Source organism: Streptomyces sp. NPDC059255 (assembly GCF_042752355.1).
In the GTDB taxonomy this organism is placed as follows: domain Bacteria; phylum Actinomycetota; class Actinomycetes; order Streptomycetales; family Streptomycetaceae; genus Streptomyces.
In genome coordinates this window covers 1-57,671 of the sequence record NZ_JBHYZP010000001.1, presented here as the reverse complement: position 1 = coordinate 57,671, position 57,671 = coordinate 1, and the positions used below count along the sequence as shown (strand labels likewise).

The window sequence follows — 57,671 nt, the reverse complement described above, 5'->3', positions numbered from 1 at the left end:
CTGCCGGCGACGGGGGTGTGGTCGAGCGAGTCCTCCTGAAGGACATCCCCGAACTCCGGCCCGAACTCCGGCTCGGGAAGCGGTACTTCCTGGGCTGCGGTCATGAACGCGCACCTCCGTGTGCGGTCGGGATCTGCCCGTACGGGGTGCGCGCGGCGGTGGCGATGCCGTCCCCCTGCATGCCGTTTCCGGCGCAGGGCAGGGCGGTGCACTTCCACCAAGTGACTCCACAGTGCGAGCGATTGCGTACTGACCGTAGCGTCGGATCTCTACGTCCATCAAGTCTCGATGGGCATAGAATTTTCTCTACGCGAGTTGTGTCTGGTCGTCAAAGGCTCCAAACTGAGGCGATTCACCAGAGGGGAGCAGGTTGTGGGAGGTACCAATCCGGACCGAGGAAAGTCGGTCTCGACTGTTCTCGGGCGGCGGCTTGGTGGGGAGTTGCTACGGATGCGTGAGGCTCATGGTCTTCGCCAGGCACATGCGGCCGACGCGTTGACGGCTTCGGTCGCCAAGGTTGCGAAAATCGAGCGTGGGTTGGTCCCCATACGGGATCCCGACATTCGAGCGCTCTGTCACCTGTACGGGGAAGAAGGCGCGAAGGCTCTCGACAAGCTGCTGATCCTTGCGAAAGCCGATCGTGACCGCCGCAAGGCCCGTGGCTGGTGGAATCAGTATCCGGAGCTGCAGCAGATGGTCGAGTACGTAGCGCTCGAAGACATCGCAACCCGCATCCGGACGTGGCAACTGGCGATTGTCCCGGGCCTGTTGCAGACGCCCGACTACGCCCGGGCGCTCGCTGTGGGGAACGGTTCCTGGGCGGATCCCGATGAGATCGACTCGTTTGTCGAGTCCCGGATGGCTCGCCAGGCGCGGCTGGTCGGGGAACGCCCTTTGGAGCTCTGGCCGATCGTCCATGAAGCTGCCCTCCGTCAACTCGTGGGCGGACGACAGGTCATGAGGGAGCAGCTTGGGCATCTCCTGGACGTGGCCACGCAGCCGAACGTCAAGTTGCAGGTGGTGCCCTATCTCGGAGGTGCGCACCCGGGCATGACCAGCGCCTTTACGATCGTCTCGTTTGCCGAGCAGGGCGCCCTCGACGTAGTGCACATGGACACGACGTCGACGACCCTGTGGCTGGAGGGTGATACTGATGCCGCGCACCACGGCCAACTGTTCGACCGAATCGCTAGGCTGGGTCTCGCGCAGCGAAACTCGGTCGCACTGATCGGTGAGGTTCTCAAGGAGTTGTAGTTCGCGTGCCCGCGTTCGAGTTCACGAAGTCCAGCTACAGCGGTGGAAATGCCGGGCAGGAGTGCGTAGAAGTCGCCCTCAACGTCCCGACCGTCGTCGCCGTTCGTGACTCCAAGGACCCCGCAGGCCCCGTACTCCACCTCACCCCCGCCGCCTGGGCCGCGTTCGCGTCAGCCCCGCTGCAGCATCAGGCCGTCTGTTGGCGTCCTTGCTGAAGCACGGCGGTGCGCAGGTCGCGGACGCCGCGGACTGCGGCCCGTGCCACCCTGGCAACGACTCGCACTGACCGAGGGGATGTACGGGGCCCTGGCGGACCCGGCAGGGGCCCCGTACACGCCAAGGTGACTTTTCCCGGAACCGGCCCCGCGCCAGGCCCCGCCCGTCAGTATGGTGCGAGTGACGATCACCTCCTCGGACCTCTGGCACCACTACGGCCGCGCCCGCGCCGAGCGCGACCGTGCCGTCCCCGAGGCGTTCCGGTGGGTCTGGAGCCAGGACTGTGGTCCCGGTCCGGAAGTTCTGGGGGAACTGTCGGGACGGATCGTCGGGGACCTCGGGGCCGGGGCCGGCCGCCATGCCGCTCACCTCGTCGCCCGGCACGGGCCCGCCCGAGTCGTCGCCGCAGACGCCTCGCCCGCGCAGAACGCGATGGCCACCGAGCTTTTCGGTCACCTCAGCCCACGCCTGCGCATCGTGCGCTCCGACGCCGTGTCGCATCTCCACGCGACCACCGGTACCTACGACGTGCTGTACAGCGTCTTCGGCGCGATCGACTTCACCGACCCGCGTCAACTGCTGCCGGCGGCGGCCGACGCCCTCAAGCCGGGCGGGCGGCTTGTGTTCTCCACTCTGGCGCACTACCTCGGTGGCGCCGTCGCCCAACCGGACGTCGTGGCGGCCGATGTCCCGGCGAAGACCCCGGAAGGGGAAGCGACCACCATGCGCCGCTGGGTGCTCCAGGAGCACGTCTGGGTGAAGGTCCTGGACGAGGCAGGCTTCACCGGGATCGGCGTCGACCTGCTGCCGCCCAGGGGCGCCGGGCCGCGCGCCGCGGGCACGCTCCTGGTGAGCGCGGTACGGCGGCCTTGAGCGCCCCCGCCGCCTGGGCCGCGTTCGTGTCAGCCCACGTGCAGCATCAGCCCGATGCCGGCCACCATCAGCGCCGCCGCCACGATTCTCGGCGCCCCGAAGCGCTCCTTGAAGAACACCGTTCCGATGACCGCGCCCACGATGATCGAGGACTCCCGCAGCGCTGAGACCGGGCCCAGCGGCGCGCGGGTCTGGGCCCAGAGGACCAGGCCGTACGCGAGCATCGAGAGGGCCGCGCCGAGCAGGCCCAGGCGGGCGTGCGGGCGGAGTTGGGGGAGGAGGCGGCCCCGGCGGGCGCAGAGCGCGTAGGCCGGGATCAGGGGGCCCTGGAGGATCAGCAGCCAGGCGATGTAGCCGATCGGTGAGCCCGCGCTGCGTACGCCCACCCCGTCCACGACCGTGTACGCGGCGATCGACAGGCCCGTCGCCAGCGCGGCCAGCAGCGCCGGCCACTGGCGCGCCGTACGAGGGCCCCGTATGCCCCACAGCGCCACCCCCGTCAGCCCCGCCGAGGCAACCGCGACGCCCGCCGTCTGCCACGCGTCCATCGTCTCGCCGACGAGGACGTCGGCCGCGACCGTCACCGCCAGCGGGGCCGTGCCGCGCGCGATCGGGTACATCTGGCCGAAGTCCCCGAGCGTGAACGAGCGCATGAGCAGGGCCATGTAGCCGACGTGGAGCAGTGCGGAGACGATCAGATACGGCCACGCCGCCGCGTCCGGCAGAGGGACGAAGCAGGCGACGACCGCGCTGAGGACCGCCGAGCCCCCGCAGATCAGGGTGAACGCGACGAGCTGGTCCTTGATCGTGTGCGCGATCGCGTTCCACGTGGCGTGCGTCAGCGCGGCGACCAGGACCGCGGCCACGACGAGCGGGGTCACGCCTCGGGCCCCGGGGTCCGGGCTACGGGTAGGGCGCCGGGTGTGGTGCCGGGGGTGGTCATGCCGGGCACGCTAGTGCCCCTTCCGCGCGGACGGCACGTCACTTCGCCGGAGCCGTGCCCGGGGCGGCGTCGATGCCGACCCGGGCGCGGGGGATCACCGGGTGGTGGTGTAGGCGCGTTCGATCGTCTGCGCCAGGGTGTTGCCGTCGCGGTCGGTCAGCTCGGCCCGCAGCGAGACGGATCCCGCCTCGGCCGGGTGCCGCAGTGACAGGTGCGTGCCGTTGACCGCCTCGGCGGGCTGCCAGGTGGCGCCCTCGTCGTACGACACCTCGAAGGCGAGCTTCGCGGGCCGCGCCCCGGCGGCGGCGCCCGCGACGCTGAAGGGCACCTCGAACCGCTCGCCCGCCTTCGCCGTGCCGGCCAGGGTCAGTTCGGGCGAGAAGCGGATCACCGACAGCGGCAGCCGGGCCGGCCCGTCCCCGGAGGTCTCGCCGGAACGGAAGGTCCACTCCGCGCGGACCCGGGTGCTGAGCGGGTGCACCGCCCGGTCACGGGAACTGTCCACAGTGAGCCGGTACGCGCTCTCCCCGGCGGGAACGGTGTACTCGGTGACGCCGTCGGTCGGGGGGATGCCGTGGTCGTCGGGGATCTCCTTGCCGCCCGCCTCCAGCGAGGACCGCGCCGAGGTGAGGCCGCTGATGCCCCAGTGCCCGGCGCCGTCGCCGTACAGCGGCAGATAGGCCCTGATGACGTTTCCGTTCCGGGTGGCACCGGGGTATCCCTGCTCCGGTCCGCCGTCCCCCGGCCCGCCGAGAGCGGGGCCGAAGACGCCGACGTTGAACAGCTCGCGGTAACTGCGGCCCGCCTCCCAGGTCCTGGGCGTCCTCATGAGGAAGTTCTCGAAGACCGTCTCGTCCCCTTCGCCCGAGAGCTGCCACATGCGGTACGACCACGCGACGCCGTTGTCGAGGATGTAGTCGGTGGTCCGCAGCGGCAGCTTCCCCCTCAGGTCGACGAAGGTGCGCACCAGACCGCCGTCGGGCGTGTGGGGAGACAGTTCGACCTGGACGCGCCGGCCCTCGACGGCCACGCCCGCCTGGAAGTCGACCTCGGCCAGCTGCTTCCGCTCGACCCGGGTGGTGAAGCCGCCCAGCCGGCTGCCCCGGTCCCAGGCCAGGCGGTAGTTGACCGGCCTGCCCTCGTCGTCCTGGCGGGTCCAGCCGCCGGAATACTGGGTGTACAGCCCGTCCACGGGTTCCCCGGAGCCGAGTTGCCCGAACCGCGCACCCTCGTAGGTCGGCAGAAGGTACTGGAGGCCGGCGCCGCGCAGCCCCTCGCCGCGTTCGAAGCCGATCACGACCGAGGCGTCGTTGTTCTCGGCCGCCGGGTCGGGCAGGGTGATCTCCACCGGCTGTGCCTGCCGGGCGTCGACGGTGACGGTGGTGTCCTTGTCGAGCCGCAGCCTCGGCTGCGCCAGCATGGCGTGGGTGGGCGAGGTGAGCAGGGGGTGGATCGCGCTGTTGAGGGTGTAGTCGCCCTTGGGCAGCCGCACCGTGAGTGCGCCGTCCTGCCCGGGGGCGTGGTCGGCGTAGAAGTCGGTGTCGAAGCCCGCGACGGAGGTGAGGGCGTCGCCGGTCGGCGCGCCGTTCTCGTCGATGTGCTTCAGCGTCAGCTCGTACGACTCGGCCTCGCGCTCCACGCCGACGGCGGTGCGCGCCTGGATCCTGCCGTCGGCCGAGGCGGCGGCCACCGAGCCGCCGAAGGTGCCGTCGGCGCTGCCGGCGCGGGTGTCCGCCGTGACGGAGGCGTTCGCCTCGCCGCCCGCCGGGACGGTGAGCCGCCGCGGTGACACCGTGAACATGCCCTCGGCGGCGGGCTTGCCGTCCACCGCGAAGGCGTCGACGGACAGCTCCAGGGTGACCGGCTCGGTACCGAGGTTGCGGTAGGTGAGCGGCTCGGTCACCGGTTCGTCGTCGCCGTGCGGCCACTGCTGCCGGCCGAAGCCGATCGGCCCCTGCTCGGTGACGACGCTCTGCTCCAGCGCCCGGGCGACGTCGGTGCGGCCCGTGCCCTGCTGGAAGGAGCTGTACGGGCCCGGCTTCGCCGAACCGGTGAGGGCGGCCTTGATGCGCTCGCCGCTCCAGTCGGGGTGTCGCTGGGCGAGGATCGCGGCGGCGCCCGCGACATGCGGGGTCGCCATGGAGGTGCCGTCGATGGTGAGGTAGCCGGGTACGTCGGAGGGGAACAGCTCCTCCAGGACGCTGCCGGCGGCCGCGGCGGCCGTGATCCCGACGCCGGGCGCGGTCAGGTCGGGCTTGACGCCGCCGTCACCGTAGCGCGGGCCCCGGCTGGAGGAGTCCGCGAGCCGGTCGGCCGCGTCGACCGCGCCGACGGTGAGCGCGGCGTCGGCGCTGCCGGGCGAGCCGACGGTCCCCTCGCCCAACTCGCCCTCGTTGCCCGCCGCGACGACGAAGAGGGTGTCCGTCTCGGTGGAGAGCCGGTTGACGGTCTCCTCCATCGGGTCGATACCGGGGGAGTCCGTTCCGCCGAGGCTGAGGTTGACGATGTCGGCCTGCTCGGCGACCGCCCACTCCATGCCCGCGATGACGCCGGAGTCGGAGCCGAAGCCGCTGTCGTCGAGGACCTTGCCGTTCAGGAGCCGGGCACCCGGGGCGACGCCCTTGTAGGCGCCCCCGGACCTGGCGCCCGTACCGGCCGCGGTGGACGCCACATGGGTGCCGTGGCCCTGCTTGTCGCCGGTACCGGAGGAACCGGAGAAGTCCTTCTCCGCGATCACCCGGTCCGCCAGGTCGGGGTGGGTCGTGTCGATACCCGTGTCCAGTACGGCGATTCTGACGCCGGTGCCGTCGTAGCCTGCTGCCCAGGCCGTGGGCGCGCCGATCTGCGGCACGCTCTTGTCGAGGGCGGCCCGGCGCCTGCCGTCCAGCCACACCTTCTCCACCGCCGTCGAGACGGTGAACCCGGTGTGGGTGTTGGTGTTGGCGTCGGTCACCGCGTTCCAGAAGGCGGCGCCACGCTTCTTCACGGGGCGCATCGCCTTGCCGTTGACGACGGGAAGCGCACGGCCCATCCTCGCCCCGGCCCCGGTGAACGGGCTCATCGAGGGCGCCTTCTCGCCCCGGAACGTGACGATCAGCGGCAGGTCGGAACGGCCGGCGTCGTCGTAGCCGTCCGCCACCAGCTGGGTCACGTCGAACAGCCGGGCGTCCAGCTTGCCCTGTGCGAGGAGCAGTTGGGCGTCACCGGGCACCACCCGGGTGTGCCCGTCGACGGTGCGGACCGAGAACGGTATCCGCTCGCGGCCCTTTGCTCGCTGCACCCCGGCCACTTGGCCGGCGCCGTCCAGAAGGACGCGGTCGCCGGTGACCAGCGTCACCGTTCGCACCGTCTTCGCCGTCTTCGCCGTCTTCGCCGTCTTCGTCGGCTTGGCCCCGGCGCCGCCGCCCGTGCCCGGTGTCACCGCCCCGGAACGCCCGTCCGCCATCTCACCGGCCGGTGCGGCCTGGGCCGCCCCTCCGGGAACGCCGCCCAGCAGAAGGGCCGCGGAGGCCACCCCCGCCACCACGGCCGCACGTCTTTGTCCTGCGCGCAACTCCACCTGAACCCCTCAACTCCGGCCATCGGACAGGAGCCGTCCCGCGGCCCGGAAACCCGGCGCCTCACCCCGTACGTCACACGGCTCGCCCTTCAGACGGGCCGGGGGACCACCGGGGTTGTCAGGCAGTCACGGCTTCCTGGGTGAGGGGTCCGCAAAGGGATGGAGGAGCGCCGCGCGGAGTACGGAGGAGCGGCGCGCGGAGTATGGAGGAGCGGCGCGGAGTTACGCACCGGAGAGCGCCGCCCCTCCCGTTCACCCCGCCGCCAGCACCGCCGCCACCACCGGGCCCGCCGCGTCGCCGCCGTGGCCGCCGGCCTCCACGACCGCCGCCGCGGCGAGGTCGTTGTGGTATCCGGTGAACCAGCTGTTCGACGTTTCCTGGCCGTCGACCTCCGCGGAGCCGGTCTTCGCGCCCTTGTCCCCGCCGAGCCCGGACATCGCGTTCGCGCCCGTACCGCTCGTCGCCGTCAGCCGCATCATGGAGCGCAACTGCTGCGCCACGCCCGACGGCAGCGAGCGCGCCGCCGTCGCGATCTCCCGGTCGTCCAGCGAGGGGGAGACGATGACCGGCTGCTTGAACGTGCCGTTCTTGGCGGTCGCGGTGATGGACGCCATGTTGAGGACGTTCATCTGGACCGTGCCCTGCCCGATGTACTGCGCGGCCGCCTCGGCGCCCGTCGACGTCGGGATGGAGCCGTCGAAGGACGCGACGCCGGTCTTCCAGTTGTCGAGGCCGATGCCGAAGACCTCCGCCGCCTCCTTGGGCAGCGCGCCGTCGTCCTTCGTGTCGTCGATCAGCTTGATGAAGGCGGTGTTGCAGGAGCGGGCGAAGCTCTGCGAGAACGGCGCGCCGTCGATGGAGAAGTCGTCCAGGTTCTTGAAGACACGGCCCATGTACGTCGCGTTCTTCGGGCACTCGGCGACGCGGTCCGCGCCGATCAGGTCCTTCTCCAGCAGCATCGCCGCCGTCACGATTTTCATCGTGGAGCCGGGGGCCTGCTTGCCGAGCATCGCCGCGTTGAAGCCGTCCTTGCGGTTGTTGGCCACGGCCAGGATCTCGCCCGTGCTCGGTTTGACCGCCGCGACCGACGCCTCGCTGTACTTCTTCACCGAACGCTCGGCCGCCTCCTGGACCTTCGCGTCCAGCGTCGTCCTCAGCGTGCCCTCCTTGCCCTCGGCGAGGGTCAGGAGCGTCTCGTCGGCGGTGGCCCCGGGGGCGGTGGTGCCGTCCGCCCCGGTGTCGCTCTTCAGGATCAGCTCGATGCCGGCCGAGCCGCCCGCCTCCTTGCCGTACCGCTCGCGGAGCTGGTCGAGGACGGACCCGAGCGACGGGTACTTCTCCTTCGTCAGCTCGACGCCGTTGCGGTCGACCGCCTTGATCGGCGGTACGGACGCCTCCGCCGTTTCGAGGCGGTTGTCCCCGGTCAGCTTCGGGTGGATCACCGACGGGGCCCAGGAGACCAGCGGCCGGCCGGTCGACTTCCCGCGTACCACGGTCAGTTCGGACTCGTACGACCACGGCTTGCTCGCGCCGTCCAGCTCGACCGTCGCCTTGACGGTGAACGGAACCTTCGCGCCGACCGCCGGGCCCGGAGTGATCACCGCGTCGGTGACCCGGGCCTCGGTGCGGTACGCGCCGATGACGGGCGTCGCGGCGGTCGGGTCGTTGGTGAGCTGCGCGACGGCCGCCGCGTCACCGCCCTCCGCCCACTTGGTCAGGAAGTCCTTGGACGCCTGGTCGATCTCGGCGGCGCTCAGCGGGCCGGTCTTGACCGTCGTGGACGCCGACTTGGTCGCCGCGTCCGTGCTCCCGCCGGTCATCCCGTTGTAGACGTTGTACGCGCCGTAACCCACTCCACCGGCGAACACGAGAAACACTCCGCCTATGACGGCGGTCTTCGCTCCACTGCGCATGAGTGGTGGTCACCCCTCCCCAGGTGCCCCCTTGAACATCTGAACATGTTCAACTCGCGTGTGAGCGTGTTCAAGGAAGTCATCGACTGGGAACTCTACGGGAGGGTTGAGTCACACGGGGCGAGCGTTACAGGACTGCGACAGAGGGCCGCCGTCACCCGGAAGAGGGCCGCCGTCACTCGTCGCGACCGTGCTCAGCCGCCGCCGCGGGGCAGTGCCGTCTCCGTCCAGATGACCTTGCCGCCCGCCGTGTACCGGGTCCCCCAGCGGTCCGCGAACTGGGCGACCAGGAAGAGCCCCCGCCCGCCCTCGTCGGTGGCCGCGGCGGTGCGCAGATGCGGGGAGGTGGAGCTGGTGTCGGAGACCTCGCAGATCAGCGTACGGTCCCGCAGCAGCCGGACCCCGATGGGCCCGGTGGCGTACCGGATCGCGTTGGTGATCAGCTCGCTCAGCACCAGTTCGGTGGTGAACGCCGCCTCCTCCAGCCCCCATGCGGTGAGCCGGTCGCTGACCTCGGCGCGTACGCCGGCCACCGCGGCCGGGTCGGGCGGCACGCTCCATTCGGCGATCCGGTCCGCCTCGATCCGGCGGACACGGGCGACGAGTACGGCGATGTCGTCCCCCGGCCGGTCGGGGACCAGCGCGGTGAGCACCGACTCGCAGGTGGCCTCCGGGTCCGGTCCGGTCGTCCCGGCGAGCGTCGTGCGCAGCCGCTCCAGACCCACGTCGATGTCCCACCTGCGGTCCTCGACCAGCCCGTCCGTGTACAGCACCAGCCGGCTGCCCTCCGGCAGCGTGAACTCCGTCGTCTCGTACGGCAGCCCGCCGAGCCCGAGCGGCAGCCCGGCCGGCAGGTCCAGGAACTCGGCGGTGCCGTCCGGGTGGACCAGGGCGGGCGGCGGGTGCCCGGCGCGGGCCACCGTGCAGCGCCCCGAGGCCGGGTCGTAGACCGCGTACACGCAGGTGGCCCCGGTGACCGGGGTTCTGCCCCCGGAGAGCTGAGCGGTGTCCTCGGTGCTCCGGGAGGAGTCGGAGGAGTCGACGGCCCAGGAGGAGTCGGGGGCCTGGGCGGCGTCGCCGGTCCGGGCGGCGTCAGGGGCCCGGGTGGCGCCGGACGCCCGGGAGGAGCCGGCGGGTCCGATCCCGGCCCCGGCGGCCTCGGCGGCCCCGTTGGTATCGGTGGCCCCGGCGGCCATGTCGGCCTCGGCGGCCTCGGGGTCGTATCCGCCCTCCTCCTCGTCGATCCGGCTGACCAGCTCGTCCAGATGCCCGAGCAGTTCCTCGGGCGGCAGGTCGAGCGCCGAGAAGTTGGCGACCGCGGTCCGCAGCCGCCCCATCGTCGCGGCGGCGTGCAGCCCGTGCCCGACCACGTCGCCCACCACCAGCGCCACCCGCGCGCCCGGCAGGGTGAGGACGTCGAACCAGTCGCCGCCCACACCGGACTCGGCCGGCAGATAGCGGTAGGCGAGGTCGAGGGCGCTCTGGTCCGGCAGCCGGTTGGGCAGCAGGCTGTGCTGGAGCACCACCGCCATCGTGTGCTCGTGCGTGTAGCGGCGCGCGTTGTCGATGCACACGGCCGCGCGGGCGGCCAGCTCGCCGGCCAGGGAGAGGTCGTCCGGCTCGAAGGGCTCGGGGCGCTGCCCGCGCCAGAAGTTCACCATCCCCATGAGCACGCCCCTGGCCAGCAGCGGAACGGTGATGAAGGAGTGGAATCCGTACGCCAGCAGCAGCTCGCCGCGCTCCGGGTCGTGCAGGCTCCAGGTGTCCGAGGAGTGCAGGTCGGTGGTGAGCACGGGCTCCCCGCTGGCCAGGCTCTCGCTCTGCGGGGTGGACTCCATCAGGCTGAACTCGACGCCGACCCGGTAGAGCGGCGAGTCGTCCGCGACGCCGTTCAGGGCGATCCGGCGCAGACCGTGCCCGTCGGCGGTCGCGGGGCCCGGCTCCTTGCCGCGCAGGACGGGTTCGGCGAGATCGACGGTGACGAAGTCGGCGAAGCGGGGGACGGCCACCCGGGCCAGCTCCTCGGCCGTCCGTGTGACGTCCAGGGTGGTGCCGATCTGCGTGCTCGCCTCGTAGAGCAGGGTGAGCCGGCCGCGGGCCGTCTCGGCGCGCCCGGAGAGCGCGCGCAGTTCGGTGGAGTCGCGCAGCGTGGTCACCCAGCCCGCGGGGCCGCCGGCCTGGTCGGTGGGGCGGCGGTTGACCACGAGCTGCCGGTCCCCGGTGGTCACCACCTCGTCGTCGGCGACCTGCTCGGAGGCGAGCAGCCGCGCCGCCTCCGGGGCGAGCCCCAGCTCCGTGACATGCCGGCCCTCGGGGTACCGGGGGAGGTCCAGCAGGAGGGCCGCCTCGTCGTTGGCGAGCAGCAGCCGGCCGTCGCCGCCGACGATCAGCACCCCCTCCCGTACGGCGTGCAGGACCGCGTCGTGGTGCTCGTACATCCGGGTCATCTCGGCCGGTCCGAGCCCGTGGGTCTGCCGGCGCAGCCGGCGGTTCATGAACACCGTCCCGGCGGTGGTCAGCAGCAGGCCGCCGGCCGCCGCGCCGAGGAGCACCGGAAGCTGTTCCTCCACCGCGGTGCTGACCTTGGCGACGGTGATCCCGGCGGAGACCAGGCCGACGACCTTCCCGCCGGGGGCGAAGACCGGCACCACCGCGTACACGGCGGGGCCCAGCGTGCCCGGGCTCTTCCCGATGACGGTGTGGCCCTCCACCGCGGGTCGGTAGGTGCCGATGAAGTGCTCGCCGATCCGGGCCGGGTTGGGGTGGGTGTACCGGATGCCCCGCGTGTTCAGGACCACGACGAAGTCGACGCCGGACAGCTTCCGTGCGGCCTCCGCGCGGGGCTGGAGGATGGCGGTCGGGTCGGGGGAGCGCAGCGCCGCCACGATCCCGGGGGAGTTCGCGAAGGTCTGGGCGACGGCGAGGGATCGATTCGTCGCCTCCTTCTCACTGTCCCGGTGAGCCTGGAGGACGACGGCGGTCGCGGCGGCGGCCACCAGCAGCAGCACGATCACGGCCTGGAAGACGAAGACCTGCCCCGCGACGCTGCTGTCGCCGACCCGCGGCCAGGTGAGCCGCTGCCAGAAGGGAGTGCGCGGCCGGTACCGGGCTCGCCCCCCGGACTCCGGGCGCCCCCCGGGCTCCGTGTGCGCCCCGGACTCCGTGTGCCCCCCGGGCTCCGGGCGCGCCCCGGGCTCCGTGTGCGCCCCGGACTTCGCCCGCGCCCGAGGCCCGGCCCGCCACCAGGACCGGGGGCCGGTTGAGGGCCGGGGCTCCCCTGGACGTCGGGCCATACCGACAGAATTGCACCAAGTCCGGCGGGTGGCGAGTGCTGTCCGCCCGCTCTGTGGACGGGCTCCGCACTCACGTGTCCGGCCACATCCGGTACGGAAGCGGGCTGAGCATCCCTTGTCCGTCTCACGCCCCGCACATACGGAGCGCCACACGATCTGGACCCCGCCCATGGACGAGGGCCCGGTCCGATGTCAGGCGTACCAGGATGCGTACCGGCCAACGGAGTTCAGCCATCCGCTGCTCCGGTGCCTGCCCGCCGCTACACCCAGGTGTCCAGCCACATCCGGTTGCGCCACGACTCCAGCGGGATCGCCTCGCCCGTGTACAGCGGCCAGAAGTAGATGAAGTTCCAGACGATCAGCAGGACCAGCACCCCCGCGCCGACCGCCCCTATCGTCCTGCGCCGTTCGTCCGAGCCCCGCGGGCCCAGGATCGCGCCGATCATCATCGCCACCGCCAGACAGAGGTACGGGACGAAGACCACCGCGTAGAAGAGGAAGATCGTCCGCTCCTGGTAGAGGAACCAGGGGGCCCACCCCGCCGCCACCGCGCAGGCGATCGCGCCCGCGCGCCAGTCGCGGCGGAAGAACCAGCGCCACAGGACGTAACAGAGCGCGAAGGCGCCCGCCCACCACAGCAGCGGCGTTCCGATCGCCAGGACCTCGCGGGCGCACTTCCCGGCCGTCGACGCGGGGCAGCCGTCCTGCCCGGGGGCCGGGTCCTCGTAGAAGTACGAGACCGGGCGGCCCAGGACGATCCAGCTCCAGGGGTTCGACTGGTAGGTGTGGCCGGACGTCAGGTTGACGTGGAACTGGTACACCTCGTACTCGTAGTGCCACAGACTGCGCACCCAGTCGGGCAGCCACGTCCAGTTGCCGCCCTTGCCCGCGGTCGTGGCCCAGTTCCGGAAGTACCCCTTGTCGGTGACGATCCAGCCGGTCCACGAGGCGAGGTACGTGGCGAGCGCGACCGGCACCGTCGAGAAGAACGCGGGGACGATGTCCCGCCTCAGCACCGCCCGGTACGGCCGTACCGCGCCCGCCGTGCGCCGAGCGCTCACGTCCCACAGGACGGTCATGATCCCGAACGCGGTCAGGATGTAGAGCCCGTTCCACTTCGTCGCGAAGGCCAGGCCCAGCATCAGTCCGGCCGCCAGCCGCCACGGCCGCCACCCCAGCCGCAGCCCCTCCGCGACCGAGGCGTCCGGGCGCAGCACGCCCTCCTCCTCGTCCACCGGGAGCGCCGCCGCCAGCCTGCTTCTGGCCCGGTCGCGGTCGATCAGCAGACAGCCGAACGCGGCCAGCACGAAGAACATCAGCACGAGGTCGAGGAGCGCCGTGCGGCTCATCACGAAGTGCAGGCCGTCCACCGCGAGCAGCGCGCCCGCCAGGCACCCCAGGAAGGTGGAGCGGAAGAGCCGGCGGCCGATCCGGCAGAGCATCAGCACGGAGAGCGTGCCGAGCACCGCCACCATGAAGCGCCAGCCGAACGGGGTGAAGCCGAAGAAGTGTTCACCGAGGCCGATGACCCACTTGCCGACCGGTGGATGCACCACATAGCCGGGGTCGGTGGGCACCGGGACCGAGGACGGGTCCTTGAGGATCGACGCGTCGACGTCCTTGGGCCAGCTCCCCTCGTACCCCTGGTTGATCAGGGCCCAGGCGTCCTTGGCGTAGTACGTCTCGTCGAATATCACCGCCTTGGGCCGGCCCAGGTTCCAGAACCGCAGCACCCCGGCGACCAGCGCCACCAGGGCCGGGCCGCCCCACCCGGACCAGCGGACCAGCCGCGCGGCCAGCGGGGCAGGGACCCCGAGCACGGCCCACAGCCGGTCCGAGGGCCGGGTGTACGGCGGCACCAGGCGCTCACGCAGGCCCGTCACCGGGCGCGGGGCATGGCCGAATCGGCGCAGCCGCTGAGGCCATGAGGGCTGCTTCTCGTCGGCGTCGGGCCCCTGGAGGGCTTCTGGCGCAGTACTGGTCACCGCGCCATCGTAGGGAACGCCGCTGTGCGAGGGGTGCCGCCCGCCCTGCGAGGATGGCGGATGTGACTGCAACGCCTGGAACAACCCCGTCGGCACACTCCTCGACCGCCCCGTCGGCACCCGCGCCCGCGGGTGCTGTGACCCCTTCGGGATCCCCTTCGGGATCCCCTTCGGGATCCTCCTCCGGGGCCTCTCCGGACGGCGCCGGGACGCTGGTCCTCGCGGGCACGCCCATCGGCGATGTCACGGACGCGCCGCCCCGGCTCGCCGCCGAGCTGGAGACCGCCGATGTGATCGCCGCGGAGGACACCCGGCGGCTGCGCCGGCTCACCCAGGCGCTGGGGGTGCACACCCGGGGGCGGGTCGTGTCGTACTTCGAGGGCAACGAGTCCGCGCGGACGCCCGAGCTGGTCGAGGCGCTGGCGGGCGGGGCGCGGGTGCTGCTGGTCACGGACGCGGGCATGCCGTCGGTCTCCGACCCCGGTTACCGGCTGGTGGCGGCGGCGGTCGAGCGCGGCATCCGGGTGACGGCGGTGCCGGGGCCCTCCGCGGTGCTGACCGCGCTGGCGCTCTCCGGGCTGCCCGTGGACCGCTTCTGCTTCGAGGGGTTCCTGCCGCGCAAGGCGGGTGAACGGCTGGGCAAACTGCGCGAGGTCGCCGGCGAGCGGCGCACGCTCGTCTACTTCGAGGCCCCGCACCGGCTGGACGACACGCTCGCCGCGATGGCCGAGGTCTTCGGCGCCGACCGCGGGGCCGCCGTCTGCCGCGAGCTGACCAAGACGTACGAGGAGGTCAGGCGCGGCCCGCTGGGGGAGCTGGCGGCGTGGGCGGCCGAGGGCGTACGGGGCGAGATCACCGTCGTCGTGGCGGGCGCCCCGGAGCCGGTGCCCGGCGATCTCGACCCGGCCGAGCTGGTGCGGCGGGTACGGGTGAGGGAGGAGGCGGGGGAGCGGCGCAAGGAGGCCATCGCCGCGGTCGCCGTCGAGGCGGGCCTTCCCAAGCGGGAGGTGTTCGATGCTGTCGTCGCGTCAAAAAACGCGGCGCGCACGGCCCCCGCCGAAGGTAAAGGACTATCGTGAAATGTAAAGCGCAGACCGCGTGCCGGGTCATTGGGACATGAGAAGGCCAAGACCCATCCAATAATCGACAGGCGCTGATGCGCTCCCGCCTTCGAAGGCGTCCACTGGGTCAGTGGAGAGGAGCTGGCATGAGTGAGATCACGGGCACGGCCGTAGCCCACGAGGCATATGCCTTTTGTTGCATGCGCTGTGGACACGGCTGGGAGCAGGCTTATGACATAGAGCATCATGTCGACGGCTCGGGCCAGAATGTCGTCGTGTACAAGACGGAGGGGGTGCGGGTTCCCTCCCCGCTCTCCAGCCCGACCTGTCAGAACTGCGGCGGCCATGTCGTCCGCATCATGAGGTCCGGGCAGGTCTCGTCGGTCCGGGCGCTGATGACCGAGCAGCACCACCCGGCGAAGACGGCGAAGACGGCGAAGACGGCGAAGGCCCAGAAGGCCGACAAGGCGGCAAAGGCGTACGAGGCAGCCAAGGCGGCCGAGGGCGCGGGGGGCGCGGGCACGCAAGGGCAGCCGCCGGAGGAGATATCCGCCGGGCAGTCCGGGGGGACGCCGGAGCGGTCCACGGAAAAGCCTGCAGAAGAGCCCGCCGAAGAGTCCGCCGGGAGCCATCACCACTGGCACCTCTCCGACCTCCTCCACCCGTTCCAGCACCATCACCGCTCGTGATCGCGCGGGCCCGGTCCGCGGCGGATCCGCCTCCCGAGGGCTCCCCGTAGGATCGCGTCCATGAGTTCGAAGCAAGCTCCGCCGCCGCTGCCCGAGCCCCTCAGGGTGGCGGTCGCGGACGCGCACACCCACCTGGACATGCAGGAAGGCACCGTCGCGGAGGCCCTGGAGAAGGCCGCCTCGGTCGGGGTGACGACGGTGGTCCAGGTGGGGTGCGACGTCAAGGGATCGCGCTGGGCCGCCGAGACGGCCGCGGCGTACGACACCGTCCACGCGGCGGTCGCGCTCCACCCCAACGAGGCGCCGCGCATCGTGCACGGCGACCCCGACGGCTGGTCACGCCAGGGCGCCCGGGCCGGCGGCGGCGACGCGGCACTGGACGAGGCGCTGGCCGAGATCGACGCGCTGGCCGCGCTGGAGCGGGTGCGGGCCGTCGGCGAGACCGGGCTCGACCACTTCCGTACGGGCCCCGAGGGCCGGGCGGCGCAGGAACGCTCGTTCCGTGCCCACATCGAGATCGCCAAGCGCCACGGAAAAGCGCTCGTGATCCACGACCGTGAGGCGCACGCCGATGTGCTCCGAATCCTCGCCGAGGAAGGCGCTCCGGAGCGCACGATTTTCCATTGCTATTCCGGTGACGCTGAAATGGCGAAGATCTGTGCCGCTGCCGGTTATTACCTGTCTTTCGCTGGAAATGTCACCTTCAAAAACGCTCAATCGTTGCGTGATGCGCTCACCGTAGCGCCGCTCGACCTGGTGCTGGTCGAGACCGACGCCCCATTCCTCACTCCCGCGCCCTTTCGCGGGCGGCCGAATGCGCCGTATCTCATTCCCGTCACCCTGCGGGCCATGGCCGAGGTGCGGGGGATCGGCGAGGACGCGATGGCGGAGGCGATCGCGCGGAACACGGCCCGGGCGTTCGATTACTGAGCCTGCTGAGCCTGCTGAACCGCACCTCTGTGTGGGTGCGTACGGTGCGTAGCCGAGCCGCTTTGGAGAGTGACCGAAGCTCCGCTAGTGTCCGGGGGCATCCCGCACCGGATCCCCGTGGAGCGTCGTGAGCAGTGCACAGGGCAGTCACCGTGCGACACGCGGCGGGCGCCGCGGTTCCGGCGCCGGTTCCGCGGCCGCTTCCGGATCGGCTTCCGTAGTCGCGTCCGGCACCGCGTCCGGATCGGCTTCCGGCGCCGCCTCCGTCACCGCTTCCGGCACCGCTTCCGGCACCGTGACGCTGGAGGGCGCGCCGCCGTCCGCCGGGCGCGCGGAGGCGGCGGAGCCGACCGTTCCCCGCCAGCAGTCCGCGCCGGGGGCCGCGCCGCCGTCCGGCCCCGTGCCCGCGCCCGGCCGCGCGCCGGCGCCCGCCCGGCGCGGTCAGTCCCGGCGCCGTAAGCCACCGGCCGCCCCCGCCGCACCGGAGAACCTGCGCCGGCTCGTCCCGCAGGCCCTCGTCGTCGCCTTCCTGGCGGGCGGCACCTCCGCCTTCCTCGTCCACGACAAGGCCGTACGGCTCAGCGTCGACGGCGAACCGCGCACCATGCACACCTTCGCCGGCGATGTCGGGGAACTGCTCGCGCACGAGGGCGTCGACATCGGCACGCACGACGTCGTCGCCCCCGCGCCCGGCGCCCCGCTCGCCAACGGCGACGAGGTCGTCGTCCGCCACGGCCGCCCCCTCCTGCTCACCCTCGACGGGCGGCGCCACCGCGTCTGGACCACGGCGCGCACGGTCGAGGGCGCGCTGCGCCAGCTCGGGGTGCGGGCGGAGGGCGCGTACCTCTCCGTGTCGCGTTCCGCCGCCATCGCCCGGCACGGTCTGGCGCTGGACGTACGGACCGAGCGCGCCCTGACCTTCCTCGCCGACGGCCGCGAGCACCCGGTCCGTACGAACGCGGCGACCGTCGCCGAGGCGCTCGCCGAGGCCGGGATCGCGCTGCGCGGCCAGGACACCACCTCCGTACCGGGCGACAGCTTCCCGCGCGACGGCCAGACGGTCACGGTCCTGCGCGTCACGGCGGGCGAGGAGACCCGCGAGGAGCCCGTCCCGTACGACACCGTACGAACCGCCGATTCCGCGCTGCCGCGCGGCACCGAGGTCGTCGACCAGCTCGGGCACCAGGGCGCCCGCCGGATCACGTACGCCCTGCGCACCGTCAACGGCGTACGGCAGAAGCCGCGCCGGATCCGTACGGAGACGGTGCGCGCGCCGGTCACCCAGCGGGTCAGGGTCGGGACGAAGGCGCTGCCGGACTCCGTGGCGGGCGCGGACGGGCTGAACTGGTCCGGGCTCGCCGCCTGCGAGTCGGGCGGACGGCCGGACGCGGTCGATCCGTCGGGGAACTACGGCGGGCTCTACCAGTTCGACACCGGAACGTGGCAGGCCCTCGGCGGCAGCGGACGGCCCCAGGACGCCCCGGCCGCCGAGCAGACGTACCGCGCGAAGAAGCTGTACGTACAGCGGGGGGCGAGCCCGTGGCCGCACTGCGGCCGTAGGCTGACCGGGTGAGCACCACTGAGCCCGGCGTCCCCGACGCCTCCTCCGGCGTCCCTTCCGGCGGCCCCGGCGGCCCCGGCGGCCCCGGCGGCCCCGGCGTCCCCTCCGACGCCCCGTCCGCCGCATCTGCCCCACCCGCCCCGTCGGCCGCATCCGCCCCGTCGGCCACCGCGCCGGACGCCCTGCTGGGGCCCGCGGACATCCGCGAACTGGCGGCGGCGCTCGGCGTACGCCCGACCAAGCAGCGCGGGCAGAACTTCGTCATCGACGCCAACACCGTCCGCCGGATCGTCCGCACCGCCGAGGTGCGCCCCGACGACGTCGTCGTGGAGATCGGCCCCGGGCTCGGCTCGCTGACGCTGGCGCTGCTGGAGGCGGCGGACCGGGTGACGGCGGTGGAGATCGACGACACCCTGGCGGCCGCCCTGCCCGCGACGATCGCCGCCCGGATGCCGGCCCGCGCCGAGCGGTTCGCGCTGGTCCACTCGGACGCGATGCTGGTACGGGAACTGCCGGGCCCGGCGCCGACCGCGCTGGTCGCGAACCTGCCGTACAACGTCGCCGTCCCCGTGCTGCTGCACATGCTGGAGCACTTCCCGACCATCGAGCGCACCCTGATCATGGTCCAGTCCGAGGTCGCCGACCGGCTGGCCGCGGCGCCCGGCAACAAGGTGTACGGGGTGCCGTCGGTCAAGGCCAACTGGTACGCGGACGTGAAGCGGGCGGGCGCCATCGGCCGCACCGTCTTCTGGCCCGCGCCCAACGTCGACTCCGGGCTGGTCTCGCTGGTACGCAGGACGGAACCGGTGAAGACGACGGCCTCCAGGGCCGAGGTCTTCGCGGTCGTCGACGCGGCCTTCGCGCAGCGCCGCAAGACCCTGCGGGCGGCACTCGCGGGCTGGGCGGGCTCGGCCCCGGCGGCGGAGGCGGCGCTGGTCGCGGCGGGCGTCTCGCCGCAGGCGCGCGGCGAGTCGCTGACGGTGGAGGAGTTCGCGCGGATCGCGGAGTCGAAGGGGGCGGGCGCGTGACGCCTTCCGATCGCATACGGGTACGGGTCCCGGCCAAGGTCAACGTCCAGCTCGCCGTAGGCGCCGCGCGCCCCGACGGCTTCCACGACCTGGCGAACGTCTTCCTCGCCGTCGGCCTGTACGACGAGATCACGGTCACGCCCGCCGACACGCTCCGGATCACCTGTGAGGGCCCGGACGCCGACCAGGTCCCCCTGGACGCGACGAACCTCGCGGCGCGCGCCGCGCTCGCGCTGGCGCGGCGCCATGGCATCGACCCGGCCGTCCACCTCCACATCGCCAAGGACATCCCCGTCGCGGGCGGCATGGCGGGCGGCAGCGCGGACGGCGCGGGCGCCCTGCTGGCCTGCGACGCGCTCTGGTCGCTGAACTCCTCGCGGGACGAACTCCTCTCGATCTGCGCCGAGCTGGGCAGCGACGTACCGTTCAGCCTGATCGGCGGCGCGGCGCTCGGCACCGGGCGCGGGGAACAGCTCACGCCCCTCGACGTCGGGGGCGTCTTCCACTGGGTGTTCGCGGTCGCGGACGGCGGGCTGTCCACGCCCACCGTCTTCCGGGAGTTCGACCGCCTCACCGCCGGTACCTCCGTACCGCCTCCGGCCGCGGACCCGGCGCTGCTCGACGCCCTCCGTACCGGCGACGCCGCGGCGCTGGCGGGCACCCTGGCCAACGACCTCCAGCCCGCGGCCCTCGCGCTGCGCCCCTCCCTGGCGGACACCCTGGCGGCGGGCACGGCGGCCGGCGCGCTGGCCGCCCTGGTCTCCGGCTCGGGCCCGACGACGGCCTTCCTCGCCAAGTCACCCGAATCGGCCGCCGAGTTGGCCGAGGCGCTGCTGGCCTCGGGAACCTGCCGCACCGCCCGGGTGGCGGCCTCTCCGGCGCCGGGCGCCACGGTGCTGGAACCCGGTGCCTGAGACTTCCCGCGGACACCTCCGCGGGGTTGCCGTCCCGGTGGCCTGATCTGTCGCCCGCGGCGATGTTCCTCGCCAACTACCGCGCGAAGCAGCCCAGTTATCTGTGAAAGTTCTCCGATACACCGGAACCTCCCCTGGGTATCGCACATCTTCAACGGCGTGGGCGCGCACCTCGCGCACCGATCCGTATTCAAGGGGAACCGTAAACTTCATGAAGAGCAAGCTGACCGCCGTGGCCCTCGCTGCCGTCGTCGTCGCCGGCACTGCCGCTACCGCCCTCCCGGCCTCGGCCGCCACCGCCAAGGCAGAGCCGACCCGCTGCCTGATCGCCGACCTGGAGGCCGGCTTCGCCATGGGGGATGGCGCGAAGCCGGAGATGGGGCAGACCGAGAACCAGACTCAGGCGTACATCTGGTTCACCAACAAGAGCAAGCGCACCTGCACCCTGTCCGGCTTCGCCGGTGTGGACATGGTCGGGGCTCAGACGACCGATGGCACCTGGTCGCTGGCGCGCTCCTCCGAGGCGCCCACGAAGATGACCCTGGAGCAGGGGGACACGGTGGACTTCAGCATCACCCTGCTCCCGGTGGCCAAGTCCACACCGCAGAAGGAGAAGTTCGTTCCGGCGACGTTCCTGGTCACCCCGCCGAACGAGACGAAGCACTTCACCCTGAAGTGGCCGTTCGGCGGCCAGATCCTCAAGCAGGACGGCGCCACCCGCCCGGCCACCTACCTCAACCCGATCGGGCAGTAACCAACTGGACAGCGTCTGAGCTTCCGTTCAGTGCCGCTGGTGGTCACCGCAGTCCCCCCCCCGGAACGAGTTGAAGCTCCCGGGCGGCGCGGTGGCCACGTCCGACACGTAGCAGGCCCGGCCATCTCGCCGGGGCCGGGAGGTTGTGTTTCCGGCACCAGATCTCCTGAAAGCCCGTGAACACACCACGACCCCGCTGCGCGGTGGCGGGGGCGAGGTGCCAGGTGGTCCGGGGGGCTGTCGAGAGCCCCACCCGGTCGGAGCTGGGCTTCTCCGGGAGGGGCTCGCGGCTGTCAGTCGCCGGCGTGGAGGGCTCCGCGCTTCACACCGGCAACGAATGCCGACCACATGTCCGCACCGAAGACCAGGACAGGTCCTCGCGCGACCTTGCTGTCCCGCACCGGCACGATGTCTTGGCCCACGAACGCGGTTTCCACGCACGCCGACTGTCCGTTGCTGCGGCTCGACTTGATCCAGACGGCGCCTGTCAGATCAACCTTGTTCATAACTCCCTGCCATTTCGGAGATGAGGCGTCGTGACGCCTGTTCGCTGAGTGCTGTGCTCCAGATGCTCTCGAACGCGCTGTTGTAGTGCGCGACCTCGTTCGGCTTGTCGAGGTAGAGATCTCCTGTGTAGCCGTCCGAGTAGACGGTGGGAGGCTCGGAGTCCGTTCCGTCCGGGTTGCGCGGGAAACGCAGGATGCCGAACGGCCCTGACATGACGCCCAGATGAAGCCCCGCGCTGAAGGGCACCACCCTGGCCGTCACGTTGGGCAGCTCGCCGACCTCCAGCACATGCCTGAGCTGCTCCGCCATCGCCGCGCCACCACCAACCGGACGCCTCAGTACGGCCTCGCTGACGGCGACGTTCAGTGTGACGGGCTCGAAGGATCTCGTGAGGAGCGCCTGCCGAGCGAGTCGCAGGTGAACGCGTCGATTGATCTCCTCTTCGTTCTCCTCGGGGTTGTGCGTCCGCATGATGGTCTCCGCGTAATCCTTGGCCTGGAGCAGGCCGGGAATCAACTCGCTTTCGTACCAGTCGATTTCGGATGCCGCCTCCTCCAGCCCGATGAACAGGTCGAACCCCTCGGGAATCACGTCACCGTAGGCGTGCCACCACCCCTTGGCCTTGGTCTCTTTGGCGAGGCCCATGAGTGCCGAGGTGAGTTCGTCCGGTGCGCCGTAGATCTTGCACATGGCCTCGACGTCGAGGCTGCGCAGTGATGTCTGACCTGTCTCGATGCGCCACATCTTCGCCTCGGACCATTCGAGCTCTCGTGCCGCCGCACGAACGGTGAGGCGCGCCTTGTTGCGGAGGTCGCGTAAGTAGCGCCCGAGTTGACGGCGCGGCACGGTCGATCCGGTTGAGCCCTCCACCACGTCCCTACCCCCTTCTGTAGTCAGTATGAAGCACTTCGGTACTCGAAATGGAAGCACCCCTGCGCGCGATACGCAATGGAGTCAATTTGTTCGATGACTAGAAATGAGGACCAATAAATGAAGTCTTGCAGAAATGCCTTAATGGGGGTCATGCTGTCTTTGCGCTCAGGGCCAGGTTCCTGTCCCTGAGCGCAGCACTCCGGCGCGCCCACGGTCCCGTACGTCCAACCAGGCCGGGTGCGTGAGCCGTTGCCTTGCGGAAGAGGCAGCGAAAGACCCCGGCGACGTAGGGCGTCCCGGGGCATGGCTAACGCTTGTGAAGGAGCGTCAACATGGTGAAGTTTAGCTTTCGCCTCATCAGCCTGCTGTTGGGTGTCTTATTTCCGACCGCCGACCGCCATTGCCTGAGAGGGGCCCGGACCCGTCCGGTACCCACGGCTCGGCGTCATCTGGCGGCGTTCCGTTCGACGGTGATCTTCGCGCACGGCTGCGGTACTACCGCGTATGGGACGCATGCGGCCTTCTTGCGGCCCTGCGATCGGAACGAGTTGGAGCGTTGGGAGCGTGCCGAGATCCGACTGCGGCGCCGTCGCCGTCGTGACCTGTGGCTCGCCACTCATGGTGTCGATGCCGGGCCGTGCGTGATCTATGGCGTGGAGGTCTCCTGATGAAGAACCTCCGGAATCAGAACAGCGATGCCGTGGTGTTGCGGTGGCGGGGGAATCCCCCCTGTGTTGGGCTCGCGCGCATGGAGTTGAGTAAGGCGCTGGCTGATTGGGGGCTCGGTGAGCTGAGTGACCCGGCGCTCTTGGTGCTCTCGGAACTCCTCACCAACTCCGTGACCCATGGGCGTGTGCCGGGAAGGGAGATCGAAACGCGGTTTCTTTCGACCGGAGACGGTCTCCGCATTGAGGTGCACGACGCGTCGTCGGCGCGACCGCAAAAGCTGGACACGGACCTGACTCGGGATTCGGACGGGGGGCGCGGTCTCCTGATCGTGGAGACGCTGGCCGATCAGTGGGGTGTCCGAGACCGGGACGGCGTCGGGAAACTCGTCTGGGCATCGTTCACGTCGGCGCCGGGCTCGAACGGCGGCGGCCATGGTGGGTGAGGAGATGTGCGCACTGCGCGTGCGGAACGGTGACTGGGTGGATGTCGAGGGTGGATGGCGGGAAGTGGCCTCCGCGTCGGTGGAACTTTTCGTGACGGGTGGCCTTACGGTGGTGCTCCGTTTCACGGTGGGGAATCCGGTGCGGGTGCCCGGCTGGGCCCGGGTATTAGTTCTCCGGCCGACGGCGCTCCTGCTCGTACAGCGGGTGAAGTGGTCCGTGGTGGATGATCCGTTCGCCGGTCCGCTCGTTCACGAGGTGGGGTGCACGACGTGCCACGAGGTGCGGCAGCCATCCAACTACGGTGCCGGACGCGAGAAATGGTGTGTCGGTCACGCCGGGCGAACGGGGCATACGGGATTCCGCGCGATCACGACGGGCTTTCTGCGCGCGGTGCCCGAATCGCGGAACGGCTCAGTGAGTCGTGGCAGGTAGCCGTGGTGTGTTTCGCTGCGCCCTCGGCGTGGGCCGGAAGATAGGTGCGGTCCTGGCGGCATGGCGCGTTCGATGTGCCAGGGATGTTGGTGGTGCACGTTGCGCTGAGTACTGCCCGTGGGGCTGCTGCCGTCTCGACGGTGGCCTGTCCGATCCGCGCCCTCTGGAACCGGTTCACCGAATGACTGAGAGGTGACCGAATGGAATGCCTTCTTCGCGCGGCTGAGGGCCGACGGCTGGGGATGGGCTGCCCCTCTGACTCCTGGGCGATCTGACTGACACGCCACCGGGCCGGTCGGTCGTGTGCAACTGACTGGTCTGGTCCTCCTTTCAAGCCCTGGCTGTCCATTCCTCCTCGGACGGCCAGGGCTTGTCCATCTCCTGGGCTCCATCTGACGGGGCGGGACCGTGGTCATCCCCTGCCCGTTTCCGCCGGGCGACCTACGGGCGTACGAGAAGAACCCGCGTGGCCTGACCGCCCCGATCGGCTGCCCTCCCCAGGCGCCTGTCCCACCCGTCGGCCGATGGCGTGCTTCGTCCTCCCGTGACGCTGTACCTGTGTGGCGGCGCCGTCGCCAGGGCGCTCCGCCCGCTGATCAGGTTCGAGTGATGTTCTTCAGGTCGGCGCGTAGCTGGAGAATGTTGCGGTGGGTGCGCAGGTCGTGGCGGTGGGCGAGGTCGGCTTCGAGGTCGCGCAGGATGTTCCGGACCTGGGTGGAGCGGACGGTCGAGGCGTATTGGAGCAGTGAGGTCGCGGTGGTGAGGGCCTGTTCGAGGTTGTCGCGGCGCAGGTAGGAGCGGGCGAGCCAGGTGCCGTGGAGGAGGGCGTCGCGGTCCTCGGTGCGTTCGGCGTGGGTCCCGAGCCATGCGGTGATCGGTGGATCGGCTTCGGTGAGGAGGCTCGCGGAGCGGCGAGAGGTTGCCGAGTTGTCTGCGAAGGCGGCGGTGATGAGGCTTTGCCCGGTGACCACACTCAGGTCCGTGAGCCAGTACAGCCATGGCGGGCGGCTGTCGAGGGCGTCGGGGTGGTCGAGGTGGCGCTGGGCTTCGTCGGTGGACTGGCGTAGGCCGTGGATGTCTCCCAGCGCGGCGTGGGCGTGGGCGTGCCGGGCGGCGGCCAGGGCCCGGACGGCGGGTGGTGCGCTGCGGGCGGCGGCGATGCCGGCGTTGGCGAGGTCGATCGCGTCACGGAGCTGGCCCCGGGCGATGGCCTGGTAGGTGAGGCAGCCGTGGAGGTGGGAGGCGAGGGCCGGGTCGGCGGACTCGTGGGCGGCGGTCAGCCCGGTCAGGTAGTAGCGCTGTGCGAGCCCGTGGAGCCCGGCGTCCATCGCCATCCAGCCGACCGTCTGGGCCAGTTGTGCCCATAGGTTGACGGTTCGTGTGCGGGTGGCGGCTTCGGCGAAGCGGGATGCTCGCACGTAGTCGGCTACGCCGGTGAACTGCCGGTGGGCATGGCGGAGGGTGGATCGGTCGCCTCCCTCGGCGTCGTCGAGCCGGCGGACGGCATCGACGGTGGTGGCGATGGCGTCGGTGATGGCGGGTGTGACGACGAGGTCGTGTGGTGATGGGGCGGGTGCGGGGCCGGCGCGCGTGGCGGCGGTGGCGGTGAAGGCCGGGCCGGTGAAGGTCGCGCCGCTGATGGCGAGGAAGGTCCTGCGGTCCATGTCGCCCCCGTCCTGGATGACCCATTGCGTGGCTGTCTCCACGGTAGCGCCGGGCGCGGTGGGCGAGGGAAGGCCGTCGTCCGCCCGTACCCAGGCGCCGGAGGAACGCGTCCCGGGCCCCCAGAGGCAGGCGAGCGGCACAGGGCGGCCGAGGGCTTCGGCGAGGACGTGTGCGGTGACGGTGGGCAGCGGGTCACGGGGGATACGGCCCTTGGCGATCCAGTCGGCGACGGTGCTGCGTGCGACGTAGCCGGGCCCGAGGAGGGCGTTGACGGCTTGGGCCAGGCGGGCGGGAGACCACGTCAAGGCCGCTAAATGGTCGGCGAGTTGGTAATTCGGCGCTCCGTTGCGCCCGCCCATGTTTTCCCCCTTTTCGCCCCGGCTCCGACGGTAGCGGATCGGGCCGGTCACGGAAGGCGGTTCGGCCAGCCGGTGAAGGTGCCGACTTCACCCCTGATTCGCCGCAAGTCGGCAACAGGCAAAGACAGTTGGGCCTGAGTCGTCGCCCGGACAGGGTGGCCGTGGGCCGGGCGGGGCGGTGCACTGGTGGGGCGCGCCGATCCGGCCCGCTGACCCCCCTTTCCGTAGGAGGAATTTCATGGTGCCCAAGTCCCAGACCGCCGCCGTCAGCGCCCAGGCGGCGGAGGAGAGCGACGCGATCACCGGCCCCGTGGTGGTCGCCGTCGACGTCGAGGACGAGGAGTAGTCCTCTCCCGCGTCCCGAACCGGGTGCCCCTCCTCGCGGTTCCTGCTGGGTCCCGGGGTGGGGCACCCCTTGCGCTCGACCATGGAGGTCGCAGTGATTCATGTGTTCGTCGGACCGACGCTGCCGCGGTCCGAGCCGGTACTGACCGCGCCGGGCGTGCGGGTGTGGCCGCCGGCCCGGCACGGAGACCTGTTCGCCGCGGCGATCCGCCACGGCGACACCGCAGTACTCATCGACGGCGTATACCACCAGGCGCCGGCGTTGCGCCACAAGGAGATCCTGGCCGCGATGGGCCGGGGCGTGCGGGTGATCGGGGCGGCGAGCATCGGCGCGCTGCGGGCGGTCGAACTCGCGCCGTTCGGGATGCTCGGCGTCGGCAGCGTCTACGCCGCCTACGCCCGGGGGGAGATCGACGGCGACGACGAGGTGGCGGTCGGCCAGGCCCCGGACGGGGAACGGATCGCGCTGACCTGGCCGGTGGTCACCCTCCGGCACATCCTGGAGCTGGCCCGCCGGGCCGGGGTGCTGGACGCAGAGGGGGCCGCCGGGCTGCTGGCGGCGCTGCGCACGGTGTACTACCCGCAGCGCACGACGGCCGCGCTGCGGGCTGTCTGCCGCTGCCACGGGCAGACAGTGTTCGAGCGGTGGCTGGCCGACCAGCGGGAACGGGACCAGTACTTTGGCGACGTCAAGCGCGCCGATGCCCTGGCGGCCGTGCGCACCGCCCGGGAGGGCTGGGAGCCACCGGCCGTATTCCCGGGACGGGGCCGGGAGACGGTCCACCTGCGCCGGTGGTCCAACTTCTTCGCCCGGAGCCGCGTGGACGGGCTGGACCTGTCGACCGAGGACCGCCTCGTCTACCAGCAGGTGTTCGATCCGGCCTTCGGGCAGAGGTGGGCCGCCTATCTCGAACACCGCTCCCGGCAGCCGGGCGGCGGCGGGCCGGGCCTGCCGCTCGCGGCGCGGCTGGCCGCGGTCGGCGGCGGGGACCTGGCTGCCCATCAGGTGTTCCGTCCCGCGGTGGATCTGCGGGACGAGGCGAGCGTGGGCCTGCTGCTGGCCGGTGAGACCCGCGAGGACCGGCAGGCGGTCGCCCGGTACGCCGAGGCTCTCGCGCTGGCGTACCGCGGTCGGCCGGGGTTCTGGACCGGTGCGGTACGCGATGATCTCACCCGCCGGATCCTGCTGGAGGTGTGGCGGTGTCCGCCGGAGCGGTTCGACGCGGAAGCGTCCGCCCGGGGGCTCGTATACGGGGCGCGCGCCGTGGAGGCGGCCAAGCGGCTGGTGCCCGGGTTCCTGGACGAGCGGAGCGAACCGGTGGGGGCGGGCCATGGTGTGCGGTGAGGAACTGGTGGCGCTGCCGGGCACGGTGCGGGCCCGCACCGCGGAGCAGGCTTGGGCGCGAGTGGCCGGGCGCCTGCCGTCCTTCGGCATCACCCGGGTAGCCCGGTTGACCGGTCTGGACTGCATCGGGCTGCCGGTGTGGACGGCGGTCCGGCCCGCCTCTCTCACGCTGAGCGCCTCCCAGGGCAAAGGCGCCACCGACCTGCTGGCGAAGCTCTCGGCAGTCATGGAGGCGATCGAGCTGTGGCACGTCGAACAGCCACTACCGGTAGAGGCGCGCGGCCCGGCCGCAGACGTCGCCCCGGACTGTCCCCTCGATGCTCTGCCGCTGACCGTCCCGTACGACCGGCGGACGCTGGCCCGGATCGCGTGGGAGTGGACCCCCGGCACCGGCCTGCTCAGCGGGGAGAAAGCCCTGCTGCCACTCGACCTGGTCCGCCGCCGGGCGCAGCGGCCGCAGTGGGGCCCGGATCTGCTGCGCGCGACCAGCACCGGCCTGGCGTGCGGCAGCACCCGGGACGAGGCACTGCTGCACGCCCTGTTCGAGGTCGTCGAGCGGGACGTGCTCCACCGGGACGGGGCGGACGGCGGACGACGTCGGATACTGGTCGCCCCCAGCACGGTCGATGACCCCTACGGCCGGCAGGTGATCGACCGGCTGACGGCGGCCGGGATGTCGCTGGAGCTGGCGCTCGTGGACGGCCCGTACGGGCTGCCGGTGTGCCTGGCCTACCTGTGGTCGGAGGATCTCCCGGTGGTGTTCGCCGGCAGCGGGTGCCACACCATCCCGGCCATCGCACTGACCCGGGCACTGACCGAGGCCGCGCAATCACGCGTGACGGCCATCGCCGGGACACGCGACGACCTCCCGAGCGAACCCGCCCCGCTCGACACCTCGTCCTTCCACCCGGCGCGGCACGACGGGCTTGTTCCGTGGCCGGAGACAGCAGCCCGGTTCAGCCCGGCCCGGGGCGGCTTCGCCAGCCAGGCCCGGGAAGTGGCGCGGCGGGTCGAACAAGTCACCGGGCACGAGCCGGTTGCGCTGGACCTGTCCGACGCGGCCGACCTTGTCCACGCGGTCCAGGTTGTCGCTCCCGGTACCCGCTCACGCATCAGGAGGGCGATGCCCAGATGACACACCCCACTGCCACCCCGGCCGCCGCGCCCGCCGAACAGCTCGCAGCACAGTTCGACGCGTTCCATGCCGCGCGGGCGCGCACGGACCTGGTCGCCCGCCTGTACGCCGCGGCGATGGGAGAGGACCACCCGCAGGAGATCGCCTCCTCCAGCTCATGCGACTGGCCTCTGCTCGGGCTGATGGCCGCCCGGCTGCGGATACAGCCCGGTCGGCTCCTCGTGGACGCGGGCTGCGGCACCGGCGGCATCGGACTGTGGCTGGCCCGCGCCCTCGCCGCCCGCCTGGTCGGCCTCGACCTGTCCCCGGTCGCCGTCGACCAGGCCACCGCCCGCCGCACCCGTTTCCTCGTCCCCGCCGACCGCGCCGCCTTCCACGTCTCGCGGCTGGAAGCCACCGGCCTGCCCGACGGATGCGCCCATGGTGTCGTGTGCGTGGACGCCCTCAGCTTCGCCACGGACCGAACAGAAGCGGTACGCGAACTCGGCCGCATCCTGGCGCCCGGCGGCCGGCTCGTCCTCACCCGGGCGCTGCGGCGCGGCGCCGAACCCGTCTGGCAGGAGCAGGCACGCGCCGCCGGGCTCACCGTGGAGCACGTGGACGAGCGGCCCGCCGAGCCCGCGATGTGGGAGCGCCTGTACCGGCTGTGGGTCAGCCACGCCGGGGAACTGCGGCGCGATCTCGGCGACGTCCAGGCGCAGAACATGCTGCGTGAGGCGGAGCGGATGCTGCCCGTCCTGGCGGGTCGGCGTGCGGTGCTGCTGACCCTGCGCCGCTCGGTGCAGGCACCGGCCGCGCCCGGGGCGGCCGATAGGATGAGCGGGCCCGGCCGCCACCCCGGCGACGGCGCCGCGACCGGTGGAAGGACCCCGCAGTGAGCCAGCGTCCCGCCCGTGCGGCGGTGTTCTCGGCCGGTGCCTGGGGTACCGCCGTCGCCAAGATCCTGGCCGATGCCGGCACCGACGTCATCGTGCACGCCCGCCGCAGCGAGATCGCCGACGCGATCAACACCGGCCACCGCAATCCCGGGTACTTCCCGGACATCGAACTGCCCTCGTCCCTGGTGGCCACGACCGACCCGGCGACCGCGCTGGACGGCGCGGACTACCTGGTCCTCTCGATCCCCGCGCAGTCCCTGCGGGCCAGCCTCGCGGTGTGGGCGCCGCTCATCGGCCCGGACACCGTGATCGTGTCGCTGATGAAGGGCATCGAGCAGGGCACCGCACTGCGCTCCAGCGAGGTCATCGCCGACGTGACCAGCGTGCCGGCGGAGCGGATCGCGGTGCTGTCCGGGCCGAACCTCGCCCGCGAGATCATGGACGGCAAGCCCGCCGCCGCCACCGTCGCCTGCACGGACGAGGGCGCCGCCCACCGCTTCCAGGCGGCGTGCCACACCTCGTACTTCCGCCCGTACACCAGCGCCGACGTGATCGGCTGCGAACTCGGCGGCGCGGTGAAGAACGTGATCGCCCTCGCGGTCGGCATCGCCGCGGGCATGGGCCTGGGCCACAACGCGGGGGCCATGCTCATCACCCGGGGACTGGCGGAGGCCACCCGGCTGGCCACGGCCCTGGGCGCCGACCCGGCCACCCTCGCCGGACTGGCGGGCATGGGCGACCTCACGGCCACCTGCCTCTCCCCGCTCTCCCGCAACCGCACCTTCGGGGCACACCTCGGCCGCGGCCTGAGCGTCGACCAGGCCACCGCCGCCACCCGGCAGACCACCGAGGGCGTCAAGAGCGCGGAGGCCATCCTCGGCCTTGCCCACGCCCACGGAATCGATATGCCGATCACGACCATCGTCTCCGCACTGCTGCACGAGAAGGTCACCCTCGACGAGGCCGCGGCCGCGCTGATGCAGCGGCCCGCGAAACCCGAGCGCTGACCCCGGCGCCCCGCCGCGGGGCGCGCTGCCCGCACCCTCACCTCCCGTACCGGAGGCCCCTGTCATGCACGCTTCGACTGTGCTGCCCGCTGCCCAACTCGTCGTCACCGCCGCCCTGGTGGGGTGGATGATCACCGGCTTCACCCACCTGCCCGGCCGTTGGCTCCGCTGGAAGATGTTCTGCCGGGCCACCTTCACCATCATCTCGCTCACCGGCACCAAGGACGGCCGCACCGAGCCGGTGAACGTCTACGACTATCTGTCCCCGGGCTCCTTCATCCTCGGCCCGCCCCAGCTCCAGGCGATCGTCTCCCACCTCACGGACAACGGACGGTACGACCGGATCGACGGACACGGCCGTCTCCTGTCCGCGACCGGCGAGCAGCCCATCACGGTGAAGGACAGCCATGTGGCTCTTTGACGCGATCGCCTCAGGATTTCAGCACCCCACCGACCCCGGGCGGCTCCAGTGGTTCCGTATCATCTTCGGCACCGTCTGCACGCTGCGGTTCGCGCTCTCCCTGGGACAGGGCGGCTGGGACCGGTTCACCCCCGGATCACTCAGCTCCCACCTTGCGGAACAGGGCTTCGGCCCCACCCGGGCCCGCCTCCTGATCAGCGCCTACCGGCCCGTTCTGATCGTCCGTACGGCTGCCGCCCTCGCCCTGGCCGCCGGCCTGGCACCCCGACTCTCGCTTCTGGTGGTTCTGGCCGGGGCGGCCATGGAACTCCTCTACCTCCGGAGTCCGAACGCGGTCCGCTACACGCTGCTGACCGGCGCCTGCCTCCTCGTCGCCGGTGACCTCGGCCACGGGCTCCGCATCGAGCACGGCCCCAGCACGGCCAACACCTGGGCCCAGTGCCTTCTCGTGCTGATCACCACGGACATCTACTGGAACAGCGCCTGGCAGAAAATCCGCTCGCCCCAGTTCCGCAGCGGCCTGTACCTCGCCCAATGGATCCACGTCTACACCCAGGTCAAAGACCAGCTCCCCTACCGGCGCCAGTACGCCGTTCCCGGCTTCGTCCGCCGCCACCTGGGCAACCTCACCGGCCGGGACATCCGCCTCTGGCGACTGGTCGCCGCCACCGTCATCACGGCGGAGATCGCGCTGCCCCTCGCGCTGCTCATCCCGGCGACGATGCCGTACGCCATCGTCGCCGGGATCGGAATGCACGCGGCCTTCACCTGCCTCAAACCTCGCCAGTTGCTCACCTTCTCGGGCCTCACGGTCGGCACCTATATCGCCTTCGCCGTCTGACAACCCTCCGGGCCTGGCCATCAGGTGTCAGAACTGCTGCTGCTCGGCGCCGGGTGGGAGGAGGCAGGGGGTGCTGACGATCAGGACGAGGCGCTCCTCATCGCTGTCTCGGACTGAGATGAACTGGTGGTTCGCCGGGTGCCTGGCGTAGAGAAGATTGGGCGGGCTGGCTGTGGGATCGCTGCGGAAGTCCTGAATCTCCAGACCTTGCTCCTTGAGGGTGTCCCTGATCGTCCGTACAGCTTCGGCGTGCTGGGACTGCGGAAGCCTCGCGCGCACGGAGTAACGCAACGTGAACCTTCCATCATCGGCCGACTCACCGTTCTTGCCGGTGCAGTTGGTGAAGTTCGCTGCGGGAACCTCGGGGTCGGTCCCGGGCTCGATCTCGGCCTTGGCGGTCCGGGCCATGGATTCGGTCCAGTGCCTGGCCCATTCCTCGGCCTTCTTCTTGCCCATCCGGGGCAGGGGAGCGTTGGCGCTGTTTTCGCCTTCGGACATGCAGCCTCCTAGCAGCAAAGTGAGTGCCAGAACAGCAATGCTCTGGCGCATGACGCGCATGGACCCGTGTCTCCTTACCATCAGGAATTCACTCCGAGGCCCGGCTGCTGCCCGGCGATGATGGCCCCCATGTTCTCCAGGCTTTGGCTGTTGTCGTCCCAGTAGCCGCTGTGCCCGTTGGTGTCCACGTACATCCTCTGAGCGCCGAACTCGGGCTCTTTCGGGTCCTCGCCCAAGGTGAGGCCGGAGGTCCGGTTGGAAATGAAATCGTCGGGGGCGGCAGCCACCCACAGGCGTTTCGGGTTGATGTGTAGCTGATCGGAGCGGTCGACCGTCAGGCCAGGACTCCCCACGACCACCATGTCGTCCGCGTCCAGCCCTCGGCCCCCGGCATCTGCGGCTCCCGCGGTGGTGGAGCCATAGCTGTGGGCGAGGACGGTCAAGTGCGAACGTTCGCCTTCGTGGGCGGTGCGCAGGCCGTGCGTGAAGTTGCGAAGGTCTTCGGCTCCGTCCAGCGCTCGTCCGTCGGTGATGACGCTGTTGTTGATCTCCGGAGCGTCGTAGCCCAACCAGGCGATGGTGGAGATGTCTTTGGGGTCTCCGCCGTTCCAGCCTCCCGCTGCGTTCTGCAACTTGTTGACCCGGTCGATCTGTCCCCCGAAATTCCCCAACTGGGTATCCGTGCCCGGGACCTGGACCGCCGTGTGTTTGGCTGTGTCCGGGTTCCCGATCGCCACGATCGCGCGCCCGTGCCCCTTCGTGCTCAAGCCGAGCAGATACTGCTGTTTGTGGGCAGGGCCGGTGTCCGCCTTTTCCAGGCGGTCCTTGAGGGAACTCAAGGAGCGGAAATGGCTTCGCTCCTGATAACCCAGGCTGCCCTCCCGCAGCGCGTAATCGTTCAGCTTCATGTCCAGCACCGTCCGATTGGCCTGGTCCCGTGCAGTCGTCGGCAGGCCGTCCAGCGCGCCGAGTTGGTCCGGGAACGCGGCCAGGTGGAAGCGCTGGTCGTCCTCGCCCAGGGCGGCCCACCACCCCGCCGCCTGCTTCGGGTCCTTGCCGTCCGGGATGTCCTTCTGGCTGATCCCGGCGAACTCGGCGACCCGTGTGGCGTCTTCCTGGGCGTTCGCGCCGCCGTAGCGCTTGTCCAGGTCGAACGGGTCGATCCGGTGGAGGAGTTCGGCCGCCTGATGGCTGGCGGTTTCGGCGTCCGCGAGGGCCTGGTCGATACGGGCCCGGAATTCGCCGAGTCCGGCGTTGGCCTTCTGTTGGAGGGCCGCGTGGTCCGGGTCGTTGCGGTGCTCGGGGGCGAAGGGCTGTTTCGGTTCCACCCAGCCGTCGTCCCGGACCGTGTGCCCCGCTGCCTCCGCGTCGGCCACCGCGGTGCGCAGCCTGCGCCGGGCCGCCGCCATCTTCGTCCGGAGGGTGTCCAGGAGCGTGGTGATCAGTTGGGCGTCGAGCTGCGCCGTGCCCAGCTTGCTCTCGGTGGCTTCCATCGCTCCGAAGCCGCACGTCGCGCTGAGGCCTGTCCAGTTCGCCTTGTGGAGCGGGCCGGTCACCCGCCTGCCGCTGTCCGTCCGGGTCCTGCCCAGCGCCTCGGCGAGCTTCTTCCAGGAGGAGACCGCCGCTTCCAGATCCGAGAAGTCCTGCGTGAACAGGCGCCTGAAGTTCTCCGGCATGACGGCCGCCTCACCAGCCCCGGAAGGAAGTGAGGACTTCCCGTTCCGTGATGTCGTGGCCGTTCGCCAGCAGCCGCAGTCCCCGCGCGTGCTCGGTGAGGTTGTCGCGGAGCGCGCCGAGTGCGCTGCCCCAGCCCTCGCCGGTCTCCTCCAGCCGTGGGCCGGCCGTCCAGTCGCGTAAGGAAGCCGAGGCGGCGGCCAGGTCGTCCACCGCCCTCTTCAGGAGCGGCCGGAGATCCGTCACCAGGGTGTCCGCCGCCCCGGCCGAAGCCCTCAACTCGCCCGCGGAAATATCGAGGTCGTGGGTCACGTGATCCTCACCCTCCGATGTCGCGCCATGGCTCTGTGCTACGCGCGATCTTATGCGGGAGCCGTGAACCACCTCAGGCCGTGGTGTCCGTCGGGGCGACTACGCTGGTACGTCGATCGACCTTCGGTCGAGTTTCCCCGGTACAGGAGCGTTGATGGCGGTCAATCTGGTCAATGTCGAGGCAGTCACCAAGGTGTACGGCACCCGTGCGCTGCTCGACGGTGTCTCTCTCGGCGTCTCCGAAGGGGACCGGATCGGTGTCGTCGGGCGGAACGGGGACGGCAAGACCACCCTCATCCGGATGCTCGCCAAGCTGGAGGAGACCGATACGGGGCGGGTCACCCACAGTGGTGGGCTGCGGCTCGGTGTGCTGACGCAGCACGACTCGCTCGACCCGGCCGCCACCGTCCGGCACGAGGTCATCGGTGATCTCGCCGACCACGAGTGGGCCGGGAACGCCAAGATCCGCGATGTGCTCACCGGGCTCTTCGGCGGGCTCGACCTGCCCGGGTTCCCGCAGGGGCTCGACACCGTCATCGCGCCGCTCTCCGGCGGTGAGCGGCGGCGGATCGCGCTCGCCAAGCTGCTGATCGGCGAGCCGGAGCTGATCATTCTCGACGAGCCCACCAACCACCTCGACGTCGAGGGCATCGCCTGGCTCGCCGAGCACCTGCGCGCCCGCCGCTCCGCGCTCGTCTGCGTCACGCACGACCGGTGGTTCCTCGACCAGGTCTGCACCCGGATGTGGGACGTCCAGCGCGGTGCTGTCCACGAGTACGAGGGCGGCTACTCCGATTACGTCTTCGCCCGCGCCGAGCGCGAGCGCATCGCGGCGACGGAGGAGGCCAAGCGGCAGAACCTGGTCCGCAAGGAGCTGGCCTGGCTGCGCCGCGGCGCCCCGGCCCGTACGTCGAAGCCGCGCTTCCGCGTCGAGGCGGCCAACGAGCTGATCGCCGACGTGCCGCCGCCGCGCGACACCTCCGAGCTGATGAAGTTCGCCAACGCCCGGCTCGGCAGGACCGTCTTCGACCTGGAGGACGTCACCGTCCAGGCCGGCCCCAAGGTGCTGCTCGCCCACCTCACCTGGCACCTCGGCCCCGGCGACCGGATCGGCCTGGTCGGCGTCAACGGCGCGGGCAAGACCTCGCTGCTGCGCGCCCTCGCCGAGGCCGCGCGCAGCCAGGGCGACGAACAGCCCGCGGCCGGGAAGATCGTCGTCGGCCGGACGGTGAAGCTGGCGTACCTCTCGCAGGAGGTCACCGAGCTGAAGCCGACCCTGCGGGTGCTCGAAGCGGTCCAGCAGGTACGGGACCGGGTCGACCTCGGCAAGGGCCGGGAGATGACCGCGGGCCAGCTCTGCGAGCAGTTCGGCTTCACGAAGGAGAAGCAGTGGACGCCGGTCGGCGACCTCTCCGGTGGTGAGCGGCGCCGGCTCCAGCTGCTGCGGCTGCTGATGGACGAGCCGAACGTCCTCTTCCTCGACGAGCCCACCAACGACCTCGACATCGAGACGCTCAACCAGCTGGAGGACCTGCTCGACGGCTGGCCCGGCTCCATGGTCGTCATCTCCCACGACCGGTTCTTCATCGAGCGGACCACCGACAAGGTGATGGCGCTCCTCGGGGACCGCTCCCTGCGCATGCTGCCGCGTGGGATCGACGAGTACCTGGAGCGCCGCCGCAGGCTCGTCGAGTCCGCTGTCCCGGCGTCCGTGTCGTCGTCCACGTCCCCGTCCGCCGCGATGGCCGGGGCGGCCGACGGTGGGCCGGTTTCGGCCAAGGACAACCGTGCCGCGAAGAAGGAGCTCCAGAAGATCGAGCGGCAGGTCGCCAAGATGGACGGCCAGGAGAAGACTCTCCACCAGCAGATCGCCGATAACGCCACAGACTTCGAGAAGGTGGCGAAACTGGACGCGCAGCTCCGTGAACTCAAGGCCGAGCGCGACGAGTTGGAAATGCGCTGGCTGGAGCTGGCGGAGGACGCCTAGCCGCATGCGTAGAGACGGTGTGCAGAGCGCATAACGAGCGCGTCACGGGCCGGTCCTCCCTTGGGAACAGGGGCGGACCGGCCCGTCCCGTACGTCCGTCCGAGTGATAGAAAGAAGCCCCGCTCGACTGATGTGACGATGCGGAACCCATGCCCGAATCGCTCCATTCCGGCCGACCGTTCTGTCCGGCCGCCGGGATCGCGGGGGAGTACGACCGGGTCGTGATCCGCAGCAAAACAGGGGGAAAGCGCTGATGACCCAGCCACCCAGCCAGCAACCGCCGCAGGGGGGCTTCGGAGCTCCGCAGGATTCACCACAGGGTCCGCCGCAGGGGGCGCCTCAGGGTTCGCCGTACGGGGGAGCGCAGCCGCCGGCCCAGCCGCCGACGCCGCCCGCGCAGCCGCCGCAGATACCGGCCCAGCCGCCGCAGGCGCCGCCCGCGCCCGGCGCGGGGCCCGGATACGGATACCCGCAGACGCCGCCCGGCGGTCAGCCCGGATACGGCTACCCGCAGGCACCCGGCCAGGCGCCGGGACCGTACCAGCAGCAGCCGGGACCGTACGGTCAGCAGCCGGGACCGTACAACCAGGCGCCGGGGCCGTACCAGCAGCAGCCGGGGCCGTACGGTCAGCAGCCCGGCCCGTACAACCCCCAGCCCGGATACGGCTATCCCTCCCAGCCCGGCGCGCCCACCGCGCCCTACGGCGGCAACCCGGGCGGCCCTGGCGGCAAGAACTTCCTCAAGGGGAAGCCCGGAGTCATCGTCGCGGCGGCCGTCGCCGGACTGCTGGTGGTCGGCGGCGGTACGTGGTTCGCCCTCAGCGGCGACGACGGCGGCCAGGGGAAGAACCCGGTCGCGAACAAGAGCGAGGACGCGAAGCCCGACGACTCCTCCGGCTCCGACGACGACGTCGACACGGGCGACGGCAGCGGCAGCGGCCGGGAGGCGAACGACGACCTCAACGCCGGGCGCAAGGACGGTGAGTCCAAGATCGCCTGGCTCCAGACCAACGACGTGGACCTGCCGCGCAACGGCTCCGACGTGTACGGCCCGTGGCTCGTCGGCGACACCATCGTCAAGGCCATGTACAAGTCGGTCGTCGGCTACTCCGCGAGCGACGGCAAGAAGAAGTGGACGATCCCGACCAGCGCCCCCGTGTGCGCCGCGCCCCACTCGGCGACGGACGACGGCAAGATCGTCATCGCCTTCGAGGACTCCAACACCGAGAAGTCGAAGTGCACACAGCTCCAGATGATCGACCTCACCACCGGCAAGGCCGGCTGGAAGAAGACGGTCGCCCAGCACGGGACCTGGGACTTCGTCAGTGAACTGACGCTGGCCATCAGCGGGGACACCGTCGCCGTCGGCCGCTCCAGCAACTCCGACGGATACCGCGTCAGCGACGGCAAGGAACTCTTCGGCAAGCAGGACGGCGACTGCCAGCCCGAGTCGTTCGCGGGCGGCGCCAAACTGATCGCCGGCATGGACTGCGGCCTGGAGGACAAGCGGGTCTCGGAGCTGGACCCGACCACGGGCAAGGCCAAGTGGTCGTACCGGCTCACGAAGGGGTGGGACCTTCAGAAGGTCTACTCCCTCGACCCGCTCGTCATCTCGGTCGAGAACAGCGACGAGAAGACCTGGAGCATCCTCGGGCTCACCGCGAACGGCACCCTGCGCTCGCAGCTCGACGGCGGCAAGGACAAGTTCCGGCCGAACTGCGGCGGCAGCTTCATCGTCTTCGGCCAGAACCTGGAGGGCTGCGTCGGGGTCGCCGCGGACGCGAGCAACTTCTACATCGCGACCGCGCCCGACTCGGGCTCCACCTCGCGTACCAACGAGGTCATCGCCTTCAACCTGGACACCGGGAAGCCCAAGTGGCGCTCCAAGGCGCCCGAGGGCCGGACGATGACGCCGCTGCGTATGGAGGGCGGCAAGGTCCTCCTCTACATGGACGCCTCGTACGACAAGGGCGGCACGGTCGCGACGATCGAGCCGACCGGCGGCGACCCGAAGACGATCCAGCAGCACCCGGCCTCGACGTCCCGGATCGAGACCTCCTTCTACTCGGCGAAGTACCTCTATGCGGACGGCCGGTTCTATCTGACCAGCGGCCGCGTCAGCGCGAGCAACGACGAAGAGGAACTGCAGACGAAGACGATGATGGCCTTCGGCGAGTGACGTCACGCGTCGCGTCCCCGCTCCGTCTCCTTCCTCTCCCTCCTCCCTCGTCTTCTCTCCTTGCCTCGCCTCTCCTCACTTCCTCTCCCTTCTGACTTTCCCGAGGTACGTACGCCCATGACGCAGCCACCTCCACCGCCGCCGCCCAACCAGCCGCCCAACCAGCCTCCGACACCGCCGGGCCGGCCGCCGCAGGGCGGATTCGGCGCCCCGCAGGAACCGCCCGCGGGCGGGTTCGGGGCCCCGCAGGACCCGCCGCCCGGTGGCTTCGGCGCGCCGACGCCGCCGCCGCAGGACCCGTCGTACGGGTATCCGCAGACGCCGCCCCAGACGCCCCCGCCCCCGCAGGGGTACGGCTACCCGGGGCAGCCCGGGCAGCCGGGGCAGCCGCAAGTCCCGTACGCCCAGCAGGCTCCGTACGGGCAACAAGGCCCCTACGCCCAGCAGGGTCCGTACGCCCAGCAGGGTCCGTACGGAGCCCCCGGCATGCCCGGAATGCCCGGCGGGCCGGGCGGCCCCGCCGCGCCCGGGGGCGGCAAGAAGCCGAACCGGCAGCTGCAGATCATCGTCGCCGCGGCCGTCGCCGTCGTGCTGATCATCGGCGGCGGCATCTGGTTCGCGTCCTCCGGCGGCGAATCCGACAACGACGCCAAGGGCGGCTCGTCCGGCTCCACCGAGGGCGGCACCGGCGGCGGCAAGGGGGTCGAGGGCGGCGGCTCGGAGAAGGCGTCGTCCAACACCAAGTCCACGGTCGGCTACCAGGTCCCGCTGCCCAAGGTCACCGACATCACCGATGTCACCGGCTCCTGGCTCACCGACACGGCCTATGTGAAGACGGGCCTCAACCAGATCGTCGGGTACGACCGCGACAAGGGCACCCAGCTCTGGACGATCCCGCTGGCCGGCCAGGTCTGCGCGGCGACCAAGCACGTCACGGACGAGAAGCTGACCGCGATCGCGTTCGAGCCCGCCAAGCGCACCAGCAGCAAGGACTACCAGCAGTGCACCGAGGTCGGCGTGATCGACCTGGCGGCCGGCAAGCTGGTCTGGAGCAAGTCCGTCCAGGGGTCCAACTCGGGTGACGACAAGGTGCGTTTCAGCGAGATCACCCTCAGCGGAGATACGGTCGCGGCGGGCGGCACCGACGGTGGCGCGGCGTTCGCCGTCGCCGACGGCAAGGTCCGCTGGAAGCCCGAGGTGAGCGCCGAGGGCTGCTACGACATGGGGTACGGCGGTGGCGAGGGGCTGGTCGCGGCCCGCAAGTGCGGTTCGTACGACGACCCGCAGGTCTCGATCCAGAACGTGAACCCGCTCACGGGCGCCGTGATCTCGACGTTCAAGATGCCCGCCGGGGTCAGCTACGCGGGCATCATCTCCACCAAGCCGCTCGTCGTCGCGGCCGACGTCGGTGACACCGCGACCGGCGGCAGCAGCATTTCGGACTTCTTCTCGATCGACGAGAAGACCGGCAAGCTGCGCGCCAAGTTCCCGGCGGGCAACATGGCGGCGGAGTGCGGCGCCACCGAGGTCGAGAAGTGCCAGCACATCGCGGTCGGCAACGACCGGCTCTACCTGCCGACCGAGGAGCACGACGCGCCGGGCGAGGACTACGGCGACACGAACGAGATCATCTCGTACGACCTGGCCACCGGGAAGACCACCTCGGACCGGGCCGACGCGGGCGGCACGTACACGATCTCCCCGCTCCGCATGGACGGCAACAACATCATCGCCTACAAGCGGCCCCCCTACGACAAGGGCGGCGAGATCGTCTCCATCGACGGCGGCAGCTTCAAGCAGACGGTGCTGATGCGGAACCCGTCCGACGAGTCGGTCCGTGACGCGGAGACCGGCTTCAGCGAGGACTACTCGGAGGTCCTCTACGGCGACGGCCGGCTGTTCATCTCGGACGTCATGCTGAGCGAGCCGTCGAGCGCGAGCAGCCGGAAGGAATACCTCGCGGTGATGTTCTCTGTGCACTGACGGACGCGCTGACGGACGCATTGACGGATGCGCTGACGGACGCACCGACGGTGACTGAGGTTGCCCTGACCGCGCGCTGACGGGATGCGTCGATCGGGCGTGCACGACCCGCGTCGTACGACATGATGAGCGGCCCCGCCGGATGACGGCGGGGCCGCTCACGCATGATCAGAGAGTGATCCTTTCGCGTCCCCGGAACGGCTGAATGTGCGGTCAACTTGCCCTGAACAGGACGAATTTCGCTGATCCGGGGGGCTTCTGACCGGTAAGGGGCGCGCGATGTCGAACAAGCGTGTAGCTTGCCGGGTCAGAGGCCGGGGGGCCAGGGACCAGCGGGGATGGGGGTTGCTCGATGGGCGTGCGGCTCATGGTGGTCGACGATCACAGATTGCTTGCCGAGGCGCTCGCCTCCGCACTGAAGCTGCGCGGGCACCGGGTGCTCGCGGCGGCGGCGCCGACCGCGGGCGTGGCGGAGCTGGTGGTGAGCAGGGCGCCGGAGGTGTGCCTGATGGGTACGGCGGCACCGGCGGAGCCGGGCGCGTTCGACCCGATCGTACGGATCAAGCGGGAGCGCCCGCAGGTCGCGGTCGTGGTGCTGGGCCCGGTGCCCAGCCCGCGCGGCATCGCGGCGGCGTTCGCGGCCGGCGCGTCCGGCTACGTACGGCACGACGAGCGCATCGAGGGCGTCGAGCGGGCCATGGTCAAGGCGCGGGCGGGGGAGGCGGCGGTCGCGCCGCAGCTCCTCCAGGGCGCGTTCACGGAACTGCTCAACCCGGCGGCCCAGCCGGACGACGAGGGCCAGCGGCTGCTGCGGATGCTCACCCCGCGCGAGATCGAGGTCCTCGTCCGGGTCGCGGAGGGCGAGGACACCCGGCTGATCGCGGCGGGCATGGGCATAGCGCCGAGCACGGCCAGGACCCATGTGCAGCGGGTCCTGATGAAACTGGGCGTCGGCTCCCGGCTGGAGGCCGCGGCCCTGGCGGCCCGCACGGGCCTCCTGGACCGCGCCGCCGTACTGACGACGCGCCCCCGGACGCCGACGGACGCGGAACAGGGCCCGACCGGGTGAGGGCCGGGCCCGGAAGTATGCACGGCGGGCTACTTGTTGAGGTCCAGGACGGTGACGCGCAGGCCCTCGTAGTTCTCGGGCGCGACCGTCGCGACGATCGCGCCGGCCGGCCGGTCGGCTGTCGGCGTGGCCGTGACCGCAGCGTGCGCGATGCCGATCGGCACGCCCGTCCGGGCCAGTTCGGCGACGTGGAGACTTCCGGCGAAATCCAGGTCGACGGTGTGTAACGCGTCCAGAGAGCCGGCGTGGACCCCGACTCCCTCCCGTTTGCGGTCGGCTTCGAGGAGGCAGAGCGTGGGCACGAGGAGGCGTACATCGGGGTTGCGGTAACCGCGCATGACGAGGGTCGAGGCGGGCCTGTTCCCACCGCCCAGGGCCAGCAGGGTCGGATCGTCGAGGATGAGGTGCTGAAGGCTCACGCGGCGTCCTGGATCTCGTTCGTTTCGGCGGTTCCGGCCGCGCCGTTGGCTCCGGCCGCCCCGGCTGCTCCGTTGGTCCGTGCCCCGCCGTTGGTCGCTGCCCCGCCGTTGGTCCCTGCCGCTCCGGCGGGCTCGGTGGTTTCCGCCGTTCCGCCGGCGTACGCGCGGTGGAAGGTCGCGTCGATCTTCCGCTGCAGCGCGGTCTCGTCGGCGTCGCTGACCAGTACCCCGAAGTGTTCCGAGATGTACTGCCTCGCCTCCGCGGCCCTCTCCTCCCGTTCCTCGGGTGTCAGCGTGGACTCCGCGAACTCCTGGAGCAGGGCCCTGATGGAGATGGAGCGGGACTCCGCCAGTACGGCGAGGCGGTCGCGGACGGTGTCGGGGACACGGATCATCACGTCTTTTGCGTCTTTCACGCGGCCAGGATACGTCGCGTATACGCCCCGTAATGCTCCTTCTTCGCTTCTGATCCGAACTCTTTCCTCTTGATCTCAAGGCTCTTCCCTCTTGACCTCGACTGTCGATTTGTGATTTATTGTGTTCGCTTTTGTTTGATTGGAGCGCGAGGGAGTCCCGTAGTGAAGAAGACGTCGACCCGACTCGCCGACGGGCGCGAGATCGTCTATTACGACTCCCGGGACGACGCCGTCCGCGACACCCCCGACCGCCGTCCGCTCGGCCCCGTCGCCACCACCTCCGAGATACGCCACGACCCCCTCCTCGGCGACTCCGTCGCCATCGCCTCGCACCGGCAGGGCCGTACGTACCACCCGCCCGCCGACGAGTGCCCCCTCTGCCCGTCCCGGGACGGGCGGCTCAGCGAGATCCCCGAGCCGGAGTACGACGTCGCCGTCTTCGAGAACCGCTTCCCGTCCCTCGCCGGGGACTCCGGGCGGTGCGAGGTCGTCTGTTTCACCTCCGACCACGACGCGTCCTTCGCCGACCTCGGCGACGAACAGGCCGCCCTCGTTTTGGAGGCCTGGACCGACCGCACCGCCGAGCTGGCCGAACTCCCGCAGGTCGAGCAGGTCTTCGCGTTCGAGAACCGCGGTGCCGAGATCGGCGTGACGCTCGCCCATCCGCACGGGCAGATCTACGCGTACCCCTTCGTCACCCCGCGCTCCGCGCTGATGCTCCGCTCCGTGGCCGCGCACCGCGAGGCGACGGGCCGCAACCTCTTCGACGACCTCGTGGCGAAGGAGGTCGCGGACGGGGCCAGGATCGTGCTCGACGGCGAGCACTGGGTCGCGTTCGTGCCGTACGCCGCGCACTGGCCGTACGAGATCCACCTCCACCCCAAGCGGCGCGTCCCCGACCTGCGGGGGCTCGACGACGCGGCGCGCACAGAATTCCCACAGATCTATCTGGAACTCTTGAGGCGCTTCGACCGGATCTTCGGCGAAGGTGAACCGCCCACGCCGTACATCGCCGCCTGGCACCAGGCCCCCTTCCGGGCCGCCGGGCGGGACGATTTCGCGCTTCACCTTGAGCTTTTCACCATCCGCCGCACTTCCGGCAAGCTGAAATTCCTCGCGGGTTCCGAATCCGGCATGAGTGTGTTCATCAACGATGTGCCGCCGGAGGCCGCGGCCGAGCGACTGCGAGAGGTAGCAAGCGAGTGAGCGCGAAGAAGTACCTGGTCACGGGCGGTGCGGGATATGTCGGCAGCGTGGTCGCCGCACATCTGCTGGAGGCGGGGCACGCGGTGACGGTGCTCGACGACCTCTCCACCGGCTTCCGCGCCGGGGTCCCGGAGGGCGCCGAGTTCATCGAGGGCCGTATCCAGGACGCCGCCGAGCACCTCGACCCCTCGTACGAGGCCGTGCTCCACTTCGCCGCGTCCTCGCAGGTCGGCGAGTCCGTCGCCAAGCCAGAGAAGTACTGGGAGAACAACGTCGGCGGCTCCATGGCGCTGCTCTCCGCGATGCGCTCCGCCGGCGTGCGCAAGCTGGTCTTCTCCTCCACCGCCGCGACCTACGGCGAGCCCGTCTCCACGCCCATCACGGAGACCGACCCGACCGCCCCCACCAGCCCGTACGGCGCCACGAAGCTCGCCGTCGACCACATGATCGGCGCCGAGTGCACCGCGTACGGCCTCGCGGCGGTCTCCCTGCGCTACTTCAACGTCGCCGGCGCGTACGCCGCGCGCTCCGGCGTGACGGCGGGCGAGCGCCACGACCCCGAGTCGCACCTCATCCCGCTCGTCCTCCAGGTCGCCCTCGGCACCCGCCCGTCGATCTCCGTCTACGGCGACGACTACCCGACGCCGGACGGCACCTGCGTACGCGACTACATCCACGTCGCGGACCTCGCCGAGGCCCACCTGCGCGCACTCGACGCCGCCACCAAGGGCGAGCACCTGATCTGCAACCTCGGCAACGGCAACGGCTTCTCGGTCCGCGAGGTCATCGAGACCGTACGCAAGGTCACCGGCCACCCGATCCCCGAGGTCATGGCCGCGCGCCGGGACGGCGACCCGGCCGTCCTCGTCGCCTCCGCCGAGACCGCGCACCGCCGCCTGGGCTGGGCCCCGAGCCGCGCCGACCTGGCGGGCATCGTCGCGGACGCGTGGGCGTTCGCGCGCCCCGAGCACTGACGAGCACCAGGGCTTCCACGAGCCCGCACGAGCGAAGGAGAACCAGGGTGAGCGAGAGCGGCACCAACGTCGGCGAAGCGGCCGAGGCCACGAGCGCAGGCACGGACGCGAGCACGGACACGATCGCGACCACGGCCACGGACGCGAGCACGGACATGACCGTGACCACGGACGAGGCCGGCGCGAGGGGGGCCGAGCAGTTCCGGCAGCTCTACGGCGCCGCCCCCGACGGCGTCTGGGCCGCCCCGGGACGGGTCAACCTGATCGGCGAGCACACGGACTACAACGACGGCTTCGTCATGCCGCTGGCCCTGCCGCACCGGGCCGTCGCCGCCGTGTCCCGCCGGACCGACCACGTCCTGCGCGTGCACTCCGCCGACATCCCCGGCGGCATCGTCCAGCTCGACGCCGCCGCTCTCGTCCCGCTCTCCGACACCGGCTGGGCCGCCTACCCCGCGGGCGTCGTCTGGGCGCTCCGCGAGGCGGGTCACCCCGTCGCGGGCGCCGACATCCACCTCGCCTCGACCGTCCCGACCGGCGCCGGGCTCTCCTCCTCCGCCGCGCTGGAGGTCGTCACCGCGCTCGCCCTGAACGACCTGTACGAACTGGGTCTGACCGCGACCGAACTGGCCGTCCTCGCGCAGCGCGCCGAGAACGACTTCGTCGGCGTGCCGTGCGGTGTCATGGACCAGATGGCCTCGGCCTGCTGCGTCGAGGGGCACGCCCTCCACCTGGACACCCGTGACCTGACCCAGCGCCAGGTGCCGTTCGATCTCGCCGCGAAGGGGCTGCGGCTGCTCGTCGTGGACACCCGGGTCCAGCACGAACTGGGCGACGGCGCGTACGCCGAGCGGCGCGCCGGGTGCGAGGCGGGCGCGCGGGCGCTCGGGGTGCCCGCGCTGCGGGACATCGCGTACGCGGAACTGCCCGCGGCCCTCGACCGGTTGGCGGCGCTGGGCGAGAGCGGGACCGTACGCGCGTACACCCGTCATGTCGTGACCGAGAACCACCGGGTGGAGCGGGTCATCGCCCTGCTCGACGCGGGCGACGTCCGCGCGGTCGGCCCGGTGCTCACGGAAGGGCACGCCTCGCTCCGCGACGACCTGCGGGTCTCCTGCGTGGAGCTGGACCTGGTGGTCACCTCGGCGACGGCGGCCGGCGCGCTCGGCGCCCGGATGACGGGCGGCGGCTTCGGCGGTTCGGCGATCGTCCTGGTGGAGGAGGACGAGGCCGACGCGGTGGCGAAGTCGGTCACCGAGGCGTTCGCGGCGGCGGGGTACGCGGCGCCGCGCATCTTCCCGGCGATCCCGTCGCGGGGTGCGCACCGCAGGTGACCGGGCCGGAGCGGTCGGCCGGAGCGACCACTTGGTCACCCGCCGCAGGATCGATCGTCCGTCGAACAACAGGCGTCGATATTTGTCGACTTCTGTCTCGATACGAAACTTCAGTCTCACCGTAAACAACGAGGCCAACGAGTTCTGCGAAATTCCTTCCCCTCCTGGCCGACGCCCGTACGCTGATGCACATAGCACCGGTGGGGGCCGGTGCTGATCAGGGGTGGAGACAAGCGGGTACGACGCCCGGGGTGGGGTATCAGTCAACACGTGGCGGCGGCCGCGTCATTGACGCATCCTCGTACGCCGGGCGCCGTGCTCGCGCCGTCCGCTCCCCACCTTGAGGGGGTGTCCATGGTACGTATCCGGGTTCTGGTGGTGGACGACCATCGCATTTTCGCGGAGTCGCTGGCAGCCGCACTCGCGGCCGAGCCGGACGTCGACGTCGCGGCGGCCGGCAGCGGTCCGGCGGCGATGCGCTGTCTCGACCGCGCGGCGGCGGAGGGGCGTACATTCGACGTGATGCTGGTCGACGCCGATCTCGGCGCCGCGACGGGCGGGATCGTCCCGGCCGGAGGCGGCGCGCGGTCAGCCGGCCTCGCGAACGGCGTGGCGGGCGGCCACCTGAACGGTCACGCGCCCGGCGGGCCCGTCCAGTTGCCTGCGGCGACCGCTCTGCCCGCACTGCCGGCGCCGGTCGCGCGCGCCGTACCGGACCACGGAGAGGGCGCGCCCGTCGACGGCATCTCCCTGGTCGCCGGGGTCCGTTCGGGCCAGCCGTCCGTCCGTACGGTCGTACTCGCCGAGAAGGACGACCCGCGCCGCGCCGCACTGGCGCTCCAGGCGGGTGCCTCCGGCTGGGTCGCGAAGGACTGCTCGCTGCAGCGCCTGCTCACGGTCGTACGGGGGGTCCTGCGCGACGAGACGCATCTGCCGCCCGCGCTGCTCACGGGCGTCCTGCGGGAGCTGACGGCCGCGCGCAAGCACCGTACGGAGAGCGAGCGCCTGGTCGAGTCGCTGACCCCGCGTGAACGCGAGGTGCTGCGCTGCATGGTCGCGGGCCTGGGGCGCAAGGCCGTAGCGGAGCGCCTCTTCCTGTCCCCGCACACGGTACGTACGCACATGCAGAACGTGCTGGGGAAGCTGGGCGTGCACTCCACCCTGGCAGCGGTGGCGCTGGCCCGCAGGGCGGGGGTCGGCCCGGTCGACCTGGTGCCGCGCCAGATCACCTCGGCGGGCTGACGGGGCGAGGCGGACCGGGGCGCCGGGACGCGTACTCCCGGGCTAACCAGGGATGTTGTCGAACGGGGCGGTCAACTGGCGGAGCAGTCGCGCCAGTTCGCCCCGCTGCGCGCCGGACAGCTCGGCGAGGATCGCGCGCTCCTGGGCGAGCAGTCCGGCGAGCGCCTGATCCGCGCGGTCGCGCCCCTCGGCGGTGAGCCGGACCAGCACCCCGCGCCGGTCGCTGGGGTCGGGCAACCGCTCGACCAGGCCCTTCTTCGTCAGCCGGTCGATCCGGTTGGTCATGGTGCCCGAGGTGACCAGCGTCTGGGTCAGCAGCTGACCGGGGGAGAGCTGGTACGGGTCGCCGGCGCGGCGCAGCGAGGTCAGCACGTCGAACTCCCAGGGCTCCAGGCCGTGCTCGGAGAACGCGATCCGCCGCGCGCGGTCCAGATGCCGGGCCAGCCTGCTCACGCGGCTGAGCACCTCCAGCGGCTCCACGTCGAGGTCGGGGCGCTCTCGGCGCCATGCCGCCACCAATCGGTCGACCTCATCCTCCATACCGATCAGTGTAGAGGGTCCCTCGACATGAAGTCTCTTGACGTCAAGAGATCTAAGGGTGCAGGCTGGAAAAGACCCACAGGGCCTCGGCGCCCACAGCCCCACAGCGTCCGAAGCACCCACAGGTCCTGTCCGCCGCCGCCCGCTCCGCACCAGCGAGGGAACACCGCCATGCCGTCGCCGTCCTCATCTCCCGCGCACCCCGCGCCTCCCGCCCCGGCCTGGGACCCGGCCCAGTACCTCAGGCACGCGGGCCACCGCACCCGTCCCTTCCTGGACCTGCTGGCCCGCATCCCCGACCTCCCCGGCGGTCCCGGCGGCGCACCCCGGATCGCCGACCTCGGCTGCGGCGCGGGCAACGTCACCGCGCTCCTCGCCGACCGCTGGCCCACGGCCCGCATCACCGGTTACGACAACTCGCCCGAGATGCTGGCCCGCGCGACCCAGGAGTACGCGGGCCCCACCCCCGGCGGCGGCACCCTGGACTTCCGGCCCGGCGACGCGGCGCACTGGACGCCCGGCGAACCGTACGGCCTGATCGTCTCCAACGCCGCCCTCCAGTGGGTCCCGAACCACCCCGACTCCTTCGCCCCCTGGATCGACTCCCTCGCCCCCGGCGGCACCTTCGCCTTCCAGGTCCCCGGCAACTTCACGGCCCCCAGCCACACCCTCCTCGCCGACCTGCGCGCCACCCCCCGCTGGCGGAACCTTCCGGACCTTTCCGCTCCCGGTGTCCGCACCCCCGAGGAGTACCTCACCCGCCTCATGGACCTCGGCTGCGAGACGGACGTCTGGGAGACGACCTACCTCCAGCTCCTCCCCGGCGAGGACCCGGTCCTCGACTGGGTCAAGGGCACCACCCTGCGCCCGGTCCTCACCGCACTCGCCGACGACCCGGCCGCGACCGAGGAGTTCACCACGGCCTACCGGGACCTCCTCCGCACCGCCTACCCCCGGGGCCCCCACGGCACGGTCTTCCCCTTCCGCCGTATCTTCGCGGTCGCCCGCAAGGCGGTGTGAACGGGATGCCGACACCACCCTCCTGACGTCACCCTTTCCGGTGATCGACACGGCTTCCGGTGCGGTGGGAAGGCCGGGGCTCGTAGCGTCCGGGTGTCGCTTGTGCCGTGGTGGTGCCTGCGCCCACACTTAGGAGGAGGTGCTTCACGATGACCGCTCTCGCGTACGAGGTGATTCCGGTGACGGACGACACACAGACTTCGGTGCCGGTCTCCGACCTGGACGAGTTCCTGTGGCAGACGTGGAAGACCATGGAACTCCCCGAGGGCTACCGCGCCGAGATCATCGAGGGGTCCATCGAAGTGTCGCCGACCGGTCGCCGTCGTCATATGGTGCTCATCAACCGTCTCCGGAGGGCGCTGGACGCCCATCTGGAGGGTGATGAGTATGCCGTGTGGCACGACGGCAACGTCATCCACCGCCGGAAATGCTGGATCCCGGATCTTTTCGTCGCTCCGGCCGACCCTGAGGAAAACCCTGATGAACAGGGTCTCGGTGTCGATGCCTCCGGAGTCGCGGTGATCTTCGAGGTGGTCTCCCCCGGGCACCAGAACACCGCCCGCGACCGGGACCGCAAGCGCCGCGAGTACGCCCGCGCGGGCATTCCGCTCTACGTGCTCGTCGACGACCACGACGGCGACGGAACGGTGGTCGTCCTGACGGCCCCCAACCCCGGGAAGGCCACCTACGCCGACGAGCACCGCGTCCCCTACGGCACGGACGCGATCATCCCGGACGGCCCCGCCAAGGGCTTCGCCATCGGCGAGGAGATCACCCGGGCGTAACGGCCCGAGGGCCCGCCCCGAGAGCACTGGGCAGCCCGAAAACGCGTGGCACACAGGAACGGGCGCCCCATAAGTTGGGCGCTCGTGACTGCCGACCCGGAATGCTCGCCCCACAGCTCACCTGCGTCCACCGCGTCCCCGGATCCGGCCGTGGTGGTTCCCGTAGACCTCCGTCCGGAGCAACCTGGGGCCGCCGAGGGGCTGTTCTCCGGGACGTACCGCGCCGCCACCTCCTGCTTCGCCGCGGTGATGTTCCTGACCGGGCTTGCCGCGCTGGCCGTCATCCCCACGCTGCCGACGGCCGCACGGGACCTGGACGGAGTGTCGCTCTACCCGCTGGTGGCGGGATGTTTTGTGGCCGCGAGTCTGCTCGGCGGGGTACTGGGCGGGCATTGGGCGGACCGTGCCGGGGCACAGCGTCCGCTGGCGGCGGGCATGGTGCTGGCCGTGGCCACGCTGCTGGTCTCCGGAGCCAGTACGTCGATCTGGCAGCTGGCGGCGGGACGCTTTCTGGACGGTCTGGCGGGTGGCATGGTCGCAGTCTCGGTCAACACCGCCATCGGCCAGACCTACCCGGACCATCTGCGGCCGCGCGTACTGGCGTTGATGAGCACCTGCTGGATCGTCCCGTCGCTGGTCGGCCCCCCGCTGGCGGGGCTGGTCGCCGAGTGGTGGACCTGGCGCGTGGTCTTCTTCGGCCTGGCCGCTCTCACCGCACTGCCCGCGCTGGTGGTCGTGGCCGTACTGCGGGGGCCTGCCTGGGCGGCCAGGAAGGCGCCGACAGAAGACCGGTCGCCGCGGCCCGCCCTGATGATCGCGACAGCGGTGAGCCTGGGGGCAGCGCTGGGACAGTACGGCGTCTCGGGCTGGGACATCCGCCACCTGCTGTTCGCGGCGGGCGGGTTCGCCCTGCTGGGGGTGTTCGCGTCCCGGCTGCTGCCGCCGGGCACCTGGCGTGCGGCGCGTGGCCTGCCCGCCACCGTGCTGCTGTGCGGTCTGGGCTCGGGGGTCTTCTTCACCCTGGAGGCCTACGTGCCCCTGCTGCTCGTCACCGACCGGGGCGCGCCGCCCCTGGTGATCGGCCTGGCCTTCACGGGGGCCGCCCTTGCCTGGGCCGGCTCCTCCTGGTTGCAGGGCCGCCTGCCGGCCCACCGTCCCCGCCACCATCTGGTCGTGGCCGGTGCTCTGGTACAGGCCGTGGCGGTCACGCTGGCGATCGCTGGGACACTTCCCGCGACGCCCGAGTACACCGCCGCGTCGGCCATGGTCCTCGCGGCCGTCGGCATGGGCGTGTACGCCCCCAGCCTCACCGTGCTGTCCCTCACCCACAGCCCACCCGGCCAGCAGGGCCAAGCCAGCAGCGCGATGCAGACCACGCAGAACCTGGGCCAGATCACGGTGCTGGGTGTCGCCTCCGCCGTGTTCAACGCAGGCCTGGCCGCGGGCTTGCCCGCCCCCGCCGCCTACGGCGCCGCCTTCGGACTCCTGCTCGCGCCGTGCACCCTGGCCGTCCTGCTCGCCGCTCGTACCGCCCGTACCGCTCCGAGATGACTACGAGCGCGGCCCGGCCTCCAGGAAGCGCCGGAGGGAGCCCGCCATACCGGTGACGAAGGCGTCGCGGGCCTGGTCGCCGACGAGGTCGAGGGAGAGGTACGGGTTCAGGTCCTCCAGCTCGACCAGGAGAAGACCGCCGTCCGGGGTGCGGCAGGCGTCCACCCGTTGGATGCCGTGGTCGAGCGTGTTCCAGTCGATGAAGCTCCGGGCGAAGACCAGATCGGCCTCCGTGGGCGTGTAGGGCTCAAGGAGCCAGCGCCGTTCGGGGTCGGGGGCGTGCAGCGCGTACTGGAAGGCGTCGTCGATGTAGTAGAAGGACACCTCGTACCGGAAGTCGACGCGTGGCTGGACCAGAATGTCGCCGTAGGCGAGACCGTCGAGTTCGTCCCGGGACACGAAACGGAGCCCGATGGAGTCGGCTCCGGCCTTCGGCTTGACCGCGTACTGCTCGGCGGTGGGCAGCAGGCCCAGGTCGGCGGGCCGGTCGACGGTGGGGATGACCGGGTGACCGGCCGCGCTCAGGTCCAGCAGATACTGCTTGCCGGCCATGTCGGCCCTGCCGTTCAGCGGGTTGTAGACCCGGGCGCCCTGTGCCACGGCCCGTGCCCGGAAGGCGTCGTACTCGCCGCGGTAGTGCAGCACCGGCCCGGTGTTGCGGACGACCGCCGCGTCGAAGCGGTCCAGCAGAGCCGCCGCGTCAAGCGGATGGCACACGGCGATGTCGAAGTCCGCGCGGAGCCGCGAGGCCAGGAAGACATCCTCGTCGCCGTAGCGGGGCCGCCCCGCGGCCCGGTAGCCGAGATCGGTCACGTAGAGAAGGCTGGGGCGGGCGGACACGTGCCTCTCCTCTGTCGGCGAGCGCCCATTTTGTCAGATGAACTGCCTGCGCTCCGGGCGCCGATGACGCGGAGGCCGTCGCCGCGGTGGGGCGAGGAGCCGAAACGCGGCTAAGGCGGTCGAGGCTCCCCGGGGCGCGGGGCCGGAGTACGGGTCAGAGGGCGTCCAGAGCCTCTCCCGTGATGTCGATGTCGACGGTGAACGGGACGCCGGTCCTGAGGCGGTCGTGATGGATCCCTGTCAGCGCGTACGCCTTCGTCACCGGGTCCAGCTCGTAGACCCGTACGACCGGGTGCTCGTCCGCGCCGGCCATCTCCACCAGCCAGTAGTGCGGGATACCGGCCGCCGCGTACTTCCGCGGTTTGGTGGTCTTGTCGCGGTTCTCGGACTCCGGTGAGACGACTTCTACGGCCAACTGGAGACACCCGACCGGGAAACTGTCCTGCTCCAGGCCGGTGACCGCTTCGGCGCGGACGACCGATACATCGGGTTCGGGGGCGTTACGCCCGTCCAGGATCACCGTCATCTGCCGCTCGACCGACAGGTCCGGCGGCCGGGTATCGCGCAGACCGCTCACCAGCAGATCGACCATGACGCTGTGGAAATCCTGCTGCGGGCTCCGGAACACCAGACGTCCGTCGATCGACTCGGTGTGCGGCGGAAGGTCCGGCACGGTGAACAGATCGTCCACGGTGTAACCGTCCGGCGGAGGTACGGGCCGGGGCGCGGCCTCCGGGGCGTCCACTGTTTCTTCCATGGACGGAATGTTCGACCCTGGGCCCTCCGGCAGGGCCGTAAGAACCACGACGTCACCGGAACGAGTGATCAGCGGCCCCTCGGCCCCGCCCCGCCCCCGCTCAGATCTTTCGCCTGCCTATCAGCTTCGGCTTCGGCTCCAGGTTCTCCAGGCCGTGCCACGCCAGGTTCACCAGGTGCGCCGCCACCTCCGACTTCTTCGGGCGGCGCGCGTCCACCCACCACTGGCCCGTCAGGGCCACCATGCCGACCAGGGCCTGCGCGTACAGCGGGGCCAGCTTCGGGTCGAAGTGGCGGTTCTTGAACTCCGTGCCGAGGATGTCCTCGACCTGCGTGGCGATGTCGCTGATCAGCGAGGCGAACGTGCCCGTCGACTGGGCGACCGGCGAGTCGCGGACCAGGATGCGGAAGCCGTCCGTGTACGTCTCGATGTAGTCGAGCAGCGCGAACGCCGCCTGCTCCAGCAGCTCCCGCGGATGGCCGGCGGTCAGGGCGCTCGTGACCATGTCCAGGAGCTGGCGCATCTCACGGTCCACGACCACCGCGTACAGGCCCTCCTTGCCGCCGAAGTGCTCGTAGACGACGGGCTTGGAGACCCCGGCCTTCGCCGCGATCTCCTCCACCGACGTCGCCTCGAAGCCCTTCTCCGCGAAGACCGTCCGGCCGATGTCGAGAAGCTGCTCACGCCGTTCCGCGCCGGTCATCCGGACCCGGCGGGTCCGCCGGCCCGTCGCGGGACGGGACTTCTCCGTGCTGGACTGCTTGCTCGTACCGCCGTCGATCGCCACGGTGCCCATCATGCCTTGGCGGGTGCGCTCTTGCGCCGGGAGTCCAGACGCGAGGCGCTCGGCCAGCGGGCGTCGCTCGCCCAGCCCAGCACCTCGAACCAGCGGATCAGCCGCGCGCTCGAATCGAGCTGCCCCCGCTCCACGCCGTGCCGGGCGCTCGTCGGGTCCGCGTGGTGCAGGTTGTGCCACGACTCACCGCAGGACAGCACCGCCAGCCACCACACGTTGCCCGAACGGTCCCGCGACTTGAAAGGCCGCTTGCCGACCGCGTGGCAGATCGAGTTGATCGACCAGGTGACGTGGTGCAGCAGTGCCACCCGCACCAGCGACCCCCAGAAGAACGCCGTGAACGCGCCCCACCAGGACATCGTCACCAGACCGCCCACCAGCGGCGGCACCAGCAGCGAGACAACCGTCCACAGCGCGAACTGACGCGACACCGCGCGGATCACCGGATCCTTGATCAGGTCGGGGGCGTACTTCTGCTGCGACGTCTGCTCCTCGTCGAACAGCCAGCCGATGTGCGCCCACCACAGCCCCTTCAGCAGCGCGGGCAGCGTCTCGCCGAACCGCCACGGCGAGTGCGGGTCGCCCTCCGCGTCGGAGAACTTGTGATGCTTACGGTGATCCGCCACCCAGCGGACCAACGGCCCCTCCACGGCCAGCGACCCCGCCACCGCGAGCACGATCCGCAGCGGGCGCTTCGCCTTGAACGCGCCGTGGGTGAAGTAACGGTGGTAGCCGATCGTCACGCCATGGCAGCCGATGTAGTACATCGCCACCATCAGGCCCAGATCCAGCCAGCTCACACCCCCCCACGACCAGGCCAGCGGCACCGCCGCCAGCAGGGCCAGGAACGGCACCACGATGAAGAGCAGCAGCGCGAACTGCTCAAGAGAGCCCTTGCTCTCCCCGCCGATCGTGGCGGAAGGTAGTGGGGTGGATCCGGAGGGTGACGGCTGGGGGGAATCGTTCATCACGTCGGGAGGCGTGGACATGGGGATCCCTGGGGTGAGGTGGGGAGATGGGGGCGTGGGGGTGCGGGGAGGCGGGAGCGTGGGGGGAAGTGGGGGCGCGGGGGGAGGTGGGGCGTGAGGGGGGAGGTGGGGTGTGGGGGCGGCGGTGGCGCCTGGGGGGTCGGCGGTGGGGGAAATCGGACAGAAGCCCGGATACAGGTGCGTAACCTACGGCAACGTAAGTATGGCAGTGCCGAACCACGAGGCAAGAGGGCTGTGGATAACGTCAGGCGAAGGCCACCTATCCTTGGATCGTCGGACAGCGCGGTCCGCAAAGTCTCCAGAACCCCTCCAGACGTGCTCAAACACTGCAAGGAGCCGCACCTGTGAGCAGTGCCGACCAGACCCCATCCGCCAACGCGGAGCTCCGCTCAGACATCCGCCGTCTTGGTGACCTCCTGGGCGAAACCCTCGTACGGCAGGAAGGCCCGGAGCTCCTCGAGCTCGTCGAACGGGTCCGCGCCCTCACGCGCGAGAACGGTGAAGCCGCCGCCGAGCTTCTCGGGGACACCGATCTGGAAACCGCGGGCAAGCTGGTCCGCGCCTTCTCCACCTACTTCCACCTCGCCAACGTCACCGAGCAGGTCCACCGCGGCCGCGAGATGCGCGAGCGCCGCGCCGCCGAGGGCGGCCTCCTCGCCCGCACCGCCGACCGGCTCAAGGACGCCGACCCCGAGCACCTGCGCGAGACCGTCAAGAACCTCAACGTACGGCCCGTCTTCACCGCGCACCCCACCGAAGCCGCCCGCCGCTCCGTACTCAACAAGCTCCGCCGCATCGCCGAGCTCCTCGACGCCCCCGCCCTCGCCTCCGACCGGCGCCGCCACGACCTGCGGCTCGCCGAGTCCATCGACCTGATCTGGCAGACCGACGAGCTGCGCGTGGTACGGCCCGAACCCGCCGACGAAGCCCGCAACGCCATTTACTACCTGGACGAACTGCACGTCGGCGCCGTCGGCGACGTACTCGAAGACCTCGTCGCCGAACTCGAACGCGTCGGCGTCGAGCTGCCCCCCGGCACCCGCCCCCTCACCTTCGGCACCTGGATCGGCGGCGACCGCGACGGCAACCCCAACGTCACCCCCGAGGTCACCCGCGAAGTCCTGATCCTCCAGCACGAGCACGGCATCACCGACGCCCTCGAACTCGTCGACCAGCTCCGCGGCCAGCTCTCCAACTCCATCCGCTACACCGGCGCCACCGACGAGCTCCTCGACTCCCTCCAGAACGACCTCGTCCGGCTCCCCGAGATCAGCCCCCGCTACAAGCGCCTCAACGCCGAAGAGCCCTACCGCCTCAAGGCCACCTGCATCCGGCAGAAGCTCGTCAACACCCGTGAGCGCCTCGCCAGGAACATCCCCCACGAGAACGGCCGCGACTACCTCGGCACCGCCGAGCTCCTCGACGACCTCACCCTCATCCAGACCTCCCTGCGCGAACACCGCGGCGGCCTCTTCGCCGACGGCCGCATGGACCGCACCATCCGCACCCTCGCCGCGTTCGGCCTCCAGCTCGCCACCATGGACGTACGGGAACACGCCGACGCCCACCACCACGCGCTCGGCCAGCTCTTCGACCGCCTCGGCGAGGAATCCTGGCGGTACGTCGACATGCCCCGCGAATACCGGCAGAAGCTCCTCGCCAAGGAACTCCGCTCCCGCCGCCCCCTCGCCCCCACCCCGGCGCCGCTCGACGCCGCCGGCGAGAAGACCCTCGGCGTCTTCCACACCGTCCGCCAGGCATTCGAACGCTTCGGACCCGAAGTCATCGAGTCCTACATCATCTCCATGTGCCAGGGCGCCGACGACGTCTTCGCCGCCGCCGTCCTCGCCCGCGAAGCCGGACTCCTCGACCTCCACGGCGGCTGGGCCAAGATCGGCATCGTGCCGCTCCTCGAAACCACCGACGAGCTGCGCGCCGCCGACATCATCCTCGACGAGATGCTCGCCGACCCCTCCTACCGGCGCCTCGTCTCCCTGCGCGGCGACGTCCAGGAGGTCATGCTCGGCTACTCCGACTCCTCCAAGTTCGGCGGCATCACCACCTCCCAGTGGGAGATCCACCGCGCCCAGCGCCGCCTCCGCGACGTCGCCCACCGGCACGGTGTACGGCTGCGCCTCTTCCACGGCCGCGGCGGCACCGTCGGCCGCGGCGGAGGCCCCTCCCACGACGCGATCCTCGCCCAGCCCTGGGGCACCCTCGAAGGCGAGATCAAGGTCACCGAACAGGGCGAGGTCATCTCCGACAAGTACCTCATCCCCTCCCTCGCCAGGGAGAACCTGGAACTGACCGTCGCCGCCACCCTCCAGGCGTCCGCCCTGCACACCTCGCCCCGCCAGTCCGACGAAGCCCTGGCCCGCTGGGACTCCGCCATGGACATCGTCTCGGACGCCGCGCACGGCGCGTACCGCACCCTCGTCGAGGACCCCGACCTCCCCGCGTACTTCTTCGCCTCCACCCCCGTCGACCAGCTCGCCGACCTCCACCTCGGCTCCCGCCCCTCCCGGCGGCCCGACTCCGGCGCCGGCCTCGACGGCCTCCGCGCCATCCCGTGGGTCTTCGGCTGGACCCAGTCACGGCAGATCGTGCCCGGCTGGTTCGGCGTCGGCTCCGGCCTCAAGGCGCTGCGCGCGGCCGGCCCCGACACCGTCCTCGACGAGATGCACGAGCACTGGCACTTCTTCCGGAACTTCCTCTCGAACGTCGAGATGACGCTCGCCAAGACCGACCTCCGGATCGCCCGCCACTACGTCGACACCCTCGTTCCCGACCACCTCAAGCACGTCTACGAGGCGATCGAGGCCGAACACGCCCTCACCGTCCAGGAAGTCCTCCGTATCACCGGCGGCGAGAAGCTCCTCGACTCCAACCCGGTGCTCCAGCAGACGTTCGCCATCCGCGACGCCTACCTCGACCCGATCTCCTACCTCCAGGTCTCGCTGCTGGCCCGCCAGCGCGCCGCCGCCGAGCAGGGCGCACCCCCGGACCCGCTGCTGGGCCGGGCCCTGCTGCTCACGGTCAACGGGGTCGCGGCGGGACTCCGCAACACCGGCTGACACAGCCGTTCACGCGGGGCCGATGTGCGACTGCCCCCGTGGCGGGTACCAGGGCTCCGCGCGGGGGGGAGAGCCGAATCGGCAGAAGACGGTGCGCCGAGAGCGAACGGGGCCCCCGCAGCAGACACAGGG

Annotated in this window: 49 protein-coding genes (1 of these 49 running past the window's edge); 30 read left to right on the top strand and 19 right to left on the bottom strand. The window is 71.1% G+C overall.

Annotation, left to right across the window (positions count from 1 at the left end; translation table 11 throughout):
• Positions 1-104, bottom strand: the start of a protein-coding gene (locus ACFXKG_RS00245) for an ATP-binding protein (protein ID WP_384829867.1). 343 nt of this gene lie to the left of the window's left edge; the window shows 104 of its 447 coding nt (coding positions 1-104); its start codon is at positions 102-104; its stop codon lies beyond the left edge, outside the window.
• Positions 105-372: 268 nt separating this feature from the next.
• Between ACFXKG_RS00245 and ACFXKG_RS00240 the strand changes: the two genes are divergently transcribed.
• The 3 genes from ACFXKG_RS00240 to ACFXKG_RS00230 all read left to right on the top strand — a co-directional run bounded on the left by ACFXKG_RS00240 (position 373) and on the right by ACFXKG_RS00230 (position 2,343).
• Entirely contained in the window at positions 373-1,254 is an 882-nt protein-coding gene (locus ACFXKG_RS00240) for a helix-turn-helix domain-containing protein (protein WP_384831670.1), read from the top strand.
• Between the two features lie 5 nt (positions 1,255-1,259).
• Positions 1,260-1,469, top strand: a complete 210-nt coding sequence (locus ACFXKG_RS00235) for a DUF397 domain-containing protein (RefSeq protein ID WP_384829864.1) — start codon at positions 1,260-1,262, stop codon at positions 1,467-1,469.
• A 172-nt stretch (positions 1,470-1,641) separates the two neighbouring features.
• Complete coding sequence (locus tag ACFXKG_RS00230) at positions 1,642-2,343, top strand: class I SAM-dependent methyltransferase (protein ID WP_384829861.1); 702 nt, start codon at positions 1,642-1,644, stop codon at positions 2,341-2,343.
• A gap of 29 nt (positions 2,344-2,372) precedes the next feature.
• Here ACFXKG_RS00230 and ACFXKG_RS00225 read toward each other — a convergent pair whose 3' ends face one another.
• From ACFXKG_RS00225 to ACFXKG_RS00205, 5 genes are all read right to left on the bottom strand, one after another.
• On the bottom strand, positions 2,373-3,224 hold the full coding sequence (locus ACFXKG_RS00225) for an EamA family transporter (protein WP_384829857.1): 852 nt from the start codon (positions 3,222-3,224) through the stop codon (positions 2,373-2,375).
• A 156-nt stretch (positions 3,225-3,380) separates the two neighbouring features.
• Positions 3,381-6,800: a S8 family serine peptidase gene (locus ACFXKG_RS00220; RefSeq protein WP_384829854.1), complete on the bottom strand. Its 3,420-nt coding sequence runs from the start codon at positions 6,798-6,800 to the stop codon at positions 3,381-3,383.
• Between the two features lie 297 nt (positions 6,801-7,097).
• Positions 7,098-8,759 carry a penicillin-binding transpeptidase domain-containing protein gene (locus tag ACFXKG_RS00215; RefSeq protein ID WP_384829851.1) on the bottom strand — a complete coding sequence of 554 codons (1,662 nt, stop codon included), beginning with the start codon at positions 8,757-8,759 and terminating at the stop codon, positions 7,098-7,100.
• A 194-nt stretch (positions 8,760-8,953) separates the two neighbouring features.
• Positions 8,954-12,052, bottom strand: a complete 3,099-nt coding sequence (locus ACFXKG_RS00210) for a SpoIIE family protein phosphatase (RefSeq protein WP_384829848.1) — start codon at positions 12,050-12,052, stop codon at positions 8,954-8,956.
• Positions 12,053-12,312: 260 nt separating this feature from the next.
• Complete coding sequence (locus tag ACFXKG_RS00205) at positions 12,313-14,037, bottom strand: dolichyl-phosphate-mannose--protein mannosyltransferase (RefSeq protein ID WP_384829845.1); 1,725 nt, start codon at positions 14,035-14,037, stop codon at positions 12,313-12,315.
• A gap of 53 nt (positions 14,038-14,090) precedes the next feature.
• Here ACFXKG_RS00205 and rsmI point away from each other — a divergent pair, with 53 nt between their 5' ends.
• The 7 genes from rsmI (at position 14,091) to ACFXKG_RS00170 (ending at position 20,974) form a co-directional block, all read left to right on the top strand.
• A complete protein-coding gene (gene rsmI / locus ACFXKG_RS00200) occupies positions 14,091-15,116 on the top strand; it encodes a 16S rRNA (cytidine(1402)-2'-O)-methyltransferase (RefSeq protein ID WP_384829842.1) in 1,026 nt (341 codons plus the stop codon).
• A 128-nt stretch (positions 15,117-15,244) separates the two neighbouring features.
• Positions 15,245-15,787 (top strand): hypothetical protein, encoded by a 543-nt coding sequence (locus tag ACFXKG_RS00195; protein WP_384829840.1) that lies wholly within the window; start codon positions 15,245-15,247, stop codon positions 15,785-15,787.
• Positions 15,788-15,847: 60 nt separating this feature from the next.
• Positions 15,848-16,717: a TatD family hydrolase gene (locus tag ACFXKG_RS00190; protein ID WP_384829837.1), complete on the top strand. Its 870-nt coding sequence runs from the start codon at positions 15,848-15,850 to the stop codon at positions 16,715-16,717.
• 127 nt (positions 16,718-16,844) lie between these two features.
• The gene (locus ACFXKG_RS00185; RefSeq protein WP_384829834.1) at positions 16,845-18,290 is read left to right on the top strand and encodes a ubiquitin-like domain-containing protein; all 1,446 of its coding nucleotides are present in this window, start codon (positions 16,845-16,847) and stop codon (positions 18,288-18,290) included.
• 170 nt (positions 18,291-18,460) lie between these two features.
• A complete protein-coding gene (gene rsmA, locus ACFXKG_RS00180) occupies positions 18,461-19,306 on the top strand; it encodes a 16S rRNA (adenine(1518)-N(6)/adenine(1519)-N(6))-dimethyltransferase RsmA (RefSeq protein ID WP_384831667.1) in 846 nt (281 codons plus the stop codon).
• Positions 19,303-20,220, top strand: coding sequence for a 4-(cytidine 5'-diphospho)-2-C-methyl-D-erythritol kinase (locus ACFXKG_RS00175; RefSeq protein WP_384829831.1), 918 nt, complete (start codon positions 19,303-19,305; stop codon positions 20,218-20,220). Before rsmA ends, ACFXKG_RS00175 begins: the two co-directional genes overlap by 4 nt.
• A 211-nt stretch (positions 20,221-20,431) precedes the next feature.
• Entirely contained in the window at positions 20,432-20,974 is a 543-nt protein-coding gene (locus tag ACFXKG_RS00170; protein WP_384829828.1) for a DUF4232 domain-containing protein, read from the top strand.
• A gap of 293 nt (positions 20,975-21,267) precedes the next feature.
• Here ACFXKG_RS00170 and ACFXKG_RS00165 read toward each other — a convergent pair whose 3' ends face one another.
• The gene (locus tag ACFXKG_RS00165) at positions 21,268-21,480 is read right to left on the bottom strand and encodes a DUF397 domain-containing protein (protein ID WP_384829825.1); all 213 of its coding nucleotides are present in this window, start codon (positions 21,478-21,480) and stop codon (positions 21,268-21,270) included.
• Positions 21,467-22,354: a helix-turn-helix domain-containing protein gene (locus ACFXKG_RS00160; RefSeq protein ID WP_384829822.1), complete on the bottom strand. Its 888-nt coding sequence runs from the start codon at positions 22,352-22,354 to the stop codon at positions 21,467-21,469. Before ACFXKG_RS00160 ends, ACFXKG_RS00165 begins: the two co-directional genes overlap by 14 nt.
• A gap of 332 nt (positions 22,355-22,686) precedes the next feature.
• On the opposite strand from ACFXKG_RS00160, the gene ACFXKG_RS00155 reads away from it, so the two are divergent.
• Both ACFXKG_RS00155 and ACFXKG_RS00150 read left to right on the top strand, forming a co-directional pair.
• Positions 22,687-23,022 (top strand): hypothetical protein, encoded by a 336-nt coding sequence (locus tag ACFXKG_RS00155; RefSeq protein WP_384829819.1) that lies wholly within the window; start codon positions 22,687-22,689, stop codon positions 23,020-23,022.
• Positions 23,022-23,465 carry an ATP-binding protein gene (locus tag ACFXKG_RS00150; RefSeq protein WP_384829816.1) on the top strand — a complete coding sequence of 148 codons (444 nt, stop codon included), beginning with the start codon at positions 23,022-23,024 and terminating at the stop codon, positions 23,463-23,465. Before ACFXKG_RS00155 ends, ACFXKG_RS00150 begins: the two co-directional genes overlap by 1 nt.
• Positions 23,466-24,494: 1,029 nt before the next feature.
• Here ACFXKG_RS00150 and ACFXKG_RS00145 read toward each other — a convergent pair.
• On the bottom strand, positions 24,495-25,868 hold the full coding sequence (locus ACFXKG_RS00145; RefSeq protein WP_384829813.1) for a hypothetical protein: 1,374 nt from the start codon (positions 25,866-25,868) through the stop codon (positions 24,495-24,497).
• Between the two features lie 493 nt (positions 25,869-26,361).
• Here ACFXKG_RS00145 and ACFXKG_RS00140 point away from each other — a divergent pair, with 493 nt between their 5' ends.
• The 6 genes from ACFXKG_RS00140 to ACFXKG_RS00115 all read left to right on the top strand — a co-directional run bounded on the left by ACFXKG_RS00140 (position 26,362) and on the right by ACFXKG_RS00115 (position 31,894).
• Positions 26,362-27,612 carry a TfuA-like protein gene (locus ACFXKG_RS00140; RefSeq protein ID WP_384829811.1) on the top strand — a complete coding sequence of 417 codons (1,251 nt, stop codon included), beginning with the start codon at positions 26,362-26,364 and terminating at the stop codon, positions 27,610-27,612.
• Entirely contained in the window at positions 27,599-28,747 is a 1,149-nt protein-coding gene (locus ACFXKG_RS00135; RefSeq protein WP_384829808.1) for a YcaO-like family protein, read from the top strand. Before ACFXKG_RS00140 ends, ACFXKG_RS00135 begins: the two co-directional genes overlap by 14 nt.
• The gene (locus ACFXKG_RS00130) at positions 28,744-29,625 is read left to right on the top strand and encodes a class I SAM-dependent methyltransferase (protein ID WP_384829805.1); all 882 of its coding nucleotides are present in this window, start codon (positions 28,744-28,746) and stop codon (positions 29,623-29,625) included. Before ACFXKG_RS00135 ends, ACFXKG_RS00130 begins: the two co-directional genes overlap by 4 nt.
• Positions 29,622-30,632: an NAD(P)H-dependent glycerol-3-phosphate dehydrogenase gene (locus ACFXKG_RS00125; RefSeq protein ID WP_384829802.1), complete on the top strand. Its 1,011-nt coding sequence runs from the start codon at positions 29,622-29,624 to the stop codon at positions 30,630-30,632. The genes ACFXKG_RS00130 and ACFXKG_RS00125 overlap by 4 nt, the downstream gene beginning before the upstream one ends.
• 64 nt (positions 30,633-30,696) lie before the next feature.
• The gene (locus tag ACFXKG_RS00120) at positions 30,697-31,053 is read left to right on the top strand and encodes a hypothetical protein (protein WP_384829800.1); all 357 of its coding nucleotides are present in this window, start codon (positions 30,697-30,699) and stop codon (positions 31,051-31,053) included.
• Positions 31,040-31,894 (top strand): hypothetical protein, encoded by an 855-nt coding sequence (locus tag ACFXKG_RS00115; RefSeq protein WP_384829797.1) that lies wholly within the window; start codon positions 31,040-31,042, stop codon positions 31,892-31,894. Before ACFXKG_RS00120 ends, ACFXKG_RS00115 begins: the two co-directional genes overlap by 14 nt.
• A gap of 27 nt (positions 31,895-31,921) precedes the next feature.
• On the opposite strand, the gene ACFXKG_RS00110 is transcribed toward ACFXKG_RS00115, so the two are convergent.
• From ACFXKG_RS00110 to ACFXKG_RS00100, 3 genes are read right to left on the bottom strand one after another with little or no spacing between them, the layout of a single operon-like run.
• Entirely contained in the window at positions 31,922-32,452 is a 531-nt protein-coding gene (locus ACFXKG_RS00110) for a hypothetical protein (RefSeq protein ID WP_384829794.1), read from the bottom strand.
• A gap of 20 nt (positions 32,453-32,472) precedes the next feature.
• Entirely contained in the window at positions 32,473-34,068 is a 1,596-nt protein-coding gene (locus ACFXKG_RS00105; RefSeq protein ID WP_384829791.1) for an alpha/beta hydrolase, read from the bottom strand.
• A gap of 10 nt (positions 34,069-34,078) precedes the next feature.
• A complete protein-coding gene (locus ACFXKG_RS00100) occupies positions 34,079-34,378 on the bottom strand; it encodes a hypothetical protein (RefSeq protein WP_384829788.1) in 300 nt (99 codons plus the stop codon).
• Between the two features lie 154 nt (positions 34,379-34,532).
• On the opposite strand from ACFXKG_RS00100, the gene ACFXKG_RS00095 reads away from it, so the two are divergent.
• From ACFXKG_RS00095 to ACFXKG_RS00080, 4 genes are all read left to right on the top strand, one after another.
• Positions 34,533-36,365, top strand: a complete 1,833-nt coding sequence (locus ACFXKG_RS00095) for an ABC-F family ATP-binding cassette domain-containing protein (protein ID WP_384829785.1) — start codon at positions 34,533-34,535, stop codon at positions 36,363-36,365.
• Between the two features lie 253 nt (positions 36,366-36,618).
• Positions 36,619-38,544 carry a PQQ-binding-like beta-propeller repeat protein gene (locus ACFXKG_RS00090; RefSeq protein ID WP_384829782.1) on the top strand — a complete coding sequence of 642 codons (1,926 nt, stop codon included), beginning with the start codon at positions 36,619-36,621 and terminating at the stop codon, positions 38,542-38,544.
• Between the two features lie 117 nt (positions 38,545-38,661).
• Positions 38,662-40,527 (top strand): PQQ-binding-like beta-propeller repeat protein, encoded by a 1,866-nt coding sequence (locus tag ACFXKG_RS00085; RefSeq protein WP_384829779.1) that lies wholly within the window; start codon positions 38,662-38,664, stop codon positions 40,525-40,527.
• Positions 40,528-40,879: 352 nt separating this feature from the next.
• Positions 40,880-41,596: a LuxR C-terminal-related transcriptional regulator gene (locus tag ACFXKG_RS00080; RefSeq protein WP_384829777.1), complete on the top strand. Its 717-nt coding sequence runs from the start codon at positions 40,880-40,882 to the stop codon at positions 41,594-41,596.
• Positions 41,597-41,625: 29 nt separating this feature from the next.
• Here ACFXKG_RS00080 and ACFXKG_RS00075 read toward each other — a convergent pair whose 3' ends face one another.
• The gene (locus tag ACFXKG_RS00075) at positions 41,626-42,015 is read right to left on the bottom strand and encodes a hypothetical protein (protein ID WP_384829774.1); all 390 of its coding nucleotides are present in this window, start codon (positions 42,013-42,015) and stop codon (positions 41,626-41,628) included.
• Positions 42,012-42,431, bottom strand: coding sequence for a hypothetical protein (locus ACFXKG_RS00070; protein WP_384829771.1), 420 nt, complete (start codon positions 42,429-42,431; stop codon positions 42,012-42,014). Before ACFXKG_RS00070 ends, ACFXKG_RS00075 begins: the two co-directional genes overlap by 4 nt.
• A 162-nt stretch (positions 42,432-42,593) precedes the next feature.
• Between ACFXKG_RS00070 and galT the strand changes: the two genes are divergently transcribed.
• The 4 genes from galT to ACFXKG_RS00050 all read left to right on the top strand — a co-directional run bounded on the left by galT (position 42,594) and on the right by ACFXKG_RS00050 (position 47,187).
• A complete protein-coding gene (gene galT, locus ACFXKG_RS00065; RefSeq protein ID WP_384829768.1) occupies positions 42,594-43,637 on the top strand; it encodes a galactose-1-phosphate uridylyltransferase in 1,044 nt (347 codons plus the stop codon).
• Positions 43,634-44,611: a UDP-glucose 4-epimerase GalE gene (gene galE, locus ACFXKG_RS00060; protein ID WP_384829765.1), complete on the top strand. Its 978-nt coding sequence runs from the start codon at positions 43,634-43,636 to the stop codon at positions 44,609-44,611. Before galT ends, galE begins: the two co-directional genes overlap by 4 nt.
• Positions 44,612-44,766: 155 nt before the next feature.
• On the top strand, positions 44,767-45,945 hold the full coding sequence (galK, locus tag ACFXKG_RS00055) for a galactokinase (RefSeq protein ID WP_384831664.1): 1,179 nt from the start codon (positions 44,767-44,769) through the stop codon (positions 45,943-45,945).
• Between the two features lie 354 nt (positions 45,946-46,299).
• On the top strand, positions 46,300-47,187 hold the full coding sequence (locus tag ACFXKG_RS00050; RefSeq protein WP_384831661.1) for a LuxR C-terminal-related transcriptional regulator: 888 nt from the start codon (positions 46,300-46,302) through the stop codon (positions 47,185-47,187).
• Positions 47,188-47,229: 42 nt separating this feature from the next.
• Here ACFXKG_RS00050 and ACFXKG_RS00045 read toward each other — a convergent pair whose 3' ends face one another.
• Positions 47,230-47,727 (bottom strand): MarR family winged helix-turn-helix transcriptional regulator, encoded by a 498-nt coding sequence (locus ACFXKG_RS00045; RefSeq protein WP_384829762.1) that lies wholly within the window; start codon positions 47,725-47,727, stop codon positions 47,230-47,232.
• A gap of 171 nt (positions 47,728-47,898) precedes the next feature.
• On the opposite strand from ACFXKG_RS00045, the gene ACFXKG_RS00040 reads away from it, so the two are divergent.
• The 3 genes from ACFXKG_RS00040 to ACFXKG_RS00030 all read left to right on the top strand — a co-directional run bounded on the left by ACFXKG_RS00040 (position 47,899) and on the right by ACFXKG_RS00030 (position 51,083).
• Entirely contained in the window at positions 47,899-48,747 is an 849-nt protein-coding gene (locus ACFXKG_RS00040; protein ID WP_384829759.1) for a trans-aconitate 2-methyltransferase, read from the top strand.
• Between the two features lie 149 nt (positions 48,748-48,896).
• Positions 48,897-49,532: a Uma2 family endonuclease gene (locus tag ACFXKG_RS00035; protein ID WP_384829756.1), complete on the top strand. Its 636-nt coding sequence runs from the start codon at positions 48,897-48,899 to the stop codon at positions 49,530-49,532.
• A 249-nt stretch (positions 49,533-49,781) separates the two neighbouring features.
• Positions 49,782-51,083: an MFS transporter gene (locus ACFXKG_RS00030; protein WP_384831658.1), complete on the top strand. Its 1,302-nt coding sequence runs from the start codon at positions 49,782-49,784 to the stop codon at positions 51,081-51,083.
• Here ACFXKG_RS00030 and ACFXKG_RS00025 read toward each other — a convergent pair whose 3' ends face one another.
• From ACFXKG_RS00025 to ACFXKG_RS00010, 4 genes are all read right to left on the bottom strand, one after another.
• A complete protein-coding gene (locus ACFXKG_RS00025) occupies positions 51,084-51,923 on the bottom strand; it encodes a hypothetical protein (protein WP_384829753.1) in 840 nt (279 codons plus the stop codon).
• A gap of 154 nt (positions 51,924-52,077) precedes the next feature.
• Positions 52,078-52,680 carry a Uma2 family endonuclease gene (locus ACFXKG_RS00020; RefSeq protein WP_384829750.1) on the bottom strand — a complete coding sequence of 201 codons (603 nt, stop codon included), beginning with the start codon at positions 52,678-52,680 and terminating at the stop codon, positions 52,078-52,080.
• A 100-nt stretch (positions 52,681-52,780) separates the two neighbouring features.
• On the bottom strand, positions 52,781-53,476 hold the full coding sequence (locus ACFXKG_RS00015; RefSeq protein WP_382886693.1) for a TetR/AcrR family transcriptional regulator: 696 nt from the start codon (positions 53,474-53,476) through the stop codon (positions 52,781-52,783).
• Positions 53,476-54,465, bottom strand: coding sequence for an acyl-CoA desaturase (locus ACFXKG_RS00010; protein ID WP_384829747.1), 990 nt, complete (start codon positions 54,463-54,465; stop codon positions 53,476-53,478). Before ACFXKG_RS00010 ends, ACFXKG_RS00015 begins: the two co-directional genes overlap by 1 nt.
• Positions 54,466-54,809: 344 nt before the next feature.
• Here ACFXKG_RS00010 and ppc point away from each other — a divergent pair, with 344 nt between their 5' ends.
• On the top strand, positions 54,810-57,539 hold the full coding sequence (gene ppc / locus ACFXKG_RS00005) for a phosphoenolpyruvate carboxylase (protein ID WP_384829744.1): 2,730 nt from the start codon (positions 54,810-54,812) through the stop codon (positions 57,537-57,539).
• Positions 57,540-57,671: the final 132 nt, after the last annotated feature.

Coding starts and splice junctions, on each gene's coding strand:
- ACFXKG_RS00115 (WP_384829797.1), top strand. CDS start 31,040: ATGTGGCTCTTTGACGCGATCGCCTCAGGATTTCAGCACCCCACCGAC.
- ACFXKG_RS00230 (WP_384829861.1), top strand. CDS start 1,642: ATGGTGCGAGTGACGATCACCTCCTCGGACCTCTGGCACCACTACGGC.
- galK (WP_384831664.1), top strand. CDS start 44,767: ATGACCGTGACCACGGACGAGGCCGGCGCGAGGGGGGCCGAGCAGTTC.
- ACFXKG_RS00085 (WP_384829779.1), top strand. CDS start 38,662: ATGACGCAGCCACCTCCACCGCCGCCGCCCAACCAGCCGCCCAACCAG.
- ACFXKG_RS00170 (WP_384829828.1), top strand. CDS start 20,432: ATGAAGAGCAAGCTGACCGCCGTGGCCCTCGCTGCCGTCGTCGTCGCC.
- ACFXKG_RS00165 (WP_384829825.1), bottom strand. CDS start 21,480: ATGAACAAGGTTGATCTGACAGGCGCCGTCTGGATCAAGTCGAGCCGC.
- ACFXKG_RS00135 (WP_384829808.1), top strand. CDS start 27,599: ATGGTGTGCGGTGAGGAACTGGTGGCGCTGCCGGGCACGGTGCGGGCC.
- ACFXKG_RS00080 (WP_384829777.1), top strand. CDS start 40,880: ATGGGCGTGCGGCTCATGGTGGTCGACGATCACAGATTGCTTGCCGAG.
- ACFXKG_RS00150 (WP_384829816.1), top strand. CDS start 23,022: ATGAAGAACCTCCGGAATCAGAACAGCGATGCCGTGGTGTTGCGGTGG.
- rsmI (WP_384829842.1), top strand. CDS start 14,091: ATGGCGGATGTGACTGCAACGCCTGGAACAACCCCGTCGGCACACTCC.
- ACFXKG_RS00155 (WP_384829819.1), top strand. CDS start 22,687: ATGGTGAAGTTTAGCTTTCGCCTCATCAGCCTGCTGTTGGGTGTCTTA.
- ACFXKG_RS00035 (WP_384829756.1), top strand. CDS start 48,897: ATGACCGCTCTCGCGTACGAGGTGATTCCGGTGACGGACGACACACAG.
- ACFXKG_RS00030 (WP_384831658.1), top strand. CDS start 49,782: ATGTTCCTGACCGGGCTTGCCGCGCTGGCCGTCATCCCCACGCTGCCG.
- ACFXKG_RS00190 (WP_384829837.1), top strand. CDS start 15,848: ATGAGTTCGAAGCAAGCTCCGCCGCCGCTGCCCGAGCCCCTCAGGGTG.
- ACFXKG_RS00120 (WP_384829800.1), top strand. CDS start 30,697: ATGCACGCTTCGACTGTGCTGCCCGCTGCCCAACTCGTCGTCACCGCC.
- ACFXKG_RS00130 (WP_384829805.1), top strand. CDS start 28,744: ATGACACACCCCACTGCCACCCCGGCCGCCGCGCCCGCCGAACAGCTC.
- ACFXKG_RS00045 (WP_384829762.1), bottom strand. CDS start 47,727: ATGGAGGATGAGGTCGACCGATTGGTGGCGGCATGGCGCCGAGAGCGC.
- ACFXKG_RS00050 (WP_384831661.1), top strand. CDS start 46,300: ATGGTACGTATCCGGGTTCTGGTGGTGGACGACCATCGCATTTTCGCG.
- ACFXKG_RS00110 (WP_384829794.1), bottom strand. CDS start 32,452: ATGCGCGTCATGCGCCAGAGCATTGCTGTTCTGGCACTCACTTTGCTG.
- ACFXKG_RS00215 (WP_384829851.1), bottom strand. CDS start 8,759: ATGCGCAGTGGAGCGAAGACCGCCGTCATAGGCGGAGTGTTTCTCGTG.
- ACFXKG_RS00195 (WP_384829840.1), top strand. CDS start 15,245: ATGAGTGAGATCACGGGCACGGCCGTAGCCCACGAGGCATATGCCTTT.
- ACFXKG_RS00210 (WP_384829848.1), bottom strand. CDS start 12,052: ATGGCCCGACGTCCAGGGGAGCCCCGGCCCTCAACCGGCCCCCGGTCC.
- ACFXKG_RS00010 (WP_384829747.1), bottom strand. CDS start 54,465: ATGTCCACGCCTCCCGACGTGATGAACGATTCCCCCCAGCCGTCACCC.
- ACFXKG_RS00020 (WP_384829750.1), bottom strand. CDS start 52,680: ATGGAAGAAACAGTGGACGCCCCGGAGGCCGCGCCCCGGCCCGTACCT.
- ACFXKG_RS00105 (WP_384829791.1), bottom strand. CDS start 34,068: ATGCCGGAGAACTTCAGGCGCCTGTTCACGCAGGACTTCTCGGATCTG.
- ACFXKG_RS00040 (WP_384829759.1), top strand. CDS start 47,899: ATGCCGTCGCCGTCCTCATCTCCCGCGCACCCCGCGCCTCCCGCCCCG.
- ACFXKG_RS00015 (WP_382886693.1), bottom strand. CDS start 53,476: ATGGGCACCGTGGCGATCGACGGCGGTACGAGCAAGCAGTCCAGCACG.
- ACFXKG_RS00090 (WP_384829782.1), top strand. CDS start 36,619: ATGACCCAGCCACCCAGCCAGCAACCGCCGCAGGGGGGCTTCGGAGCT.
- ACFXKG_RS00095 (WP_384829785.1), top strand. CDS start 34,533: ATGGCGGTCAATCTGGTCAATGTCGAGGCAGTCACCAAGGTGTACGGC.